This is a genomic window from Williamsia sp. (assembly GCF_036566845.1).
In the GTDB taxonomy this organism is placed as follows: Bacteria; Actinomycetota; Actinomycetes; order Mycobacteriales; family Mycobacteriaceae; genus Williamsia.
This window is the reverse complement of sequence record NZ_DATCVM010000182.1, coordinates 1-42,299: the sequence shown is the minus strand read 5'-3', so window position 1 is coordinate 42,299 and position 42,299 is coordinate 1. Positions and strand designations below refer to the sequence as shown.

The 42,299-nt window shown below is 64.9% G+C and carries 39 protein-coding genes and 2 tRNA genes; 11 read left to right on the top strand and 30 right to left on the bottom strand.

Annotation, left to right across the window (positions count from 1 at the left end; genetic code table 11):
* Positions 1-925: L-histidine N(alpha)-methyltransferase (gene egtD / locus VIQ49_RS17280; RefSeq protein ID WP_331886786.1), on the top strand; the 925-nt coding region annotated here is incomplete at its 5' end.
* Here the strand turns inward: egtD and smc are convergent.
* The 4 genes from smc to VIQ49_RS17260 are packed head-to-tail and all read right to left on the bottom strand — an operon-like array spanning position 910 to position 6,016.
* Positions 910-4,548 carry a chromosome segregation protein SMC gene (gene smc, locus VIQ49_RS17275; RefSeq protein WP_331886785.1) on the bottom strand — a complete coding sequence of 1,213 codons (3,639 nt, stop codon included), beginning with the start codon at positions 4,546-4,548 and terminating at the stop codon, positions 910-912. The genes egtD and smc overlap by 16 nt on opposite strands.
* A gap of 17 nt (positions 4,549-4,565) precedes the next feature.
* The gene (locus VIQ49_RS17270; protein WP_331886784.1) at positions 4,566-4,874 is read right to left on the bottom strand and encodes an acylphosphatase; all 309 of its coding nucleotides are present in this window, start codon (positions 4,872-4,874) and stop codon (positions 4,566-4,568) included.
* A gap of 3 nt (positions 4,875-4,877) precedes the next feature.
* Positions 4,878-5,324 carry an OsmC family protein gene (locus VIQ49_RS17265; RefSeq protein ID WP_331886783.1) on the bottom strand — a complete coding sequence of 149 codons (447 nt, stop codon included), beginning with the start codon at positions 5,322-5,324 and terminating at the stop codon, positions 4,878-4,880.
* Between the two features lie 47 nt (positions 5,325-5,371).
* Positions 5,372-6,016 carry a nitroreductase family protein gene (locus tag VIQ49_RS17260; protein WP_331886782.1) on the bottom strand — a complete coding sequence of 215 codons (645 nt, stop codon included), beginning with the start codon at positions 6,014-6,016 and terminating at the stop codon, positions 5,372-5,374.
* Positions 6,017-6,025: 9 nt separating this feature from the next.
* On the opposite strand from VIQ49_RS17260, the gene VIQ49_RS17255 reads away from it, so the two are divergent.
* The gene (locus VIQ49_RS17255) at positions 6,026-6,154 is read left to right on the top strand and encodes a hypothetical protein (protein WP_331886781.1); all 129 of its coding nucleotides are present in this window, start codon (positions 6,026-6,028) and stop codon (positions 6,152-6,154) included.
* A 59-nt stretch (positions 6,155-6,213) separates the two neighbouring features.
* On the opposite strand, the gene mutM is transcribed toward VIQ49_RS17255, so the two are convergent.
* From mutM to rsmD, 6 genes are all read right to left on the bottom strand, one after another.
* A complete protein-coding gene (mutM, locus tag VIQ49_RS17250; protein ID WP_331886780.1) occupies positions 6,214-7,095 on the bottom strand; it encodes a bifunctional DNA-formamidopyrimidine glycosylase/DNA-(apurinic or apyrimidinic site) lyase in 882 nt (293 codons plus the stop codon).
* Entirely contained in the window at positions 7,088-7,822 is a 735-nt protein-coding gene (gene rnc / locus VIQ49_RS17245) for a ribonuclease III (protein ID WP_331886779.1), read from the bottom strand. The genes mutM and rnc overlap by 8 nt, the downstream gene beginning before the upstream one ends.
* Complete coding sequence (locus tag VIQ49_RS17240; protein ID WP_331886788.1) at positions 7,819-8,310, bottom strand: DUF177 domain-containing protein; 492 nt, start codon at positions 8,308-8,310, stop codon at positions 7,819-7,821. The genes rnc and VIQ49_RS17240 overlap by 4 nt, the downstream gene beginning before the upstream one ends.
* A 176-nt stretch (positions 8,311-8,486) precedes the next feature.
* Positions 8,487-9,260: a DivIVA domain-containing protein gene (locus tag VIQ49_RS17235; RefSeq protein ID WP_331886778.1), complete on the bottom strand. Its 774-nt coding sequence runs from the start codon at positions 9,258-9,260 to the stop codon at positions 8,487-8,489.
* Positions 9,261-9,474: 214 nt separating this feature from the next.
* A complete protein-coding gene (gene coaD, locus VIQ49_RS17230) occupies positions 9,475-9,957 on the bottom strand; it encodes a pantetheine-phosphate adenylyltransferase (protein WP_331886777.1) in 483 nt (160 codons plus the stop codon).
* 34 nt (positions 9,958-9,991) lie between these two features.
* Positions 9,992-10,540, bottom strand: coding sequence for a 16S rRNA (guanine(966)-N(2))-methyltransferase RsmD (gene rsmD / locus VIQ49_RS17225; protein WP_331886776.1), 549 nt, complete (start codon positions 10,538-10,540; stop codon positions 9,992-9,994).
* Between the two features lie 189 nt (positions 10,541-10,729).
* On the opposite strand from rsmD, the gene ectA reads away from it, so the two are divergent.
* The 4 genes from ectA to VIQ49_RS17205 all read left to right on the top strand — a co-directional run bounded on the left by ectA (position 10,730) and on the right by VIQ49_RS17205 (position 14,301).
* Positions 10,730-11,251, top strand: a complete 522-nt coding sequence (gene ectA, locus VIQ49_RS17220; protein ID WP_331886775.1) for a diaminobutyrate acetyltransferase — start codon at positions 10,730-10,732, stop codon at positions 11,249-11,251.
* A 181-nt stretch (positions 11,252-11,432) separates the two neighbouring features.
* Positions 11,433-12,710, top strand: coding sequence for a diaminobutyrate--2-oxoglutarate transaminase (ectB, locus tag VIQ49_RS17215; protein WP_331886774.1), 1,278 nt, complete (start codon positions 11,433-11,435; stop codon positions 12,708-12,710).
* 78 nt (positions 12,711-12,788) lie between these two features.
* Complete coding sequence (locus VIQ49_RS17210; RefSeq protein WP_331886773.1) at positions 12,789-13,187, top strand: ectoine synthase; 399 nt, start codon at positions 12,789-12,791, stop codon at positions 13,185-13,187.
* A gap of 202 nt (positions 13,188-13,389) precedes the next feature.
* Positions 13,390-14,301, top strand: a complete 912-nt coding sequence (locus VIQ49_RS17205; RefSeq protein WP_331886772.1) for a Sir2 family NAD-dependent protein deacetylase — start codon at positions 13,390-13,392, stop codon at positions 14,299-14,301.
* Here the strand turns inward: VIQ49_RS17205 and proB are convergent.
* The 11 genes from proB to mobA form a co-directional block, all read right to left on the bottom strand.
* Positions 14,274-15,374, bottom strand: coding sequence for a glutamate 5-kinase (gene proB, locus VIQ49_RS17200; protein ID WP_331886787.1), 1,101 nt, complete (start codon positions 15,372-15,374; stop codon positions 14,274-14,276). The genes VIQ49_RS17205 and proB overlap by 28 nt on opposite strands.
* Positions 15,374-16,840 carry a GTPase ObgE gene (gene obgE, locus VIQ49_RS17195; protein WP_331886771.1) on the bottom strand — a complete coding sequence of 489 codons (1,467 nt, stop codon included), beginning with the start codon at positions 16,838-16,840 and terminating at the stop codon, positions 15,374-15,376. Before obgE ends, proB begins: the two co-directional genes overlap by 1 nt.
* Before the next feature lie 104 nt (positions 16,841-16,944).
* On the bottom strand, positions 16,945-17,208 hold the full coding sequence (gene rpmA / locus VIQ49_RS17190) for a 50S ribosomal protein L27 (protein ID WP_331886770.1): 264 nt from the start codon (positions 17,206-17,208) through the stop codon (positions 16,945-16,947).
* Positions 17,209-17,238: 30 nt separating this feature from the next.
* A complete protein-coding gene (gene rplU, locus VIQ49_RS17185) occupies positions 17,239-17,550 on the bottom strand; it encodes a 50S ribosomal protein L21 (RefSeq protein ID WP_331886769.1) in 312 nt (103 codons plus the stop codon).
* Between the two features lie 170 nt (positions 17,551-17,720).
* Positions 17,721-21,155 (bottom strand): translation initiation factor IF-2 N-terminal domain-containing protein, encoded by a 3,435-nt coding sequence (locus tag VIQ49_RS17180; protein WP_331886768.1) that lies wholly within the window; start codon positions 21,153-21,155, stop codon positions 17,721-17,723.
* Positions 21,156-21,496: 341 nt separating this feature from the next.
* A complete protein-coding gene (gene ndk / locus VIQ49_RS17175) occupies positions 21,497-21,910 on the bottom strand; it encodes a nucleoside-diphosphate kinase (protein ID WP_331886767.1) in 414 nt (137 codons plus the stop codon).
* Positions 21,911-21,956: 46 nt separating this feature from the next.
* Positions 21,957-22,352 (bottom strand): hypothetical protein, encoded by a 396-nt coding sequence (locus VIQ49_RS17170; protein WP_331886766.1) that lies wholly within the window; start codon positions 22,350-22,352, stop codon positions 21,957-21,959.
* Between the two features lie 138 nt (positions 22,353-22,490).
* Positions 22,491-22,922, bottom strand: a complete 432-nt coding sequence (locus tag VIQ49_RS17165; protein ID WP_331886765.1) for a DUF4233 domain-containing protein — start codon at positions 22,920-22,922, stop codon at positions 22,491-22,493.
* A complete protein-coding gene (gene folC, locus VIQ49_RS17160; protein ID WP_331886764.1) occupies positions 22,919-24,340 on the bottom strand; it encodes a bifunctional tetrahydrofolate synthase/dihydrofolate synthase in 1,422 nt (473 codons plus the stop codon). The genes VIQ49_RS17165 and folC overlap by 4 nt, the downstream gene beginning before the upstream one ends.
* Positions 24,337-27,012 carry a valine--tRNA ligase gene (locus VIQ49_RS17155; RefSeq protein ID WP_331886762.1) on the bottom strand — a complete coding sequence of 892 codons (2,676 nt, stop codon included), beginning with the start codon at positions 27,010-27,012 and terminating at the stop codon, positions 24,337-24,339. The genes folC and VIQ49_RS17155 overlap by 4 nt, the downstream gene beginning before the upstream one ends.
* 76 nt (positions 27,013-27,088) lie before the next feature.
* The gene (gene mobA / locus VIQ49_RS17150) at positions 27,089-27,694 is read right to left on the bottom strand and encodes a molybdenum cofactor guanylyltransferase (protein ID WP_331886760.1); all 606 of its coding nucleotides are present in this window, start codon (positions 27,692-27,694) and stop codon (positions 27,089-27,091) included.
* Between the two features lie 67 nt (positions 27,695-27,761).
* Between mobA and VIQ49_RS17145 the strand changes: the two genes are divergently transcribed.
* Both VIQ49_RS17145 and fdhD read left to right on the top strand, forming a co-directional pair.
* Positions 27,762-30,059: an FdhF/YdeP family oxidoreductase gene (locus tag VIQ49_RS17145; protein WP_331886758.1), complete on the top strand. Its 2,298-nt coding sequence runs from the start codon at positions 27,762-27,764 to the stop codon at positions 30,057-30,059.
* Entirely contained in the window at positions 30,059-30,880 is an 822-nt protein-coding gene (fdhD, locus tag VIQ49_RS17140; protein WP_331886756.1) for a formate dehydrogenase accessory sulfurtransferase FdhD, read from the top strand. Before VIQ49_RS17145 ends, fdhD begins: the two co-directional genes overlap by 1 nt.
* A 29-nt stretch (positions 30,881-30,909) precedes the next feature.
* Here fdhD and clpX read toward each other — a convergent pair whose 3' ends face one another.
* The 5 genes from clpX to VIQ49_RS17115 all read right to left on the bottom strand — a co-directional run bounded on the left by clpX (position 30,910) and on the right by VIQ49_RS17115 (position 35,362).
* Entirely contained in the window at positions 30,910-32,187 is a 1,278-nt protein-coding gene (gene clpX / locus VIQ49_RS17135; protein ID WP_331886754.1) for an ATP-dependent Clp protease ATP-binding subunit ClpX, read from the bottom strand.
* Between the two features lie 190 nt (positions 32,188-32,377).
* Entirely contained in the window at positions 32,378-33,007 is a 630-nt protein-coding gene (locus VIQ49_RS17130) for an ATP-dependent Clp protease proteolytic subunit (protein WP_331886752.1), read from the bottom strand.
* A 73-nt stretch (positions 33,008-33,080) separates the two neighbouring features.
* Positions 33,081-33,689, bottom strand: coding sequence for an ATP-dependent Clp protease proteolytic subunit (locus tag VIQ49_RS17125; protein ID WP_331886750.1), 609 nt, complete (start codon positions 33,687-33,689; stop codon positions 33,081-33,083).
* 205 nt (positions 33,690-33,894) lie between these two features.
* Positions 33,895-35,256: a trigger factor gene (gene tig, locus VIQ49_RS17120; RefSeq protein ID WP_331886748.1), complete on the bottom strand. Its 1,362-nt coding sequence runs from the start codon at positions 35,254-35,256 to the stop codon at positions 33,895-33,897.
* 32 nt (positions 35,257-35,288) lie between these two features.
* Positions 35,289-35,362: transfer RNA gene (locus VIQ49_RS17115), tRNA-Pro, on the bottom strand.
* Between the two features lie 199 nt (positions 35,363-35,561).
* Between VIQ49_RS17115 and VIQ49_RS17110 the strand changes: the two genes are divergently transcribed.
* The 3 genes from VIQ49_RS17110 (at position 35,562) to VIQ49_RS17100 (ending at position 38,166) form a co-directional block, all read left to right on the top strand.
* Positions 35,562-35,635: transfer RNA gene (locus tag VIQ49_RS17110), tRNA-Gly, on the top strand.
* A 425-nt stretch (positions 35,636-36,060) separates the two neighbouring features.
* On the top strand, positions 36,061-37,215 hold the full coding sequence (locus VIQ49_RS17105; RefSeq protein WP_331886746.1) for a lipase family protein: 1,155 nt from the start codon (positions 36,061-36,063) through the stop codon (positions 37,213-37,215).
* A gap of 270 nt (positions 37,216-37,485) precedes the next feature.
* Complete coding sequence (locus VIQ49_RS17100) at positions 37,486-38,166, top strand: L,D-transpeptidase (protein ID WP_331886744.1); 681 nt, start codon at positions 37,486-37,488, stop codon at positions 38,164-38,166.
* Between the two features lie 88 nt (positions 38,167-38,254).
* Here the strand turns inward: VIQ49_RS17100 and sthA are convergent, their stop codons facing one another.
* The 4 genes from sthA to VIQ49_RS17080 all read right to left on the bottom strand — a co-directional run bounded on the left by sthA (position 38,255) and on the right by VIQ49_RS17080 (position 42,017).
* Positions 38,255-39,691 carry a Si-specific NAD(P)(+) transhydrogenase gene (gene sthA / locus VIQ49_RS17095; RefSeq protein ID WP_331886742.1) on the bottom strand — a complete coding sequence of 479 codons (1,437 nt, stop codon included), beginning with the start codon at positions 39,689-39,691 and terminating at the stop codon, positions 38,255-38,257.
* Between the two features lie 106 nt (positions 39,692-39,797).
* On the bottom strand, positions 39,798-40,652 hold the full coding sequence (locus tag VIQ49_RS17090) for a PE-PPE domain-containing protein (RefSeq protein WP_331886740.1): 855 nt from the start codon (positions 40,650-40,652) through the stop codon (positions 39,798-39,800).
* Positions 40,653-40,730: 78 nt separating this feature from the next.
* Positions 40,731-41,528: an Fpg/Nei family DNA glycosylase gene (locus tag VIQ49_RS17085; RefSeq protein WP_331886738.1), complete on the bottom strand. Its 798-nt coding sequence runs from the start codon at positions 41,526-41,528 to the stop codon at positions 40,731-40,733.
* 15 nt (positions 41,529-41,543) lie between these two features.
* Positions 41,544-42,017, bottom strand: coding sequence for a ribose-5-phosphate isomerase (locus VIQ49_RS17080; protein ID WP_331886736.1), 474 nt, complete (start codon positions 42,015-42,017; stop codon positions 41,544-41,546).
* Positions 42,018-42,299: the final 282 nt, after the last annotated feature.

Here is a 42,299-nt window from a genome sequence, read left to right as displayed (position 1 = left end):
GGTCGCCGACGCGGTGGTCGGCCTCTGGCAGGACCCGCCGGTGCTACCGGCCAAGTGGCTGTACGACAAACGCGGCAGCGAGCTGTTCGATGAGATCACCCGTCTGCCGGAGTACTACCCCACCCGCCGCGAGACCGAGATCCTGCGGAGCCGCAGTGAAGACATCGTCGCGCAGTCGGGCGCCCGCACCATGATCGAGCTCGGCTCGGGAACATCCGAGAAGACCCGGTTGCTGCTGCAGGCGTTCACCGATCGCGGCGGCGACTTCACCTATGTCCCACTCGATGTGAGCGTCGAGATGCTCACATCGGCCGCCCGGCAGCTGTCCGCGGAGTTCCCGGCGATCACGGTCGACCCGCTCCACGCCGATTTCGGTGATCCCACCCTGTCGCTGGTTCATCATCGCGGACCGCGGATGGCGATCTTCCTGGGCGGCACGATCGGCAACCTCGACACCCGGGAGCGGGCCGGTTTCTTCCGCAGGATCGCCGAGGCGTTGCGGCCGGGAGACTTCTTCCTCCTCGGCGCCGATCTGATCAAGGATTCGGGCCGTCTCATCGCGGCGTACAACGACCGGGCCGGCGTGACCGCCGACTTCAACCGCAACGTGATCGAGGTGTTGCGCACCGGTCTGGCGGCCCGTGGTCTCTACGCCGACGACTTCGATCACATCGCGAGGTGGAACCCCGCCGAACACCGCATCGAGATGTGGCTCCGCGCCCGGCGCAACGTTTCCGCGGAGTTCGGGACCATCGAACGGAGCTGGACCCTTCCCAAAGGCGCCGAGATCCTCACCGAGATCAGCACCAAGTTCGATCTCGAGACCCTGCACGGCGAGCTGGCGGACGCCGGCCTCGAGCGGCACCACACCTGGACCGATCAGGCCGGGGATTTCGCGGTGCTGCTCAGTCAGGTCGCCGGCTGACCAGCATCGACGGGCTGGGCGCCCAGGTCCTGGCCACGCATCCGCTGCGAGATCACCGTGGTGATGCCGTCGCCCTGCATGCTGACGCCGTACAGCGCATCGGCCACCTCCATGGTCGGCTTCTGGTGGGTGATGACGATCAGCTGCGACTTCTCACGTAGCTGCTCGAACAGGGTGATGAGCCGGCGCAGGTTGGTGTCGTCGAGTGCGGCCTCGACCTCGTCCATCACGTAGAAGGGTGAGGGGCGCGCGCGGAAGATGGCCACCAGCATGGCCACCGCGGTGAGCGACTTCTCCCCACCGGACAACAGCGACAGCCGTTTGACCTTCTTGCCGGGTGGTCGTGCCTCCACCTCGATGCCGGTGGTGAGCATGTCCGAGGGATCGGTGAGCACCAGGCGTCCTTCGCCACCGGGGAACAGCGTCTTGAACACTTCGACGAACTCGCGCTCGACGTCCACGTACGCCTCGGTGAACACCTGCAGGATCCGGTTGTCGACGTCCTGCACCACATCGAGCAGGTCTTGCCGCGCCTTCTTCACATCTTCGAGTTGCGTGGACAGGAAGTTGTAGCGCTCTTCGAGTGCGGCAAACTCTTCCAGCGCAAGCGGATTCACCTTGCCGAGAGTGTTCAGGTCTTTTTGCGCCTTCTTGGCTCGGGCCTGCTGGGTGGCTCGGTCGTACGGCATCGGCGTCGGTGCGACCACCGTCTCGCCGCGTTCCCTGGCCTGTTCATATTCCGCGACCTCGAGCTCCGTCGGCGGCAACTCGACCTCGGGGCCGTACTCGGCGATGAGGTCGTCGGGGCTGATCGCGAAGTCGTTCATGATCTGCTCTTCGAGCTGCTCGATCCGCAGCGACACCTGTGCCTTGGCCACCTCATCTCGGTGCACCGCGTCCTTGAGCGACGTGAGTTGCGCACCGACCTCCGCGGCCGCCTTCTTGGCCACATCGAGGTGCTCGGTCCGCGTCGCGCGTTCGCGCTCGAGTTCGTCGCGATATGACTGCGCCTGCGCCACCGCGACTTCCAGTCGGGCGGCGATCAGCTTCCCGGATTCCAGGACAACCTCGGCCACCTCGGCAGCGTGAGCGCGTGCCTTGTTCTGGCGTTCGGCACGTTCGCGCGCCTCCCGCTCGGCGCGCGCGGCCCGGCGCAGGGAATCGGCTTTTCCGCGCACCGAGGCCAACCGCTCCTCGGAGCTCCGCAAGACGAGCCGGGCCTCCATCTCGACAGCTCTGGCCTCGGTGACCGCGGCGGCCGCGGCATCGCGTTCGGTGTCGGGCAGCTCGCCGCCGGCGTCCGGGTCGGAACTCTCGTCGCGGGCCATGTGCAACCGCTCTTCGGCCGCGGCGAGGGTCGACATCGCCTCGGTGCGGCTGTCTTCGACACGGGCGCGTTGGGATGCCAGCCGGGCCGATTCCTCCTGTGCCGCACGGGCCGCCTGGCCCAGGCGGGCGAGTTGTTCGTAGATCGCCCCCAACTGCGCATCCGATTCGTGCAGCGCGGCAAGTGCCTGTTCCGCGGTGTCGCGGCAGTCGGACTGCTGCGCCAGTGCTCCGGACAGCGCTGCCATCAGCTCTTCACTTCGACGCCCGGCCTGCACCAGATCGTTGCGGGCAGTGTCGATTGCTGATTGCACCTCGATGGTGGACGGACGCGCCCCGGTGCCGCCGCTACGCCACCCGGCGCCGATCAGATCGCCGTCGAGGGTCACGATCCGCAACGAACCAAGGTGCGGTACAAAGTGTTTCGCGTCGGCAACAACAATTTCGGCGGTATCGATCGTATCGGCCACAACGGTGTATCCCAACAGGAGCTCGACTGCGCCGTGCAACGATTCGGGGACAGAGACCACATCGAGCGCCCACCTGGCCCCGGCGGGCAGAGCCGCGGAACCGCGCCCGGCCGCCTCGACACCGCCGATGAGGACCGACGCGCGGCCGCCCTGGTGCTCTCGCAGCGCCGACAGCGATGCGCGGGCGGTGGGCAGGTCGGCGGTCGCAACGGCGTCGGCGGCGGGCCCGAGCGCGGCCGCAATCGCCGGTTCGTAGCCCTCGTCGACGCGCAGCAATGACGACATCGGGCCCAGCAATTCCGAGGAACGGTGTTCCATCAACCAGGCGCCACCGTCTTTGCGCTCCAGTCCCACCGCCAAGGCATCGATCCTGGCCTTGAGAGACGTGACCTGTTGTTCGGCCGCGCGTTCGGCGGCCTGCAGTTCGGCAACACGCTCGTTGGCATGATTGAGCGCGGCAACGCTGCGCTCGTGGTGTTCGTCGAGCCCGAGCTCGGAGGCATCGAGTTCGGAAACCGTCGCCGATGCGGCGTCGAACTCCTCGCTTGCGGACTCGGCCCGGGCGGCCGCATTCTCGATCGCGGCACCGAGGCGGGCCGTTTCCGCGTCGATCGTCTCGACCTTCGTGCGGAGGTTGTCGACCTGGCCTTCGAGTCGCGCCAGCCCCTCGCGCCGATCGGCCACTGCCCGAACCGCCGCCATGTGTGCGCGCTGCGCCGCCGCGGCCTCTTCCTCGAGTTCGGCGAGAGCTTCCTTGGCTCCGTCGAGCTGCATACCCGCTTCTTCCACCCTGTCGGTCAGAGCGGTCTCCTCGGCGGCCGCGGCATCTGCCTGGCGTTCGAGTTGCTCGGGGTCGCGACCGGAATCCGCGCGAACCGGTTCGGCCAGATACCGGCTGCGCTCGGATGCGATCCGGCACGTTGCCCCGACCCGTTCGGTCAGCGCCGACAGCGCGAACCACGCCTGTCCGGCCTCGTTGGCCGCCGGGACGATCTGTGCCAGCGACTTCTCGTTGTCATCGACCTGAGTTGCGAGCTCGTCGAGCTGTTCGGCCAGCTCGTCCTGCTGCCTGCGGAGTTCGGTCTCGCTGGTCTGTTGCTCGGCGAGTTCGCTGCGCCGGATCACCAGGTCGTCCGCGGCGAGCCGAAGCCGCGCATCCCGGAGATCGGCCTGCACCGTCTGCGCGCGCCGGGCGATCTCTGCCTGCCTGCCCAACGGTTTGAGCTGGCGTCGCAGCTCCGAGGTCAGGTCGCCGAGCCGGGACAGGTTCGACTGCATCGCGTCGAGCTTGCGAACGGCCTTCTCTTTGCGCTTGCGGTGCTTGAGCACACCGGCTGCCTCTTCGATGAAGGCGCGACGTTCTTCCGGACGCGATTCGAGGATTGCGGCGAGGCGTCCCTGCCCCACGATGACGTGCATCTCGCGGCCGATACCGGAGTCACTGAGCAGCTCCTGGACGTCCATCAACCGGCAGGAACTGCCGTTGATCTCGTATTCACCGGCGCCGTCGCGGAACATCCGGCGTGTCACCGAGACCTCGGAATAGTCGATGGGCAGCGCGCCATCGGAGTTGTCGATGGTCAGTGTCACCTCGGCCCGGCCCAGCGCGGCTCGCCCGGAGGTACCGGCGAAGATGACGTCCTCCATCTTCCCGCCACGCAGCGCTTTGGCACCCTGCTCACCCATCACCCAGGTCAGGGCATCGACCACGTTGGATTTGCCGGACCCGTTGGGACCGACAACGCAGGTGATACCTGGCTCGAAACGCAGGGTGGTCGCCGACGCGAAGGACTTGAATCCCTTCAGGGTCAGACTTTTCAGGTGCACAGCGCCTCAGCGTACCGTCAGCGCTCGACAAATCCGGTCAGGTCGCCCCGCGGAGGTTCCCAATCGGTGACCACCGTGTCGACCTGGCCCGGGCTCTTGCCTGCATCGATCTGGTCGAGGAGTGCCTGGCATGCCGCCCGCTCCCCTTCTGCCGTGATCAGGACCCGACCGTCACGCTGGTTGGCTGCCGACCCCACCAGACCCAGCTCGAGTGCGCGAGATCTGGTCCACCACCGGAATCCGACACCTTGCACGTACCCGTGGACCCAGGCACGCATCCGCACCGCGTCAGACCCCGATCCCTCCGGCGACCGCTGATCCGGCATGGCCTACTCCGTCTCGATGGACAAGCCCACCCTGGTACCCGCCTTCAAGGTGCGTCCGACAGTGCAAACGGCGTCGACCGCCCGCTCGACCACCACGAGCAACCGCTGCGCTGCCTCGGGATCGAGTTCGGACAGGTCGACCTCGAGCACCTCGTTGAGTTGCGGATAGACCTCGTTTTCACGGTCCGCAGCGCCACTCACCTTGATTGTGGCGTCGTAGTCATCGCCGAGGCGACGGGACAGCGGCCTGTCGGAACTCATTCCGGTACAGGCCGCCAACGCGATCTTCAGCAGTTCACCCGGCGTGAACACACCCTCGACGTCCTCCGAGCCGATCAGAACTTCGGCGCCCCGGCTGCTCTGGCCGGTGTACCGACGGGTTCCGGTGCGCTCCACCCACAACTCGGTGGTCGCGGGCGCGGCGGGCTTACTTGTTTCGGTTGTGGTCATGCCGCTATTCAACACCGGTCCTCGTTCCACAATTCCGCCCCGGGGTGTCACCAACGATCGATGTGCAGGACGTTCTCGAGCGGTTCACGCGGCGCCGGCCTGAAGGTCTCCCCGGTGAAGTAGGCCGTGGGAATCAACGCCGCCTGGTGGTACCCGGCCGGAATCCCCAACAGCTCCGCGATCTCTGCTTCCCGCTCCAAATGCAGTGTGGTCCAAGCTGTTCCGAGTCCGCGGGCGCGAGCTGCGAGTGCGTAACTCCAGACCGCGGGCAGCAGCGATCCCCACAGCCCCGCCTGATTGCCGGCCGGCAGGGTCTTCCCGGCCTTGATGCAGGGAACCAGCAGGACCGGCGCCTCCCCCATGTGCTCCCCGAGCCACGCCACACTTCCGCCCACCAGTTGCTGGACCGGCGCCCGGCCGGGGTCGTCGGCAAAGAGTCTCGCCGCAGATTGATTCGATGCGAGGTAGTTGTCCACGAGCTCGCCGTAGATCCGCCCGAGTGTGGCCCGGATCTCCGGGTCGGTGATCACCAGCCACTGCCAGCCCTGACGGTTCGAACCCGACGGCGCCTGCAGCGCGATCTCCAGACATTCCTTGATCAACTCGAGCGGTACCGGCCGGGTCATATCGAGGCGCTTGCGCACCGTCCTGGTGGTGGTGAGCAACTCATCCGGTGTCAGATCGAGGGTCATGACACGATCATGCCGTCCCTCGGTCTCGCGCCAGAACACCACACCCCCACCGAGCGGGCCCACACCCCCGCCGAGCGGGCCCACACCCCCACCGAGCGTGCCGATATCACCGCCGAGTGGGCCTTTCTCGCACCGTAGAGCGGCAACTTTGGCTCGCTCGACGGTCGTAAGGGCACGGTCGACGGTGTGGGCGCCTGCTAACCGCGGGGGCGGATCTGGCAACGAGGACAACTGAACGAACTGCGGTTCATGAATTGTTCGCGTCGCATGATCGCGCCACATCGGCGGCACGGTTCGCCTTCGCGGCCATAGGCATTCAGCGAACGTTCGAAGTAGCCGGACTGACCGTTGACGTTGACGTACAGCGCGTCGAATGACGTGCCGCCCTGCTCGAGCGCCTGAGCCATGACCTCGGCGGCGTTGTCCAGCACCGACCGCAACGCTTTCGCGGTGAGCTTGTCCGTCAAGCGCAGGCCGTGAACCTTACTCCGCCACAGCGCTTCATCGGCGTAGATGTTGCCCACGCCCGAGACGACGGTCTGATCGAGTATCGCCCGCTTGATCTCGGTGTGCTTACGTTTGAGAACTCGGACCACGGCGTCCGGATCATATTCTGGCGCAAAGGGATCCGGTGCGATGTGCGCAATCGAGGCAGGGCCGAGGTTCGGGTCTCCGACGATCGGGGCCGCGATGAGGTCGTCGACCATCCAGCCGCCGAACGTCCGTTGATCGACGAACCGCAGTTCTGTCCCGTCGTCCATGCTCGCCCGGATCCGCAAGTGGATCTCGTCATCGGCACCGGCCGGCTGAACCAGCATCTGCCCGCTCATCCCGAGGTGCACGACAATCGCCAGTGGATCGGCATCCCCGAGCGGATCTGCCTCCAGCCAAAGGTATTTGCCGCGCCTGCGTGCATCGGTGACGGTTGCACCCGCCAGCATCCCGATCAGATCGAGTGCACCGCCGAGATGACGGCGGACCGCCCGTGGGTGCAGGACTTCGACGGCGGTGATCCGGCGTCCGACAACGTGATCGGCAAGGCCGCGGCGTACCACCTCGACCTCGGGCAATTCAGGCATCGTCTCCCGTCCCGGAAATCGCTTTCCAGGCAGTCGATGCGGCCAATTGTTCGGCCTCTTTCTTGGTCTTACCCACCCCGGAACCCATCGCGTCGCCGCCGACCAGCACCGTTGCGGTGAACTCCTTGCAATGATCGGGTCCGGTGGAGGTGATCTGGTAAGCCGGTACGCCCAGGCCCATCTCTGCGGTGAGCTCCTGCAGCGAGGTCTTCCAGTCGAGGCCCGCACCCAGTGCTGCCGACCGGCTCAGTGCGGACGAGAACAGGGCCAGCACTGTGGTCCGGGCGGTTTCGAGGCCCAGTTCGAGGTGGATGGCACCGATCAGTGCTTCCATGCCGTCGGCCAGGATGCTGGCCTTGTCGCGTCCGCCCGTCATCTCTTCGCCTTTGCCCAGGCGAAGGTGAGCTCCGAGGCCTCCTGGGCCGAGACCACGCGCCACGTCGGCCAGCGCGTGCATGTTGACAACGCTCGCGCGGATCTTGGCGAGTTCGCCCTCGGCGCGTTCGGGATGAGCACGGTAAAGGTGCTCTGTGACAACAACACCGAGCACCGAGTCACCGAGGAACTCGAGGCGCTCGTTGGTGGGTAGGCGACCGTGTTCGTACGCGTACGAGCGATGGGTCAGCGCCAGTTCCAACATCTCGTCGGACAGGGCCACATTGACGGCGGCCAGCAGGTCAGCATGATCTGCCTGAGCATTCACATCGGATCGGACGGTCTCTGTCACGGTTTCGACTCTGGTTCCTCGGCAAACTTCGATGCCAGGCCTGCCCAGCGCGGGTCGATCTTGTCGTGGTGGTGACCGGCTTCGGCCACCGCGAGCCGGACACCGCATTCAGGGCACAGGCCCTGACAGTTCTCGCTGCACAGCGGCGTATTCGGCAGATCCAGTCCGACCGCGTCGATGATCGCCTGTTCCAGATCGATCTTGTCATCGACGATTCGGTGCATCTCGTCGGCGTCGGTGGTCGCGTCGGTCGCGCTGTCCGGGTAGGCGAACAATTCGGTCAGGTAGACGCTGGCGGTACCCGACACGCTCTCCAGACAGCGGACGCACTGGCCCTCGGTCTCGCCGCTCACGCAGCCGGTGACCAGGACGCCCTCCGAGACCGCCTCCAGGCGTAGATCGAGGTCGACGTCGCTACCTGCCGGGATCGCGATCATGTCCAGACCGATACGGGGTCCGTCGGTGATCGCCCGATGGACTTCCCGCATCGAACCCGCTCGTCTGCCCAGACTGCGGATGTCCAGGGTGAACGGGCCGTCTACGGGACGATTCTGACGTGTTGAACTGCCTTCGCGCTGTGACACAAGCAACCACGATACGCCCCGGGACTGCTCATTCGACAATCACGACGCGGGCACGGTCATCATGCGGCCCACGGCCTGCTTCAGACGGCCATCCCGGTACCGAAGTCGGCGCGACGGACATGCTCGGCGTAGTCATGGACGCCGGCACCCGTCCGTAACTGCTGGCGACCACGGTTGACGGAACGGATGGTGCCGGTCAGCAACTCTTCGAACTCGGCCAGCTTGTTGTCGACGTAGACGTCACACTCGCCGCGCAGGCGATCGGACTCGGCATGCGCCGCGTCGATGATCCGTTCGGATTCCGAGCGGGCAGCCTGGACGACCTCTTCTTCCGAGACCAGCCGCTGCTGTTCGGCGATGCCTTCGGCGACGGACCGCTCGTAGTTGGCGTTGCCGGATTCGATCATCCGCTCCGCTTCGGAATGTGCCCGTCCGGTCACCGACTCGTACTCCCGGCTCGCGGTGGCGGCCAAGCGTTCGGCCTCGGCGGTGGCATCGGCCAGCAATTGCCCTGAGTGGGACTGCGCTTCGGCAACCATGCGGTCGGCATGCGATTTCGCCTCCGCCAGGATCCGGTCGGCCTCGGCGCGGGCATGCGCCAGCGACGAATCCGCTTCCGCAGTGGCCTCCCCGACCATCGTGTCCGCGTGCAGACGCGCATCTCCCAACAGTTTGTCGCGCTGATCCAGCACGTCCTGCGCGTCGTCGAGGTCGCCGGGGATCGCGTCCTTGACGTCGTCGAGCAGTTCCAGCACATCGCCCCGAGGAACAACGCAACCCGCCGTCATCGGAACACTGCGTGCCTCTTCGACGATCGCACCCAACTCGTCCAGCGCTTCGAATACCCGGTACACAGCTACCTCACTCCTCGCCGCAAACCCTGATGGTCGTGCCCGGTTGGCAGGTACTCATCGTGTTGCGATCTGTGGTTGATGTTATTTCTGTGACTAGTGTGCCCAATGTTGCGGCTGTGACGACGCAACCCGGGCCGGTGTGTCGGGTTCCACGGTAGGCCGAATTCTGGCCGGAGAGGCTCTCCGGCCGGCAAAAAATGAGATTTCAGGCAGCTCAGCGGCCGGACGACAACTTTGCAAGCAGCTGTTCGTGCACTACAGATGGCAAAAAGTCGCCCACTGGTCCACCGAGTTTGGCCACTTCCTTCACCAGGGAACTGGACACGTGCGCCAGACGGGGGTCTGTGAGCATGAACACCGTCTCGACACCGGTGAGGTCACGGTTCATCTGCGCCATCGGCAGTTCGTACTCGAAGTCGGCCGAACCCCGCAGGCCCTTCACGATCGTGTCGACACCCTGATCACGCACGTAGTCGACCAGCAGGCCCTGCCAGCTGTCGATGCGGACGTTCGGCAGGTGCGCGGTCACCTTGCGCAGAAGCTCGAGACGTTCATCCACCGTGAACATCCCCTGCTTGTTGGGGTTGATCGTCACAGTGATGATCAACTCATCGAATCGGGCCGCGGCACGCTCGAAGACATAGAGATGCCCCGAGGTGACCGGGTCGAACGATCCTGGACATACTGCTCCGGACATGAGAGCAAGTTATCAGCAGGCGGTGGGCGGCCCGTCAGCCGAGTTCGGCCAACTCGACCCGGGTCTCCCCGTACTTCCGGACCTCCGGATCTCCGAACGCATCCGGCCAGGCGGTGGCGGCGCTGCGCACCGACCGCTCGAGGACCACCACCCCTCCCGAGACGAGCGTCCCGCCGGACAACAAGGTGAGCATCTCCGCGACCTGGTCGTCGGGCAGGTCGTACGGCGGGTCCGCGAACACGAGGTCGGCCACCGGGGCTCCGCCGCGTAGGTAGTCGGCAACACGTCGGCGAACGAGCCGGGCACCCGACAGTCCCGACGACGTGATGTTCGCCCCGATGACCCTGGCGGCCTTGGCGTCGGATTCGACGAGGATCGCCGAGCCCGCCCCGCGCGAGAGCGCCTCGAGGCCGAGCGCACCCGAACCGGCGAAAAGGTCGAGAACCACCAGCCCGGAGAAGTCGATCCGATTGGTCAAGATGTTGAAAACCGACTCACGCACCTGGTCCGTTGTCGGACGGGTGCCGGCGGCGGGGACTGACAGACGTCGGCCGCGGGCGGCGCCGGCGATGATGCGGGTCATGGGCCTCATTGTCCCGCCCGTCAGGGGACCCCGGACCATCGGGGGACGCAGCGCACATCGTTACGGATGACAACAATTCGTGACGCACCTCACAAACAGGTGATGATCAGGCGTTTGTTGGGTGCTTTCCAGGGCAATTTCCCGAGGTGGGTGACATCGTTGTGATGCCTTGTTAACTTCGAATTCGATATGAGCCCAACTCAGATCAGCGCTACCCTAACCTCCGCGCCGGACGCGGTGGCATTTCGTTCCCCAAAGGTTTCCGACGGAGTCCGGCTCTGGGAAATCGCCCGTGACTCAAAAGTTCTCGATCTCAACTCGAGTTACGCCTACGTTCTGTGGTGTCAGGATTACGCCCAGACCTCCGTGGTCGCCGAAGTCGACGGTGAAGTTGTCGGTTTTGTGACCGGCTATCTCCGGCCGCAGCTTCCCGACGTCGTCATGGTTTGGCAGGTCGCCGTCGACGCCGATCAGCGGGGTCTCGGATTGGCCGGAAAGATGTTGAGCCAGTTGATGGATCGACTCGAGCCGCGCGGAATCACGACACTGCACACCACCATCAGTCCGGACAACACCGCCTCCCAGGCACTGTTCCAAGGTCTGGCCGATCGCCGAGAGATGAGTATCCGGCGTGAAGAACTGTTCTCGGCCAACGATTTCCCGGACGACCATGAGCAAGAAGATCTGTACATCGTCGCACCGCGACGCTGACCTCTTGTGATCACCATGCCGCATCTACACGGCAGCTCGTCGGCGTAGCCCTCGCCGGCCCATGACGGAAGCCGGGATCGACCCGCCCGCCACCACTACCCCCCAACTCAGTTGGAAACAACCCGCATCCCTGTGCACACAGGTGACAACCGGGCAGTTTTTCGCACCCATCGGAGGAATCATGACTGCATCAATGCAAGAAACCTTCTCGAGCAACATCTTTGAAACCCGCGAATCCGAGGTTCGCAGCTACAGCCGCGGCTGGCCCGCGATCTTCACGAGCGCCAAGGGCGCCTGGATCACGGACAACGAAGGCAAGCAGTACCTCGACTTCTTCGCCGGCGCAGGGGCTTTGAACTACGGACACAACAATCCGCTGTTGAAGGCCGCTCTCCTCGACTACATCGAAAACGATGGCATCACCCACGGCCTCGACATGTCGACCAAGGCCAAAGGTGAGTTCCTGCAAGCATTTCAGGACAAGATCCTGGTTCCCCGCGGTCTCGACTACAAGGTCCAGTTCCCCGGACCAACGGGCGCGAACTCTGTCGAGAGTGCTTTGAAGCTGGCCCGCAAGGTTACCGGTCGAACCTCGATCATCAACTTCACCAACGCTTTTCACGGAATGACGCTGGGCGCGCTTTCGGTGACCGGCAACTCGATGAAGCGTGCCGGTGCCGGCATCCCGCTGGTGCATGCCACCCCGATGCCCTTCGACAACTACTTCGACGGGGTCGTCGAGGACTTCAGCTGGTTCGAGCGCGTACTCGACGACTCGGGCAGCGGGCTCAACCGTCCGGCCGCCGTCATCGTGGAGACCGTCCAGGGCGAGGGCGGCGTCAATGTCGCCCGCCCGGAATGGCTCCGGGCACTGTCCGCGCTCTGCAAGCGCCGCGACATCCTGCTGATCGTCGACGACGTTCAGATGGGCTGCGGTCGTACCGGACAGTTCTTCTCGTTCGAGGAGGCCGGCATCGAACCCGACATCGTCACGCTGTCGAAGTCGATCGGCGGCTACGGGCTGCCGATGGCCTTGACACTGTTCAAGCCGCATCTCGACGTGTGGGCACCGGGTGAGCACAACGGCACCTTCCGCGGTAACAACCCCGCGTTTGTCACCGCGACGAAGGCCATCGAGCACTACTGGTCGGACGACACCTTCGAGAAGGAGACGATCGCCAAGGGTGAGCGGATCCGCGATGCGTTCATCTCGCTCTGCAGCGCACATGATGGCATCAGTACCCGCGGCCGGGGCATGGTCCAGGGCCTGGTCTTCAAAAACGCCGATCACGCCGCGAAGGTCTGCGCTCTCGCCTACGACCGTGGGCTGCTGGTCGAATCCGCCGGCCCCTCGGACGAGGTCGTGAAGCTCCTGCCGCCGTTGACAATCACCAACGAAGAGCTCGATCAGGGCCTCGCGATCCTCGCCCAGGCGACCGCGGAGATCCTCTACTCGTAGGTTCTGACGAACAAGCCGGGTTCGAGATCGAGGTCCGACCACGTCTTCGTTTCTCCTGCAACAGAAAGGTTTTCAGACATGATTGTGCGCACCACACAGGAAATCACCGACACCGACCGCGACATCGAGGCCGACAACGGGAACTGGCGTTCCAAGCGCATCGTGCTCGGCGGCGACCTGGTCGGCTTCTCCTTCCACGAGACGACCATCAAGGCCGGCACCGTCAACGAGTTCCACTACGCCAACCACGTGGAGGCCGTCTGGCTGGTCGAAGGCGAGGGAACATTGCTCAACCGCGAATCCGGCCAGCAATACCCGCTGGGCCCCGGTTCGATGTATCTGCTGAACGGGCACGAACGGCACACCGTCACCGCCGACACCCAGATGCGCATGCTGTGCGTGTTCAACCCGCCCGTTGTCGGTAACGAGACCCACGACGAGAACGGCGTGTACCCACTGGTCGCAGTCGGTACCTGACTCGGTTCGGCCGTGGCGGGGCCGCGGGCTCCGGGCCCTCGCCGGGTAGCGCTGTCCTGGCGCATGTGCGTTGCGCCAGTTGCCCGGACGCTTCGGTGGCCTCGCACGACCGATCCGGCACGAAAGAGCTCGGCACCCCAGGTCTGGGGTGCCGAGTTCTGCGTTCGGTCCCCTGATCGATCACCCCGGTACCCTGGACGTCGTGCAAACCCGTCCGGTGCAGTGGGCACCCGCAGAGCCCACCGATCCCGACCCCGACCTCCCGCAGCGGATACAGCAGCTCCGCGCACACCTCGCACACAAGCGCGCGCTCGTACTGACCGGCGCGGGGATGTCGACCGATTCGGGTATCCCCGACTATCGCAGTCCGGGTTCCCCCGCACGCACGCCGATGACGATCGAGATGTTCCTCAGCTCCGATCAGTTCCGCCGCCACTACTGGGCCCGCAACCACATCGGCTGGCGTCACATGGATGCCGCGCTACCGAATGCCGGTCACCGGGCGCTCGCAGATCTGGAACGCGCCGGCCGGATCAACGGGATCATCACCCAGAACGTCGACATGCTGCACCTCAAAGCCGGGAACCGGTCCGTGCTCGATCTCCATGGCAGCTATGGTCGCGTCCGGTGCCTGAGTTGTGCGCACGTGATGTCACGCCACCGGCTCGCAGATCTCCTCGAACCCCACAACGAGGGATTCGTGACCCGCATCCGGGGCCGTGGCGCCATCGAGGTGGCCCCCGATGCCGACGTCGTGGTGTCCGACACCACCGACTTCGTCATGGTCGACTGTCCGGTCTGCGGTGGAATCCTGAAACCCGACATCGTCTACTTCGGCGAAAGTGTTCCGAAAACTGTTGTCGAGCAGGGTTTTACGATGGTCGATGACGCAGATGCGCTGCTGGTGCTCGGATCGTCGCTGACCGTGATGAGTGGTCTGCGATTTGTCCGGCGCGCCTGGCGCAGCGGCACACCCGTCTACATCGTCAACCGCGGTCATACGCGCGGCGACGAGATGGCAACACTCAAGATCGACGGCTCCTGTTCACTGGTCCTCGAACTGCTGAGCCGCGACGACAACGAGTTCTACAGCGCCACCAGATCGTCGGCGTGAACCACTGGCCGACGGAAGTCCGACGGAAGATCCCCGGTTGATTTCCCGATCATCTGGGTGACCTCCCCCGCGTCGTAGGCGACCACCCCTCGCGCTCGGGTGTGCCCCTTCTGGTCGGCGAGATCAACCACATCGCCGTTGTAGAAACGGCCTTTTGCCGCGACGATGCCCGCGGCGAGAAGCGAGTGCCGCGCCCCGGCCACGGCGCGGATGGCCCCGTCGTCGAGAATCAGACGACCGGTGGCTTCTGCGGCATGACGGACCCAGAACTTCCGTGCTGAAAGACGTTGGGGGCGTGGCGCAAACGCGGTGCCCACCGAAGCATCGGTCAACGCCGCAGAGGCGTCGGCGGCCGCAGCGAGCAACACCGGGAGACCGGCATCGGCGGCCAGCCGGGCCGCCGAGAGTTTGGACGCCATCCCACCCGTGCCGAGTGCCCCACCGCTCCCCGCGATCACGCCGTCGAGATCTTCGGGACCACCGACCTCGGGGATCAACGTCGCATCACCCTTCCGCGGGTCGCCGTCATACAGACCGTCGACATCGGACAGCAGAACCAGCGCGTCGACTCCGGCCAGATGCGCCACCAATGCGGCCAGCCGGTCGTTGTCGCCGAAACGGATCTCATTGGTTGCGACGGTGTCGTTCTCGTTGACGATCGCCACCGCACCCAGCGAACGCAACCGATCGAGTGTCCGCTGCGCATTTGCATGATGAGCGCGCAGGGAGACGTCATGGGCGGTCAGCAAGACCTGTCCGACAGTCCGGTCGTACCGGGAGAACGACGTGTTCCAGGCGTGCGCCAGGGCGAGCTGACCGACACTGGCCGCCGCCTGCTTGGTGGCGAGATCCTTCGGCCGGGCCTTGAGCCCGAGCGGCGCGATTCCCGCGCCGATGGCACCAGACGACACGACGATGACATCCGAACCGGCCCGCATCCTCGCTTCGATCGCGTCCGCCAGGGCGTCGAGTCGACTGACATCGAGACCCGTGGACAAGTCGGTGAGCGCGGACGAGCCGATCTTCACAACGATGCTGCGGGCACCGGCGATCTGTTGCCGGGTGACACTGATCACGATTCGTCCGGATCCTCGAGTTCCACTTCGAGACCGCGGCGCAGGCGCCGGGCGATCTTGCGATCGGAGGCACCGACCCGATCGGGGCGATCGAGCCGGATGTCGGATCCGCGACCACTCATCGGGAAGTCTTCTGCCACAGCGACTTGCGGCTCCCATTCGAACGAGACATCACCGATGGTCACCAAACAGCCGGCTTCTGCCCCCTGTTTCACCAGCTCGGCCTCGACACCGAGCCGGTTCAGGCGGTCGGCAAGATAGCCGACGGCTTCGTCGTTACCGAACTGCGTCTGTTTGATCCAGCGCTCGGGCCGCGAACCGCGCACGATGAAACCGCCGGGCTGGTCGGGATCGGCGATCACGGAGAATCCGCTGTCGTCGGTGGCGATCGGACGGATCACCGGACGACGGGCAACCGGCTTCGGATGATCGATGCGGTACTGCCGTACCAGGTCGGCCAGTGCGTAGGTGAGCTCTTTCAGCCCCTTGTGGCTGACGGCCGAGATCGTGAAGATCGGCCAGCCACGTTGCGCCAGTTCAGGTTTGATCAACTCTGCGAGTTCGGCGGCATCGGGTACGTCGATCTTGTTGAGGATCACCACCCGGGGGCGGCTCGCAAGATCGCCGAGACCGGTATCAGATTTCAGAACCGGCTGGTACGCCGCCAGTTCGGCTTCGAGTGCGTCTATGTCACTGATCGGGTCCCGGCCGGGTTCCAGGGTGGCGCAGTCGACGACGTGCGCGAGCACGGCACAACGTTCGATGTGCCGAAGGAAGTCGAGGCCGAGTCCGCGTCCTTCCGAGGCACCGGGGATCAGACCGGGGACGTCGGCGATGGTGAAGATGTCCGAGCCGCTGTTGACGACACCCAAATTGGGACGAAGCGTCGTGAATGGGTAGTCGGCGATCTTCGGCTTGGCCGCAGAGAGCACCGACACCAGCGAGGATTTACCAGCGGACGGGAAACCGACCAAGCCGACATCGGCAACGGACTTGAGTTCGAGGACCAACTCCCGGATCTCGCCCTCTTCACCGAGCAGCGCAAAGCCAGGAGCCTTGCGCGCCTTCGAGGCGAGAGAGGCGTTGCCGAGTCCACCACGGCCGCCGGAGGCTGCCGCAAACGTGGTGCCCTCCCCCACGAGGTCGGCGAGGAGCTTGCCGTCGGCGTCGAGGACCATGGTGCCGTCCGGAACCGGAAGCACCAGCGGTTCGCCCTTGGCGCCATCGCGGTTGGCGCCGGCACCGGGCCTGCCGTTGCCTGCCTTGGCATGCGGGTGGAAGTGGAAGTCGAGCAACGTGTGCACCTGCGAGTCGACCACGAGGGTCACGTCTCCGCCGTTGCCACCGTTGCCGCCATCGGGACCGCCGAGGGGTTTGAACTTCTCGCGATGAACAGAGGAGCAGCCGTGGCCGCCGTTGCCCGCGGTCGCGTGAATCGTCACGCGGTCAACAAATCTAGACATTTTTCACCTTGCGAGAGTTCGGAAATTTCTAAGGGGCGGACCGGATCGTGTGACCCTGCCCGCCCCCTAGGAGCTATAGCTGTCTGAAGCTTGGCTACGCCGGATCAGGCCTGCACAGGCTCCGGAACGATGTTGACGGTCTTGCGGCCACGCTTGGCGCCGAACTCGACCGCACCTGCAGCGAGGGCGAACAGTGTGTCGTCTCCGCCACGGCCGACGTTGACGCCGGGGTGGAAGTGCGTGCCGCGCTGACGGACGAGGATCTCGCCGGCGCTGACCTGCTGGCCACCGAAGCGCTTCACACCGAGTCGCTGGGCATTCGAATCGCGCCCGTTGCGCGAGCTGGATGCACCCTTCTTATGTGCCATGACAGTTCTCCTGAAAAGTGTGTTGGCTGGTTACTTGATACCGGTGACCTTGAGAACCGTCAGCTTCTGACGGTGCCCCTGGCGCTTGTGGTACCCGGTCTTGTTCTTGAACTTGTGGATCTTGATCTTCGGACCCTTGACGTGCTCGACGACCTCACCGGTCACCGAGATCTTCGCCAGCGCGTCTGCGTCCGTGGTCAGATCAGCACCGTTGACGACAAGCGTCACGGGCAGCGAGACGGTTTCACCGAGCTTGCTGTCAATCTTCTCGACCTTCACCAGATCGCCTTCAGCGACCTTGTACTGCTTACCGCCGGTCTTGACGATCGCGTACGTTGCCATCGGAGAGCTACCTCTAACTGTCTGTCGTGGTTCATTCGGGCTCTTGCCCGTTGCCGATCCGGCCGGGCGCTGCATACGGGCACAGCGCTATCCGTCCGCCGAATGGCGACTTATCAAGGCTACGGGAGTGTGGCCGACCAGGTCAAACCAGCTCCCATATCCCGCGTGTCTCACTCCTCGACCGGCGGTCCTGCCGGACGTCCGGCCGCCCGACGCCGCGGCTTGCGACGTACGGCAACTGCGGGCTCTGTGGTCGCTCCCACCGGGCCCGACGTGGTGACGGGCGCAGCGGGAGTCACCTCGACGACCACCGCAGGCTGGGACGGAGCAGAAGAAGCGGCTGGTTTCCGCCGTACCGCACGCCGGCGCTTGGGCGGCGTCGGATGTCCGGCGGGTGCCTTGACGGCCCCCGTTGCCGAATCGGCCTCGGACCCGGCCGGGGCCTCGTCCCGTGGTTCCGGTACCGAGGTTTCGGTGATCGTGACTTCCGTCACCGTTGATCCATCCCCCTGGTCCGCGGCGATCGCGACCGCTTCGGGCCGGGGTTCCGGCTCGGTCACCCGAGCGGCTCGCTGTGGGTCTGCAACCACCGCGACGTCCTCACCCGACTGCGATTCCCCGGCAGCCGGCGACGGTGTCGTCGCAGCCGTCGAATCCGCTTCTGCGTCATGCGTTTCTGCCCGATGCCCACCGGTGTCGGGGGTTTCGGTGTCGGACTCCGACGCGTGGCTCGCCATCGCCCGGAACATCGGATGCTCGGCCGGGTGATGCGGTACCGGCTTGGTCTCGACAACCTGCGCGGCGGCCGGCTGATCGGTCTTGCCGCCCCGGCGATTTCGGCGCGGACGCTTCGAGTCGCCACCACCGCGGTTCGAGTCGTCGCCACCGGCGGAGATCTCAACCGGGTTGGCGTGCACCACGATCCCACGACCGTTGCAACAGGTGCATGTGGTCGAGAACGCCTCGAGCAGTCCGGTGCCGAGGCGCTTACGCGTCATCTGCACCAGCCCCAGGGAGGTCACCTCCGACACCTGATGCCGGGTGCGGTCCCGTCCGAGAGCCTCGGTGAGCCTGCGCAGCACCAGATCCCGGTTCGATTCGAGGACCATGTCGATGAAGTCGACGATGATCATGCCGCCGATGTCACGCAACCGCATCTGCCGCACGATTTCCTCGGCGGCTTCCAGGTTGTTGCGGGTGACGGTCTCCTCGAGGTTGCCACCGGAGCCGGTGAACTTACCGGTGTTGACGTCCACGACCGTCATGGCCTCGGTGTGCTCGATGATCAACGTGCCGCCAGACGGGAGCCAGACCTTGCGGTCCAACGCCTTCGCCAGTTGCTCATCGATCCGGTGCACGTCGAAGACGTCGGGGGCGTCCGCATGCACCTTGTCGAAGCGCTCGACACGATCCAGGAGGTCGGGTGCGACTCCACGGACGTAGCTCTCCACCTGATCCCAGGCGCTGTTGCCCTCGACGACCAACTTCTTGAAGTCTTCGTTGAACAGGTCGCGAACAACCTTCACCAGCAGATCGGGCTCTTCGTACAAGGCCTGGGGCGCAGTCGATTTCGACTTGCCGGCCGACGGTGTCGCCGCGCTGATCGTCTCCCACTGCTGCTGCAGACGTTCGATGTCACGGGTCAGTTCCTCGGCCGCCACACCTTCGGACGCCGTGCGGATGATCACACCGGCATCGTCGGGGACGATCTTCCCGAGGATCTGCTTGAGCCGCTTGCGCTCGGTGTCGGGCAGCTTGCGGCTGATCCCGGTCGAACCGCCGCCGGGCACGTAGACCAGGTAGCGACCGGCCAGCGAGATCTGCGTCGTCAGTCGAGCACCCTTGTGCCCCACCGGATCCTTGCTGACCTGTACGAGGACCGGATCGCCCGGCCGGAGTGCCTGTTCGATCTTTCGCGAACCACCGTCGAGTCCGGCTGCATCCCAATTGACCTCACCGGCGTAGAGAACACCGTTTCGGCCACGGCCGATGTCGACGAATGCCGCTTCCATGCCGGGCAGAACGTTCTGAACCCGGCCGAGGTAGATGTTGCCGACCATCGACGAAGAGTTCGAGGTGGTCACGAAGTGCTCCACCAGAACGCCGTCTTCGAGGACTGCCACCTGCGTGTAGTCGCGGGTCGACGGCGACGCGTCGGACGACGCGTTGTCACCGTGTGCCTCGTGGGTCACGGTGGCGGCCACACCGGAGCGTTCCCGGACGACCATGACGCGGTCGACCGCTTCGCGACGGGCCAGGAACTCGGACTCGCTCAGGATCGGCGGCCGACGACGGCCCGCATCGCGTCCGTCCCGGCGACGCTGACGCTTCGCCTCCAGCCGCGTCGAACCGGAGATACCCTGCACCTCGTCGCGGGTCCGCGACTTGTTCCGGGGTTCCCGCTCGTGCACAACCGTATTCGGCGGATCGTCGGTGGTGGTGGCGTCGTCACCCTCGCCACCCTTACGACGGCGGCGGCGACGGCGACGGCGGTTGGCCGAGCCGGCATCACCGGACTCCTCCGAATCATCGGAGTCGGTCTCGGCCGAACCCTTCGAGTCCCCGGACGTCGCGTCGTCAGAGGCTTCCGATTCATCGGCCGAATCCGGCTTGTCGCCGGTGGCGTCACCGTCGGTGCCCGATGCGTCGGACGTGGGCTCCGCGTCGACGTCGGTCTTGGACTTCTTCGACCGGCTGCGCTTGCGGCGATTGGTGCTCTTGGCCTCGGGCCTGTCGGTCTCGGCCTGCTCGTCGCCGGAATCCGCGGTGTCAGACGCCTCGGCGTCCTGTTCGCGGGTGTCCACATCGGCAAACGTGTCTTCGTCGGTGCCGTCGGCGGCGGCATTCTCACCGCGGCCACGTCCACGTCCACGGCGGCCGCGGCGGCGGCGGCGTGAACCGCTGTCGTCGTCATCGGAGTCCGCGTCGGTATCGGTGTCGGTGTCGTCCGATTCCTGGTCCGCATACGCCGGTGCCACCGGCTGCGCGGACAAGAACAGCGGAGAACCCGCATGCTCGGTCGACGAAGACCGCTCTACAGCGATCGGCGATTCTTCTTCGGCAGCGGAGAACAGATTCGGTGTCTCGGCCGCTTTCTTACGTCGGACCCGAGGAGCACGGGCCGGAGCCTGCTCGGTGGGCGGTTCTGTCTCAGCGACCAGTTCCGTCTCAGCGACCGGTTCCGTCTCGGTCGGTGACTGCGCCTCGAGCGGTGGCTCCACCACCGGCGGGATCTCCACAACCGGGCTCACAACGGGCGCGTTCTCCGCGGCCGGCGCCTCGGCTTCAGCTGCTGCGATCTCGGGTTCGGCGACCGGGGTCTGCGCCTCGACCGTCGGCACCTGCTCTTGCGCATCCGGAGCCTCGGAATCCGCCGGTTCGGAGTCTTCACCGGCGGCGATCTTGTCGCGAACAGCGATGGCTGTACTGCGCACGATGCTCGACTGGGGGCTGCGAGCCGCGATCCCCATGTCGGCCAGATGCACCAGCACCTCGCGGCTGCTCAGCCCCAGAAGTCTTGCCAGTGCATGCACTCGCATCTTGTGCGGAAACTCTTGCGCCGAACTGCTGTGATTCAGTTCGTCCGGCGACTGCGTGTCGGCCACGTATTCTCCTCAAGCCCCCGGGCGCGGATAAACGCGGCCACGCGAGGGCTGTGCTATTTACCCGGCCTCGGCCGGGATTGTAGGTCTCGCTTCGCCCGGTGGATGCGGGACGATCCCCGCATTCGCCGGCGATGCCTGGCGTGATGATTGACTAACTCGAGAGCCGCGATGTCCACACCACGCCGCATGAAATCCATGCGGCCTGGGGACCGAGCATTCGATCTGATCATCTGGTCGTCGGCGCCCGTCGGGCTCGACAACCTTTGCCAGTATCCCACACAACACATCACGCGCGGCCAAGTCCTCCGACTTCGACAGAAAGTCGGAGGACGGCCCCACGATCATCCGAGGTCAGGGAACCAGAGTGCGATCTCACGCTCTGCGGAGTCGGGTGAGTCCGAGCCGTGGACGAGGTTGAACTGGGTGCTCAGTGCGTAGTCGCCCCGAATAGTTCCGGGCACGGCTTTCTCGACGGGGTCCGTACCGCCCGCGATCTGCCGGAATGCGGCAATGGCGCGGGGGCCTTCGAGCACCGCGGCGACCAGCGGCCCCGAGGTGATGAATTCGAGAAGCGAGGGATAGAAAGGCTTGCCCTCGTGTTCGGCGTAGTGGCCGGCAGCGATCTCGTCACTGGCGGTCTTGAGTTCCATCGCCACGAGCGACAGGCCTTTGCGTTCGATTCGGCCGATGATGTCGCCAACGAGTTGGCGGCTCACACCGTCGGGCTTGATCAATACCAGAGTGCGTTCAGTCACCGGGCAAGCGTAACGTGCGCCATCGCGCCGGTTCGCAGACGCCGGACTAGGGCTGGCAGTACTTGCCCTCGACCGCGAAGAATCCGTAACTGAAGGCCCCGCCGCCGGTCGGCGCCGGATCGATCACGACCTGCACGCAGCCACCCGGCGACGCCAGCGCCTCGTCGACGGCGATGTCGAACCTGGCCGCCATCGCGAGGTTCGCGAGCTTGTACTCCTCCGGCACCGGGATCGACGCGATGAACTCGGGTACCTCCATATCCGCAGCGCGTTCGGTGATGGCATGCGTGGCGAGATACCCATACTGGCTCTCACCCACCGGCATGGGCGACAACGCCTCCGCCGAAGCGGCCCCCGATCCCATCACGATGGCTGCGGCAACGCAGGCCATACCGCCGATCGCGGCAATCGAGGCGGGAACAGACTTCGGGGTACGCAACATAGACAGCAAGACCTTTCGATCATGGGGGTGAGATTCGACGGGGAAGACGTTAGGCGATCTTGTCAGCGGCGCGCATCGGAGAACACCCCAATTGCCCGGATTTCAGGTCACGTTCCGGCAACAACCACACATCCGCCGTCAGTCCTCGATCGGTTCCTGCCCGTTCAGCAGGCCGCGTTCCATCCGGAGCCGTACATCGCGCTTGATGTACGCGATGTACAACCAGACGATCCCGAATACGACGCCGACGATTCCGATGGACCAGTGAATCGCCCAGCCGGCAATCGTGACGACCTGTAACGCGAGGTTGTACTGCAATGCCCAGCTCCGGCCCTGCAGACCCGAACCGAGAATCATGGCAAGTGTCAGCACACCGAGGTAGACGCCCGACCACACCGTCAGTCCGCCGCCGACACGCCACACGATCGGGAACGCCAGGCCGATGACAATTGCTTCGAGGATCAAAGTCCCCGCCATCACTCCCCGGAAGCCCCGCCACGGGTCGACCGCCGGAGGCGTGAATCTCTGCGGGGACGAACCCTGGGGCCCGGTGGGGTCGTTTGCACTCATGCCGGATCCTTGCCGAAGAGGGTGCGCGCAGCACCTGCGGTCACCACGGAACCGGTGATCACCACGCCGGTCCCGGACATCGTGCCGTTGTCGTCAAGACTCTCTTCGGCCAATTCGATGGCGGCTTCGACCGCATCGGGCAGGAAGCCGTGGACCTGAACCCGGTCCTCACCGAAGATCGAGATCGCGACATCAGCGAGTGACTCCGGATCCATGGCTCGCGGAGAACCGTTGTGGGTCAAGACGATGACGTCGAGAATCGGCTCGAACGCGGTCAGCAGGCCGGCCACATCCTTGTCGGCCATCGCGCTGACCACACCGATGAGACGCCGGAAGTCGAACTCGTCGGTGAGGGCGGCCGCCAGCGCGGCGGCTCCGTGCGGGTTGTGGGCGGCGTCGAGGAATACGGTGGGCGCCGAACGCACCCGTTCCAGTCGCCCGGGACTCGTGACCGCGGCAAACCCGGCACGAACGGCTTCGACATCGAGTTGCCGGTCGGCGCCGGCACCGAAGAATGCCTCGACCGCAGCCAGAGCCAAGACCGCATTCGAGGCCTGGTGTGCGCCGTGAAGCGGCAGGAACACCTCAGGGTACTCGCCACCGAGGCCCTGCAATGTCAGCAATTGACCGCCGACCGCAGTCCGGCGTTCGAGCACCGCGAACTCCGAACCTTCGCGTGCGACAAACGAATCCGCCTCGACCGCGGCCCGCAACAACACGTCGGCCACCTCCGGCTGTTGCACCGCCAGGATCGTCACCGGGTCGGTGGGCACCAGCGAATCAGGTGCCTTCTTGATGATCCCGGCCTTCTCCCCCGCTATCTCTGCCAGGGTGTCACCGAGAAAGTCACTGTGGTCCAATGCAATCGGCGTGATGACCGAGACCGTGGAATCGATGACATTGGTCGCGTCCCATCGGCCGCCCATCCCGGTCTCCACCACCGCGACCTCGACGGGGGCCTCGGCGAAAGCGGTGTAGGCCATCGCGGTCAGCACCTCGAACTTGCTCATCCGGGGTCCGTCGGCGGCGATCGACCGGTCGTCGATCATGTCGATGTACGGCTCGAGTTCGCGGTAGGTGTCGACGTAGGTACGCGGCGAGATCGGCACCCCGTCGATCGAGATCCGCTCGGTGGCCAGTTGCAGGTGCGGGCTGGTGATCCGGCCGGTGCGGCGATGCAGTGCGGTGAGCAGCGCATCGATGATCCGCGACACCGACGTCTTGCCGTTGGTCCCGGCGATGTGGATCGACGGGTAGCCACGCTGGGGCGAGCCCAGCAGATCCATCAGCGCCGAGATCCTGGTCAGGGACGGTTCGATCCGGGTTTCGGGCCAGCGGGTGTCGAGCAGTGCCTCGACCTCGGCCAATTCGGCGAGGTCGTCGGCGTCCGGCGTCTGCGGCGGCTGCGGTTCGGTCACGATCCAGAGCCCAGCGCCTCGATCTTCGCGGTGATCCTGACGACTTCATCTCGTGCGAACTGCTGCCGCCCGCGGATCTTGGCGACCACGGCGTCCGGCGCCTTCGACAGGAACTGCTCGTTGCCCAGCTTCTGGGTGGTCGTCTCGAGCTCCTTCTCCGCGACAGCGAGATCCTTTGCCAATCGCCGCTTTTCGGCCTCGACATCGATGGATCCCGAGGTGTCGATCCGCACGGTGACCGTGGTCGTGCGCAGGCGCACCTCGATGGTCGCGGTGGCGGAGAACCCGTCTTCTGCCCGAGTCAGCCGGGCCAGCGAGTCGATGTAGTCGCGCTGGCCGCCCAGATCCGCCTCGTCGAGACCGATGAGTTCGGCGGCCACCTTCTGCGAGGGTTTGAGACCCTGGTCGCTGCGGAAACGCCGGATGTCGGTGATCAGCTTCTGGGTGTCCTCGACCCGGTTCGCCGCAACCGTGTCGGTGACGGCACCGGACTCGGTCGGCCACTGCGAGATCACCACCGATTCACCACCGGTGAGCGTCTTCCACAGCACCTCGGTGACAAACGGCATCACCGGGTGCAGCATCCGCAGCAGGGCGTCGAGGACGGTGCCAAGCACGACTTTGGTTGCCGCCGAACGGGCTTCGTCGTCACGCGCGAACTGCACCTTGGCCAGTTCGAGGTACCAGTCACAGAACTCGTCCCACGCGAAGTGGTATAGCGCCTCGCAGGCCTTGGAGAACTCGTAGGCCTCGAATCCGGCGTCGACGTCGAGGCGGACCTGGTCGAGTCGATCCAGGATCCAGCGATCGGTGTCGGTGAGCTCGTCGCGGGGCGGGAGCTCGCCGACCGCCGCACCGTTCATCAGCGCGAACTTGGTGGCGTTGAACAGCTTGGTGGCGAAGTTCCGCGACGACTGTGCGTGATCGTCTCCCACCGACAGGTCGCCGCCGGGGTTCGCCCCTCGCGCCAGGGTGAAGCGGAGCGCGTCGGCGCCGTACTGCTCGACCCAGTCGAGTGGGTCGATGCCGTTGCCCTTCGACTTCGACATCTTGCTGCCGAACTCGTCGCGGACCAGTCCGTGCAGGAAGATGTTGCGGAACGGAACCGGGGTGACGCCACTGGTCTGCGCGCCCAACGCGTCGGCAATGTAGGTGCCGAACATCATCATGCGGGCCACCCAGAAGAACAGGATGTCGTAGCCGGTCACCAACACCGAGGTGGGATAGAACTTCTTCAGTTCGTCGCCGACCTCGGGCCAGCCCATCGTCGAGAACGGCCACAGGCCCGACGAGAACCAGGTGTCGAGCACGTCGCTGTCCTGGACGTAACCGGCCGGCGGCTCCTCGTCCGGGCCGACACAGACCATGTCGCCGTCCGGTCCGTACCAGACCGGGATGCGATGGCCCCACCACAGCTGGCGAGAGATGCACCAGTCGTGCATGTCATCGACCCAGGCGAACCAGCGCGGTTCGAGGGATTTCGGGTGGATGACCGTCTCACCGCTGCGGACCGCATCGCCCGCGGCCTTGGCCAGGGTCTCGACGCGCACCCACCATTGCATGCTGAGGCGGGGCTCGATCGGCTCGCCGCTGCGCTCGGAATGACCGACGCTGTGCAGGTAGGGGCGCACCTCCTTGACGATGCGGCCCTGGGCGGCGAGCACCTCCCTGATCTTCGCGCGCGCCTCGAAGCGGTCCAGGCCGTCGAATTCGGTGCCGGTTCCGGCGATGTGCGCCGATTCGTCCATCATCGTCGGCATCGGGAGATCGTGACGAGATCCGAGTGCGAAGTCGTTGGGGTCGTGGGCGGGCGTGATCTTCACTGCGCCACTGCCGAATTCGGGATCGACGTAGTCGTCGGCGACCACCGGGATCTTGCGGTCGACAAACGGGTGATCGAGCTCGGTGCCGACGAGGTGCCGGTAGCGGTCGTCATCGGGGTGCACTGCGATGCCGGTGTCGCCGAGCATCGTCTCCAGACGCGTGGTGGCCACCACGATGTGGGGCTGCGTGTCGTCGAGGGAGCCGTAGCGGAAACTCACCAGCTCGCCCTCGACGTCGGAGTACTTGACCTCGATGTCGCTGATCGCGGTCTTCAGCACCGGCGACCAGTTCACCAATCGTTCGGCGCGGTAGATCAGGCCGTCGTCGTACATCTGCTTGAAGACGGTCTGCACCGCTTTCGACAGACCCTCGTCCATGGTGAAGCGTTCCCGCGACCAGTCCACCCCGTCGCCGAGGCTGCGCATCTGTGTGCCGATGGTTCCGCCGGACTCTGCTTTCCAGGCCCAGACGCGGTTGATGAACTCATCGCGGCCGAGGTCGTCCTTGCGTTCACCGTTCGCCGTGAGCTGGCGCTCGACCATGCTCTGCGTAGCGATGCCCGCGTGATCCATGCCGGGCAGCCACAGCACCTCGTAGCCCTGCATCCGGCGGCGCCTGCAGAGGGCGTCCATCAACACGTGGTCGAGGGCGTGACCCATGTGCAGAGACCCCGTGACGTTCGGCGGGGGCAGCACGATCGAGAACGGCGGCTTGTCGCTGCTCGGGTCGGCGGTGAAGTATCCGGCGTCGACCCAGCCCCGATAGAGCGCGTCCTCGTGAGCACCTGGGTCCCAGGCCTTGGGCAGGGCGGTGGGACTGCTGTCGGGTTGCGTGGTCGATTCGGTCACCGGCCAATTCTAGGCAGTCGACCGGCAAGCGAGAAAAGCCGCACGTCGGGTTGGTGACCGCGGCGCCGATCCGGGCTCAGTGAACCCGGAGCCGGTGCAGGTCTTCGGGCGCGTTCACGTTGGTCAACCAGGCCGGATCGCTGAGCGTCACGCGGTTGGTCCGCAGCGCTTCGACGGCGGCCACCATCCGGCGTTCTCCGGTCTGGACCAGGTCGGCAAGGGTTCCCGCCGCCCGGGTGCGATAAACGCCGGCCAACGGATGTGCGCGTTGCGTATCCACCGCGATCGCGGCGTCGTCGGCATCCGACAACCCCCGGAGCAGCTCGTTGATCATTTCCGCCGAGACCAAGGGCATGTCGGTGGCGCACACGAACACCACCTCGCGTCCGGCGTCGGCCGCGGCGGCGAGCCCGCGCGCCAAACCGGCGAGCGGTCCGGCACCCGGCTTCTCGTCGGTGACCCAGCGGATCCGGTCGGTGCCGGGATGTTGTTCACTGAGTCCGAGGTACGCCGGCGACTTCGCGGGGGCGACGACCAGAACGGGATCGCATCGCTCGGACACAACCCGGGTGATCCGGACGAGCATCGACTCGCCATTCCAGGCCAACGCCGCCTTGTCGCTGCCCATCCGCTTGGATGCCCCGCCTGCCAGGACAACTGCGCCCAATCGTGAAGTCTCCATGGAGACAGTTAACGCGAACAGGACCGTGCTGTGGGCCGATTCCGGCCGACAGAGGAAGATGGTTTGCATGAGCACCGAAGCCATCCCAGAACCCGAACGCGACGAACTCGACCAGCATCCACCGAAGCAGTGGGCGGCCGGCGTACCCGCGGTGGCGGTCGCGCTGCGTCGCGCTGTGAAGCAGATGGGTCCGATCCGGACGGCCCAGACTCTCGTCGGCCTCAATCAGAGCAACGGCTTCGACTGCCCCGGTTGTGCGTGGCCGGAAACCCCGGGTCACCGCAAGCACGCCGAGTTCTGTGAGAACGGCGCAAAAGCGGTCGCCGAAGAAGCGACAAAGCGAACTGTCGGCCCGGATTTCTTTGCCGCGCACAGTATCTCCGACCTTCGCGAGCGCTCCGAATACTGGCTCAGCCAGCAGGGCCGGATCAGTCATCCGATGGTGCTGGCGGCCGGAGACGATCACTATCGGCCCATCGAATGGGACCAGTGCTTCGCCCTGATCGCCGACGAGCTCAAGGCTCTCGAGAGCCCCGACCAGGCAGCGTTCTACACCTCCGGCCGTACCAGCAACGAGGCCGCATTCCTGTACCAGTTGTTCGCCCGTTCACTCGGCACCAACAACCTTCCCGACTGTTCCAACATGTGCCACGAGTCCTCGGGCAGCGCGCTGGTGGAGTCGATCGGCATCGGCAAGGGCTCGGTGTCCGTCCCCGACCTCGAGGCCGCGGACCTGATCATCATCGCGGGGCAGAACCCCGGCACCAACCATCCGCGGATGCTGTCGGTGCTGGAGAAGGCCAAAGAACGCGGCGCCACCATCATCGCGGTGAATCCGCTTCCCGAAGCCGGACTGCTGCGGTTCAAGGATCCCCAGAAGATCAACGGTGTCATCGGCAAGGGCACCACGCTCGCCGACGAGTTCCTGCAGATCCGAATCGGCGGCGACATGGCATTGTTCCGGGGTCTGGGCAAGCTCCTCCTGGACGCCGAGAAGAAGGCTCCCGGAACAGTTTTCGACCACCCCTTCATCAACGAGCACTGCCTCGGGGTGGACGACTACCTCGCTGAACTCGAGAAGGTCGACCTCGACGAGATCGTCACCGCCACCGGACTGAGCGAGGCGACGATCCGGACCACGGCCGACCAGATGATCGCCTCGCACCGCACCATCATCTGCTGGGCGATGGGCCTGACCCAGCAGGCTCACGGCGTCGCGACCATCGAAGAACTCACAAATCTCCTGTTGCTGCGCGGCATGATCGGCAAACCCGGCGCCGGCGTGTGCCCCGTGCGTGGACATTCCAATGTGCAGGGCGACCGCACGATGGGCGTGTGGGAGAAGATGCCTGACGAATTCCTCGATGCCCTAGATCGCGAGTTCACGATCAGCTCACCCCGGAATCACGGTCTCGACACCGTCGACACCATCCGCGCGATGGCCGCCGGCGACATCAAGGTGTTCATGGCCATGGGCGGCAACTTCGTGTCCGCCTCCCCCGACACCCACGCCACCGCTGCCGCGATGGGGAATTGCCGCCTCACCGTGCAAGTCAGCACAAAGCTGAACGCCTCACACCTGCGGCCCGGCACCACCGCCCTCATCCTGCCCACCCTCGGCCGCACCGACAAGGATGTGCGCGACGGACGCAAACAGGCTGTCACCGTGGAGGATTCGATGTCCGTGGTGCATCTGTCCCGCGGATCGCTGCCGCCGTCGAGCGACCAGCTCCGCAGTGAGGTCTCGATCATCTGCGATCTCGCGCGGGCGACGCTCGGCGCCGACCACTCGGTTCCCTGGGGTCCGATGTCGGAGGACTACGACACGATTCGCGACCACATTTCGCGGGTGGTCCCAGGATTCGCCGGCTTCAACGACAAGGTCCGCCATCCCGACGGTTTTGTCCTGCCCCATCCACCCCGTGACACCCGCTCGTTCCCCACCCGGACCGGCAAGGCCAACCTGGCCACCAATCCCCTGCGGTGGCTCCAGGTTCCCGAAGGACGCATCATCCTTCAGACCATGCGAAGCCACGACCAATACAACACCACGATCTACGGTCACGACGACCGCTACCGCGGCATCAAAGGTGACCGCCGGGTGGTGCTGCTGAACCCGCAGGACATCATCGATCTCGGCTTCACCGAAGGTGAAAGTGTAAATCTGATCTCCGAGTTCGCCGGCCCCGGTGGTGCCGAGGAACGCCGCGTCGAAGGCTTCCGGATCGTCCCGTACCCCACCCCTCGCGGCAATGCCGCGGCGTACTACCCCGAGACCAATCCACTGGTCCCCCTCGAACATGTTGCGGCCAAATCGAATACACCGGTGTCGAAGGCCATCACCATCCGGCTCGAGCACCGCTGATGGGACGCGCCAGCGCACGGACCCGCGTCCGACGCATCCGTCCCAGCGGTACCGATTCCCGCGCTGACACCCTCGCCGTGGAGGAGCCGCTGGAGATCCGGGTGGCCGGCGAATCACTGTCGGTCACCATGCGGACACCCGGCGCGGACATCGAGTTCACGCACGGCTTCCTGCTGACCGAAGGCATCATCGACAGCGCCGACGACATCGCCGTCATCCGGTACTGCGATGGTGTCGACGACGAGGGCCGCAACACCTACAACCTGCTCGATGTGACGTTGCGCGACGATCGGCGTCTGCCGGAGACCGCCACCCGCAACTTCTTCACCACGTCGTCGTGCGGAGTGTGCGGCAAAGCTTCACTCGATGCGGTGCGACTCGCCTCGAACCATCGCCCAGCCGACGACGATTGCACCGTCGACGTCGACACCCTCGCCCAGCTACCGGGTCGACTTCGCGAGTCCCAGAAGATATTCAGCTCCACCGGTGGGGTTCACGGCGCCGCACTCTTCACCACCGAGGGAACCCTACTGGTGGCCCGAGAAGACGTCGGGCGACACAATGCAGTCGACAAGGTGATCGGCTGGGCGGTGCAGAAAAACACCCTGCCGTTGCGCAACACCATTCTGATGTTGTCCGGCAGGGTGTCCTTCGAACTCGTTCAAAAGTCCGTGATGGCGGGAATCCCGATCATCGCCGCCGTCTCCGCGCCGTCGTCACTCGCCGTGGATCTGGGCACCGAACAGGGTGTCGCGATTGTCGGGTTCCTGCGCGGCGAATCGATGAACGTGTACTCCGCCGGTCACCGAATCGTCGAGTGACCGGCGCGAGTACAGATCGAGAGTAGGAGCTACGCGCTCTTCTCGCGCCGTTCGTCGCGACGCGGCTTGCGCGGGACGATGGTCGGAAGAACGTTGTCGCGCACCGTTTCTCCGGTGACAACAACCTTCGCGACATCGTCGCGGCTGGGGATGTCGTACATCACCGGCTGCAACACTTCTTCCATTATCGCGCGAAGTCCACGAGCGCCGGTTCCACGGTGGATGGCCTGATCGGCGATGGCCTCGAGCGCATCGTCGTTGAACTCCAGTTCGACGCCGTCCATGTCGAAGAGTCGCGCGTACTGCTTGACGAGTGCGTTCTTGGGCTCCGACAGGATGTTGATCAGCGATGGCTTGTCGAGCTTGGTCACCGACGCGATCACCGGGAGACGACCGATGAACTCCGGGATCAAACCGAACTTGATCAGGTCCTCGGGCATCACCTCGGCGAAGTGGTCACTGCTGTCATCGTCGTTCTTGGCCACTTCGGTGCCGAATCCTATGCCACGCTTGCCGATTCGATCGGAGACGATCTTGTCGAGTCCGGCGAAGGCACCGGCAACGATGAAGAGCACGTTGGTGGTGTCGATCTGGATGAACTCTTGGTGCGGATGCTTACGGCCACCCTGCGGCGGCACTGATGCCTGCGTGCCCTCGAGAATCTTGAGGAGTGCCTGCTGGACACCTTCACCCGAGACGTCGCGGGTGATCGACGGGTTCTCGCTCTTGCGGGCGATCTTGTCGACCTCATCGATGTAGATGATGCCGGTCTCGGCGCGCTTGACGTCGTAGTCGGCGGCCTGGATCAGCTTCAGCAGGATGTTCTCGACATCCTCGCCCACGTAGCCCGCCTCGGTCAGAGCCGTGGCGTCGGCGATCGCGAACGGCACGTTGAGCATCTTGGCCAGGGTCTGGGCCAGGTACGTCTTACCGCAACCGGTGGGCCCGAGCATCAGGATGTTCGACTTCGCCAGCTCCACCGGCTCCACACCGCGCGAGTCCTTGCGGTCGCCCGCCTGGATGCGCTTGTAGTGGTTGTAGACCGCCACGGCCAGAGTCCGCTTCGCGGTGTCCTGTCCGATGACGTAGTTCTCCAGGAAGTCCCGGATCTCGGCCGGCTTCGGGAGTTCGTCGAGCTTGACGTCGCTGGTCTCGGCCAGCTCCTCCTCGATGATCTCGTTGCACAGGTCGATGCATTCATCGCAGATGTACACGCCGGGTCCAGCGATCAGTTTCTTGACCTGCTTCTGGCTCTTTCCGCAGAAAGAACACTTCAGCAGATCGCCACCATCTCCGATACGTGCCATCTGTTGCTGTCCCTACTTCCGTTACCTGATGCACAAAGACCCTGATGTCCGGACGGACGCTGCCGTCCTACGGACCCCGCCCCAGCTCACGGGGAGCACAGTACTCACGACCGTACCCGTAGGTGAGCGGAACTTCGACCGATAAAGCCAAATGTCGCGGGCCTATTTCAGGCCCGCGACACCTGGGGCGTCACTTGCGGCCGGACTTCTTTCGGTACTCGAAAACCTCGTCGATGATGCCGTATTCCTTGGCCTGCTCGGCGGTCAGGATGTTGTCGCGGTCGGTGTCCTTGCGGATCTTGTCGGCAGGCTGACCGGTGTGCCCGGCCAGGATGTCGTCGAGGCGACGGCGGATGCGCTCGATCTCGGCGGCCTGGATCTCGAGGTCGGAGACCTGGCCCTGGTAGGCACCACCCGTACGCGGCTGGTGGATCAGCACGGTTGCGTTCGGCAGAGCGGCCCGCTTGCCCGGGGTTCCGCCGGCCAGCACGATCGCAGCGGCCGATGCGGCCTCGCCGAGGCAGACCGTCGCGATGTCGCAGTGGACGTACTGCATCGTGTCGTAGATGGCGAGCATCGCCGGCACGCTGCCGCCGGGCGAGTTGACGTACATGATGATGTCGCGGTCGGGATCCTGCGACTCGAGCACCAGCAGCTGCGCCATGATGTCGTTGGCGACGGTCTCGTCAATGGGCGTGCCCAGGAAGACAATTCGCTCTTCGAACAGCTTGGCGTAGGGGTTGTACTCGCGAGCACCGTTCGGTGTGTGCTCGATGAAGGACGGCAGGATGTACCGCGACTGAGGTGAAAGATTGTTCATGGTCCTCATAGCTTTCCGATGAGTGTGAGAGGTGTCGGAGACGAAGCGGAGCGGAGTTCGACCATGCAAGCGCTCAAGCGCGAGTGATCACGTGATCGACAAGACCGTAGGCCTTGGCCTGCTCGGCGGTGAACCACTTGTCGCGGTCGGCGTCCAACTCGATCTGTTCGAGCGTCTGCCCGGAGAACTCGGCATTGAGCCGGTTCATCTCCTTTTTGGTCTGCGCGAACTGCTCGGCCTGGATCGCGATGTCGGCCGCGGTGCCACCGATACCGGCGGACGGCTGATGCATCATGATCCGCGCGTGCGGCAATGCGTGTCGCTTGCCCTTGGTTCCCGCGGCGAGCAGGAACTGCCCCATCGAGGCCGCCATGCCCATCGCGTACGTGGAGATGTCGCAGGGAGCGAGCTGCATGGTGTCGAAAATTGCCATACCGGCGGTGACGGAACCGCCGGGAGAGTTGATGTAGAGATTGATGTCCTTGGTCGGATCCTCTGCCGACAGCAACAGGATCTGCGCGCACAGCCGGTTGGCGATCTCGTCGTCGACCTGGGTGCCCAGGAAGATGATGCGCTCACGCAGCAGACGCTCGAAGACCGAGTCGGTCAGATTCAGTCCGGCCACACCCGAACTCGCGGTTACTCCGGAGAGCGCTGGCGTGTGGATCTTCGGCTCAGTCACGGTACCTACCTTCGCGTCCCAGGATCAGGTCCTGGGATTTTTCGTTCAACGGACTCACAGTGATTTGACTGCTGACTTCGACAGTAACGAATAGGGGCGACGCCGAACCCTCGGCGTCGCCCCTATTCGCTGACAGCAGAATGCTTGCTGGCGTTTTGTCCCTTATGACTTGCGGTTTTCGTTGTTCACGACGCCCGCTTGTCGGTTACGACTCGTTGGTGGACTCGTCGTCCTCCGTGGCTGCTTCCTGCTTCGGGAAGAACTCGTCGGTGTCGACAACGGTGCCGTCGGTGTCCTTGACGGTGATCTCGTTGACGATCGACGACAGCGCCTTGCTGCGGCGGACCTCGGCGTAGATCGCGCCGACCTGGCCGGCCTGCTGCAACTGCTGAGCGAACTCGGCGGGCTGCATGCCGTAGCGCTGCGCCTGGAACATGATCTGCTGCATCAGCTCGTCCTGGGCGACCTCGGTCTCCTGCTGATCTGCGATCGCGTCGAGCAGCAGCTGGGTCTTCACCGACTTCTCGGCACCCTCACGAGCTTCGGCCTCGAACTTCTCGCGTGTGGTGCCCTGGTCCTCGAGCAGACGCTCGAATGCCTCGTCGTCGTGATTGAGGCTGTGGACGACCTGATGGATCTGGCCGTCGACCTCGGCAGCGACGATCGCCTCGGGCAGCGGAACCTCGACGGTCTCGACCAGCTTGGCGACAAGCGCCTCACTGATGGCGTTCGCCTGACCCATCTTCTTCGACCGGGCGACACGCTCGCGCAGATCGGCCTTGAGCTCGTCGACGGTGTCGAATTCGCTTGCCAGTTGCGCAAACTCGTCATCGACCTCGGGAAGCTCGCGCTCCTTGACCGACACGACCTTGACGGTGACGTCGGCTTCGTCGCCACTGTGGTCTCCGGCGACGAGCGTGCTCTTGAAGACCTTCTCCTCGCCGGCCGACAGGCCGATGAGTGCGTCGTCCAGACCGTCGATCAGCTCACCCGAGCCGACCTCGTGGGACAGACCGGTCGTGGCGGCTTCCTCGACCTCTTTGCCGTCGATGGTGGCCGACAGGTCGATGGAGACGAAATCGCCATCGGCGACCGGGCGGTCGACACCGGTCAGGGTGCCGAAGCGGGCGCGGAGGGCTTCGAGCTGCTCGTCGACTGCGTCATCGTCCACCGCGATCGGCTCGACCTCGACCTCGAGGGTCGAGTAGTCCGGCAGGTCGATCTCGGGACGGACATCGACCTCGGCGGTGAAGGTGATGCTCTTGCCGTACTCAAGCTCCGACAGGTCGATCTCGGGCTGGCCGATGGCCTTGATCTCGCTGGACTCGACGGCCTCGCTGTACTTGGCGGGGATCGCGTCGTTGACGACCTGAGCCAGCACCGCGTCGCGGCCGACACGGGCCTCGATCAGCTTGGCGGGTGCCTTACCCGGACGGAAGCCGGGGATCCGGATGTCCCGTGCCATCGTCTTGTAGGTGCGGGCGAAATCCGGCTCGAGTTCCTCGAAGGAAACCTCGACGTTGAGTTTGACCCGCGTCGGGCTGATCTGCTCGACGGTGCTCTTCACTTGACTCCCTTGTAGTGCGTTTCTCTCGTGAGTCGGGATGACAGGATTCGAACCTGCGACCCTCCGCTCCCAAAGCGGATGCGCTACCAAGCTGCGCCACATCCCGTGAGGTCATCCGAAAGCGGCAACATTCACCGCTTTCGCCGAACGCAAATACTACGTGACCGCTGCCCCACGAACCTAAACCGGTCGTCACAGGGCTGCACCACGCCGTCGCGAACAGGCGATTTCATGTCCGCCGGATCGACGCGGTACAGTTCCTTTCGCAGCGGCAACAGTGGCGATCCCAGTGATGTCGTATGCACGCGGGTGTAGCTCAATGGTAGAGCCCTAGTCTTCCAAACTAGCTACGCGGGTTCGATTCCCGTCACCCGCTCCACCCCCGAAAGGCCTTGGTCAGCATCGCTGCCCGGGGCTTTTTTGGCGTTCTGACCAGACGACTGCGATGCGGGGAGGAACAGCCGCCGCCGGACGCCGGATCTGGGCCGGCCGTCGGCATACGGCGGATCCCGTGAACAGCTGCACGAGGCGATCAAAACCGTTGCCATCCGGGCGCAGCCGGGTTCACACCCCAAACCTCACCGCCAGGATCATCGGGGATCGAGCCCGGTGTGACGCGCTTGACAGTTCCGGCCAGATAACGGTTACATATCGGACATCGTCGCCGGGGAGGTCGACGCACGAATCCCGCCCGAGCCGGAGGCCCCTTTGCGCGCGACCAGCACTTCCGTGTTCCGCACCCGACTGCGACGTCGACTGATCACCGTTGGAACGCTCTGCGCAACCACGCTGGCCCTCCTGACGATGACCCCTGCCGTTGCCGGCGCCGACGATGTCGCGCTCCCGACACCGCTGGGCGACCAGTTCTATGCCGCGCCCGCGAACATCGGCGACTATGCGAACGGTGACGTCGTCGCCAGCCGCCGGATGCCCAACCCTCCCGGGTTCATGAATATCGAGACCTGGCAGCTGAAGTTCCGCAGCACCGACATGTACGAGCGTCCGATCGCCGCGGTCACCACACTTCTGCTCCCGGTGAACCGCAGCGCGAACGCACCTCTGCTGAGCTTCCAGGACATCGTCAACGCGCTCGGCCTGGAATGCGCGCCCTCGCGCACACTGTTCACACAGACCAACAGCCTGACCGCCCGCCAGGGACCGGCACTGAACGGGTTGCTGGCCCAGGGCTGGGTCATCGCGGTCCCCGACCACCTCGGCCCGCGCAGCGCGTACGGCGCCGCCCAGCTCGGTGGCCGGATCACCCTGGACGGCATCAAGGCCGGAAAGAACTTCCGCCTCGCGAACATCTCCCGGAGCCCCGTCGGGCTGATCGGGTACTCCGGTGGCGGAATGGCGACCGCGTGGGCGGCCGCACTGGCACCCACCTACGCACCCGGGCTTCGGCTCGCCGGCAGCGCGTACGGCGGAGCCCCGATGAATCTGATCAAGATGGCCGAAGGCCTGGGCTACAACAATCCGCACCCGGCGTTCGGACTCGCCTACGCCGCCGCGGTCGGTCTGTCACGGGAGTACCCGGACGAGATCCCGATGTGGGACAACCTGACCGATCTCGGCAGGTCGATGTACCTGCAGATGCAGAATGCCTGCACCAACGAGATCCTGAAGATCGGTCAGGATCACAGCGCCGACGAGATGACACCGGACGTCAAGATCTTCGACGACCCGGTTGTCCGGGCAGTCGTCCAGGCCAACGGCCTCGACACCTATCCCGGGACACCCAACTCACCTGTCTTCGAATGGCACAGTCCCACAGATGAACTGATCCCGGTGGAGTCGATCCTCACCACCAACAACAAGTACTGTCGCGCCGGCGTCCGGGTTTCGAGCCTGTTGACCCCCGCTCCGAATCACGTTGCCGCGTATCCCCTGGGCATCCCGGGAGCGATTCAATGGCTCGGCGAGCGGTTCGCCGGAGTGCCCGCACCCAGCACCTGCTGACGAAGGCCGGCCAGCGCGTCAACAGCACTGATGACCGACTGTTTCAACGGAATACCGGTATACGGCATCTGATGAAACAATCCAGTGGAAGACGCCAATCACAGTGAGCCAGATCACTTTTGGCTCGAATCTCGAACCTCACTGGCCCCTTCGGTCACTTTGACCCCAGGAGCGTTTGTAACGTTTGGCCCGGCGGTAGCGACATGCAAGTATTGAATCTGCGCTTTCGGGGAGCGCATAAACCTGCAGCCAACGTTAGGGTTATACATAGTGTCGACCAGCAAGTTCACCCGCGGACGCACCGCGAAACGCCTTCTTGCCGCCGGACTCGGTGTTGTTGTCATGGCATTGGCCGTCCCGGCTGCAGCCTCCGCGCAGCCCTCGCCCACCATTCCCGGGCTTCCCGGCGTGCCGCTCCCCCAGATCCCCGGCCTGACCGTACCCACGCCGCCGCAGGCACCGGAGACGACTCCGGAACCCGCACCTGAGCCGGTCAAGCCGGCAGAGCCCGCACCTCCGGTGAAAACCGACACCGGCTGGGTTGCACTCGCCGACGACGCCACTCACGAATTGACCGTGTGGCACGAGGGCAAGATCGTCCGCAAGATGCCGATCTCGATGGGCTCGAACGAGAACCCGACCCCCAACGGCACGTACTACACCAAAGAGAAGTACCGCGACATGTACATGGACTCGTCCACGTACGGCGTCCCGATCGACTCACCCGGGGGCTACCGCACCTACGTCGAACATGCGATCCGCATGTCGTGGGACGGAATCTTCATCCACGCCGCACCCTGGTCCGTGGAGCAGCAGGGCAACACCAACGTGAGCCATGGCTGCATCAATGTGAGCCCGGAGAACGGACAGTGGGTCTACGAGAACTTCCCGGAAGGAACCCCGATCGTGGTGCAGGGCACCATCGGCGGACAGTACATTCCGGGTAGCTAGGCACCGCAGCACATCTGAAAAGAACCGGCGCCGAGAGTTACCTCGGCGCCGGTTCTTTCGTATGCGCTGCGCCTGATGCCGGAATGGTCTATTCGGCGCCGAGATCGTGCCCGTTGCCGACGCCGGTGACCCTCGCGATCGCCCGCATCTTGTTCACCGCGTCCAGCGCCGCCACCTTGTAACCCTCGGCGAGTGTCGGGTAGTTGAACACCGCATCGACCAGATAGTCGACCGTGCCTCCACACCCCATCACGGTTTGTCCGATATGCACCAATTCAGCTGCGTTGGAACCGAACACGTGCACACCCAGGATGCTGCGGTCCTGTGCGTCGACCAGCAGTTTGAGCATCCCGTACGCGTCACCCATGATCGTGCCCCGAGCGAGCTCCCGGTACCGGGCGACACCGACTTCGAAGGGTACGTTCTCCGCGGTCAGCTGCTCCTCCGTCTTGCCGACGTAACTGATCTCCGGGATCGAATAGATACCGATCGGATGTTTCGACGAGTCCGCGACACCCACCGGTTCCCCGAAGGCGTCGTAGGCTGCCCGACGCCCCTGCTCCATGGCAGTGGCCGCGAGCGCGGGGAATCCGATGACGTCGCCCACCGCGTAGATGTGGGGCACGGCCGTGCGGAAGCACTCGTCGACCTTGAGGCGCCCCCGATTGTCGCCTTCCAAGCCGGCTGCGGCCACACCGAGTTCCTCGGTGACTCCTTGGCGGCCGGCCGAATACAACACGGTGTCACTGGGAATCTTCTTCCCCGATTCCAGCACCGTGACGGATCCCGCCTGATGCTTCTCGACCAGTTTCACCGATTCGCCGAACCGGAACGTGACGCCTCGATCGCGCAGTTGGTACTGCAGCGCCTCGACGATTTCCCGGTCGACGAAGTCGAGCATCGACTCGCGCCGCTCGACCACCGTCACTTTGGTGCCCAACGCCGCGAACATCGAGGCGTACTCGATTCCGATGACACCCGCACCGACCACCACCATCGACTGCGGCACCCGGTCCATTCCGAGGATCTGATCGGAGTCGACGATCGTCGCGCCGTCGAATTCCACGCTGGCCGGCCGCGCCGGGCGTGTGCCCACCGCGATCACCGCATGGTCGAAGGTGACGTTCTTGTGGTCGCCGCCCTCTGATTCGACGGTCAGCTCATGGGGTCCGACAAACTTTCCACTGCCGATCAGGAGCGCAACCCGGTTGCGCGACAACTGATTCTGGATGACGTCGATCTCTTTGCCCACCACGTGCGCAGTCCGCGACGACAGATCTGCGACGGTGATGTCGGTCTTCAGCCGGTAGGACTGGCCGTACAGCTCGCGCTGGTTCAGCCCGGTCAGGTAGAGAACTGCCTCCCGCAACGTCTTCGACGGAATCGTGCCGGTGTTGATACAGACGCCACCGACCATGTTCCGGCGTTCGACGACCGCGGCTTTCTTACCGAGCTTCGCGGCGGCGATGGCCGCCTTCTGCCCGGCAGGGCCGGATCCGATGACAACCAGGTCGTAATGATCCACGTCGATTTCTCCCAGCGTTGATAGTTCTGGGATTCAGTGTCACCCAACCACACGTGTCTCACATTTCAGACGTATGAATTGTTACCACCGTGCAGTTGGCGACTGGCTAGGCAGCACGCCGATCGATGCCGGACGGCAGGAACGTCACCTGTACCTGCAGCCATTGCGCCAGGATCTCACAGCCCGACAAAGTCCCGCCTGCCAGCGGTTCTGCGTCATACCCGGTGTGCCGCCCTCCGGCGCGATTCACGATCTGCAGCCCCCGCCACATCAGTTTCCGGGGCAGATACCCCGCGATCTCGGCCATCGCGATCCGCACGCGCCGCACGTCCTTGCGCCATTGCCGCAGACCGATCGACGTCCGCGATGCATTCTGAAAATCGTTGCCCCTCAAAATCTCCCAGAGGTTGTGGAACCAGCCTCGCGCATCACTGATCGACATTGCGGCGGTGAGGTCGGCGAAATCCCGCAGCAGCGAATCGCCGCTTGCGTTGCAGATGACATCGGCAGGATCCGCGATCCACATCACCGGGACGTCAGTGGGTATCGCCGGCCCTTCACCGGCCAGTCCGAACCCTTCGCATCCCACGACGACGCCGGGTGGCTGGTGTGGGTCGGCCACGAACCCGACCGCGACGACGGCAGATGCGCTCACGCGATTCGCCAACAGGTGCCGGATGACCACCGCGCCCTGCGAGTACCCGATCATCATCACCGGACCGGGCGTCGCATACAAGCGGGCCCGCAGGTTCTCCACGCCGGCGCGGACACTGTCGAGATAACTCATACCGGTCAGATCGGGAACCGGGCCGTAACTCGCCGGGTACCCGACCCACTGGCAGTTGAACCGTTCGTCGAGCCGGCCGGTCACCTCGGCGAGCAGCCCGCCGACACCCTCCCGGGTGTCACCCGGATAGGACTCCCCTGTTCCCCCGACAACGAGCACCGTCACGACTGCCATGCGTCCATGATGCCGATGAAACCTGAGCGTGCACTGAGGCGACTGCACGGAAAATGCCGGCAATCAGCATGATTCTCGTCAATCGGCTTGGCAGACCGGGCACCAATACACCTTGCGCGCCACCATCTCTCCCATCAGGATCGGTGTCCCGCAGATTCGGCAGGGTTCACCGCTTCGCCGGTAGACGTAGGTGCGCGGTCGACCCGGGCCGTACGCCGGAGCGCCGTGATCGTCATCGGGCCGCACCACGTGCATCTTGCCGCGCTGCACACCGACCGCCATCAGTGCCACCAGGTCTGTCCACAGCGCGTCCCATTCCATGCGGTCGATCCCGGTCCCGGGGCGGTGCGGATTGATCGCCGCCCGGAACAGAACTTCGGCGCGATAGACGTTGCCCACTCCGCACAGCACCTTCTGGTCCATCAGAAGCGCACCGATCGCCTTGCGGGACCGCGTGATCGCCGACCACGCCAGATCAGGTACGGCATCTTTGCGCAGCGGGTCCGGACCGAGCCGCGCGGTGAGCGCCGTCAGATCATCCGGTGTGTACAGCTCGCAGGCCGTCGGCCCGCGCAAGTCGGTGCCGTAGGCGCCGGACTCCATGCGCATCCTGACCTGACCCACCGGTTCGGGGAGCGGCGCTGCGCCATCACCGAATGCGCCGTAGAGACCCAGGTGCACATGGACGATCTCACCGTTGCCGTAGCGATGGATCAGGTGTTTGCCCCACGCCTCTGCCCGGACGAATGTCTGTCCGTCGACCCGACGCGCTCCGGCGGTGAACCGTCCCTGCGGACTGCTCACCGCAACCTGTCGGCCGGCGAACTCCCGATGATGGATCCGGGCCAGCCGGTGAAGCGTATGCCCCTCAGGCACAGCGTATTTCGAGGCCTAGACCGCGGGCAGTGCCGGCGGGACACCGGTGCGTTCGTAGTCCGCGAGGATGTCGATGCGACGCTGATGACGCTCTTCACCCGACCACTCGGTGCCGATGAAGGCGTCCACGATCGCAAGCGCCTCGGCCTGGCTGTGCATACGGCCACCGATGCCGATCAGCTGCGCTTTGTTGTGCTGACGCGCCAACTGTGCGGTCTCCACACTCCACGCCAGAGCGCACCGGGCTCCGGGGACCTTGTTCGCGGCGATCTGCTCACCGTTTCCGCTGCCGCCGAGCACGATCCCGAGGCTGCCCTCATCGGCGACGGTCCGCAGCGCGGCGTCGACGCAGAACGACGGATAGTCGTCGAGCGCGTCGTATTCGTGCGCTCCACAATCGATCACCTCATGACCCGCTGAGGTCAGATGTTCGGCAATCTGGGCTTTGAGTTCGAAACCGGCATGGTCGCCACCTAGGTACACGCGCATGACGAACAGTCTGACAGAGGGCGGTCACGCTCCGGGCATCGACCGGAAATCGCCTGATCGCGGATCGCCGTCTGTAATGGCTCGGCACTAGTCTCGGCAGGGTGAATCCCGACATGCCTCCGCCTGCACCGGCATCGCATTGGCTCACCCCGGCCCCGTACGCCGGGCGGCCACGACGGCATCCGTGGGAGATTCCGATCCTGGTTCTGGTGCTGGTCGTCGGCATCGGCGGGTACGTCCTGGGAGTGATCCTCGTGGCGACCGGATCCCTGAACACGTGGT

Coding starts and splice junctions, on each gene's coding strand:
- VIQ49_RS17270 (WP_331886784.1), bottom strand. CDS start 4,874: ATGCCGGATCAGCGGTCGCCGGAGGGATCGGGGTCTGACGCGGTGCGG.
- VIQ49_RS17265 (WP_331886783.1), bottom strand. CDS start 5,324: ATGACCACAACCGAAACAAGTAAGCCCGCCGCGCCCGCGACCACCGAG.
- VIQ49_RS17260 (WP_331886782.1), bottom strand. CDS start 6,016: ATGACCCTCGATCTGACACCGGATGAGTTGCTCACCACCACCAGGACG.
- VIQ49_RS17255 (WP_331886781.1), top strand. CDS start 6,026: ATGCCGTCCCTCGGTCTCGCGCCAGAACACCACACCCCCACCGAGCGG.
- mutM (WP_331886780.1), bottom strand. CDS start 7,095: ATGCCTGAATTGCCCGAGGTCGAGGTGGTACGCCGCGGCCTTGCCGAT.
- VIQ49_RS17240 (WP_331886788.1), bottom strand. CDS start 8,310: ATGCGGGAAGTCCATCGGGCGATCACCGACGGACCCCGTATCGGTCTG.
- coaD (WP_331886777.1), bottom strand. CDS start 9,957: ATGTCCGGAGCAGTATGTCCAGGATCGTTCGACCCGGTCACCTCGGGG.
- rsmD (WP_331886776.1), bottom strand. CDS start 10,540: ATGACCCGCATCATCGCCGGCGCCGCCCGCGGCCGACGTCTGTCAGTC.
- ectA (WP_331886775.1), top strand. CDS start 10,730: ATGAGCCCAACTCAGATCAGCGCTACCCTAACCTCCGCGCCGGACGCG.
- ectB (WP_331886774.1), top strand. CDS start 11,433: ATGACTGCATCAATGCAAGAAACCTTCTCGAGCAACATCTTTGAAACC.
- VIQ49_RS17210 (WP_331886773.1), top strand. CDS start 12,789: ATGATTGTGCGCACCACACAGGAAATCACCGACACCGACCGCGACATC.
- obgE (WP_331886771.1), bottom strand. CDS start 16,840: ATGTCTAGATTTGTTGACCGCGTGACGATTCACGCGACCGCGGGCAAC.
- rpmA (WP_331886770.1), bottom strand. CDS start 17,208: ATGGCACATAAGAAGGGTGCATCCAGCTCGCGCAACGGGCGCGATTCG.
- rplU (WP_331886769.1), bottom strand. CDS start 17,550: ATGGCAACGTACGCGATCGTCAAGACCGGCGGTAAGCAGTACAAGGTC.
- VIQ49_RS17170 (WP_331886766.1), bottom strand. CDS start 22,352: ATGTTGCGTACCCCGAAGTCTGTTCCCGCCTCGATTGCCGCGATCGGC.
- VIQ49_RS17165 (WP_331886765.1), bottom strand. CDS start 22,922: ATGAGTGCAAACGACCCCACCGGGCCCCAGGGTTCGTCCCCGCAGAGA.
- mobA (WP_331886760.1), bottom strand. CDS start 27,694: ATGGAGACTTCACGATTGGGCGCAGTTGTCCTGGCAGGCGGGGCATCC.
- VIQ49_RS17145 (WP_331886758.1), top strand. CDS start 27,762: ATGAGCACCGAAGCCATCCCAGAACCCGAACGCGACGAACTCGACCAG.
- fdhD (WP_331886756.1), top strand. CDS start 30,059: ATGGGACGCGCCAGCGCACGGACCCGCGTCCGACGCATCCGTCCCAGC.
- clpX (WP_331886754.1), bottom strand. CDS start 32,187: ATGGCACGTATCGGAGATGGTGGCGATCTGCTGAAGTGTTCTTTCTGC.
- VIQ49_RS17130 (WP_331886752.1), bottom strand. CDS start 33,007: ATGAACAATCTTTCACCTCAGTCGCGGTACATCCTGCCGTCCTTCATC.
- VIQ49_RS17105 (WP_331886746.1), top strand. CDS start 36,061: ATGACCCCTGCCGTTGCCGGCGCCGACGATGTCGCGCTCCCGACACCG.
- VIQ49_RS17090 (WP_331886740.1), bottom strand. CDS start 40,652: ATGGCAGTCGTGACGGTGCTCGTTGTCGGGGGAACAGGGGAGTCCTAT.
- VIQ49_RS17080 (WP_331886736.1), bottom strand. CDS start 42,017: ATGCGCGTGTACCTAGGTGGCGACCATGCCGGTTTCGAACTCAAAGCC.